This is a genomic window from Pseudoalteromonas sp. NZS71, from assembly GCF_015864715.1.
GTDB classification, from domain to species: domain Bacteria; phylum Pseudomonadota; class Gammaproteobacteria; order Enterobacterales; family Alteromonadaceae; genus Pseudoalteromonas; species Pseudoalteromonas arctica.
In genome coordinates this window covers 1-56,505 of the sequence record NZ_JADYWS010000032.1, presented here as the reverse complement: position 1 = coordinate 56,505, position 56,505 = coordinate 1, and the positions used below count along the sequence as shown (strand labels likewise).

The 56,505-nt window shown below is 38.8% G+C and carries 52 protein-coding genes and 1 pseudogene; 34 read left to right on the top strand and 19 right to left on the bottom strand.

Going from position 1 to position 56,505, the window contains the following annotated elements; all coding sequences use genetic code 11:
- Positions 1-284 precede the first annotated feature (284 nt).
- From I6E85_RS17955 to I6E85_RS17930, 6 genes are all read left to right on the top strand, one after another.
- The gene (locus I6E85_RS17955) at positions 285-1,349 is read left to right on the top strand and encodes a hypothetical protein (protein WP_024592007.1); all 1,065 of its coding nucleotides are present in this window, start codon (positions 285-287) and stop codon (positions 1,347-1,349) included.
- A gap of 2 nt (positions 1,350-1,351) precedes the next feature.
- Positions 1,352-1,948, top strand: a complete 597-nt coding sequence (locus I6E85_RS17950; protein WP_024592006.1) for a hypothetical protein — start codon at positions 1,352-1,354, stop codon at positions 1,946-1,948.
- Between the two features lie 191 nt (positions 1,949-2,139).
- Entirely contained in the window at positions 2,140-3,207 is a 1,068-nt protein-coding gene (locus tag I6E85_RS17945; RefSeq protein ID WP_024592005.1) for a hypothetical protein, read from the top strand.
- Positions 3,208-3,400: 193 nt separating this feature from the next.
- The gene (locus I6E85_RS17940) at positions 3,401-4,375 is read left to right on the top strand and encodes a transposase (RefSeq protein WP_197237208.1); all 975 of its coding nucleotides are present in this window, start codon (positions 3,401-3,403) and stop codon (positions 4,373-4,375) included.
- Between the two features lie 242 nt (positions 4,376-4,617).
- Positions 4,618-7,206: a hypothetical protein gene (locus tag I6E85_RS17935; RefSeq protein WP_197237207.1), complete on the top strand. Its 2,589-nt coding sequence runs from the start codon at positions 4,618-4,620 to the stop codon at positions 7,204-7,206.
- A 26-nt stretch (positions 7,207-7,232) separates the two neighbouring features.
- The gene (locus I6E85_RS17930) at positions 7,233-8,402 is read left to right on the top strand and encodes a hypothetical protein (protein WP_231621089.1); all 1,170 of its coding nucleotides are present in this window, start codon (positions 7,233-7,235) and stop codon (positions 8,400-8,402) included.
- 131 nt (positions 8,403-8,533) lie between these two features.
- On the opposite strand, the gene I6E85_RS17925 is transcribed toward I6E85_RS17930, so the two are convergent.
- Positions 8,534-8,701, bottom strand: a complete 168-nt coding sequence (locus tag I6E85_RS17925; RefSeq protein WP_197237206.1) for a hypothetical protein — start codon at positions 8,699-8,701, stop codon at positions 8,534-8,536.
- Here I6E85_RS17925 and I6E85_RS17920 point away from each other — a divergent pair.
- Positions 8,696-9,577 carry a hypothetical protein gene (locus I6E85_RS17920; RefSeq protein WP_231621088.1) on the top strand — a complete coding sequence of 294 codons (882 nt, stop codon included), beginning with the start codon at positions 8,696-8,698 and terminating at the stop codon, positions 9,575-9,577. The genes I6E85_RS17925 and I6E85_RS17920 overlap by 6 nt on opposite strands.
- Positions 9,578-10,093: 516 nt before the next feature.
- The gene (locus I6E85_RS17915; protein WP_024592003.1) at positions 10,094-10,600 is read left to right on the top strand and encodes a DUF6795 domain-containing protein; all 507 of its coding nucleotides are present in this window, start codon (positions 10,094-10,096) and stop codon (positions 10,598-10,600) included.
- A 60-nt stretch (positions 10,601-10,660) separates the two neighbouring features.
- Here I6E85_RS17915 and I6E85_RS17910 read toward each other — a convergent pair whose 3' ends face one another.
- The 3 genes from I6E85_RS17910 to soxR all read right to left on the bottom strand — a co-directional run bounded on the left by I6E85_RS17910 (position 10,661) and on the right by soxR (position 13,246).
- Complete coding sequence (locus I6E85_RS17910) at positions 10,661-11,746, bottom strand: rhomboid family intramembrane serine protease (RefSeq protein WP_007584430.1); 1,086 nt, start codon at positions 11,744-11,746, stop codon at positions 10,661-10,663.
- Entirely contained in the window at positions 11,736-12,377 is a 642-nt protein-coding gene (locus I6E85_RS17905) for a hypothetical protein (protein ID WP_007584429.1), read from the bottom strand. The genes I6E85_RS17910 and I6E85_RS17905 overlap by 11 nt, the downstream gene beginning before the upstream one ends.
- A 410-nt stretch (positions 12,378-12,787) precedes the next feature.
- Entirely contained in the window at positions 12,788-13,246 is a 459-nt protein-coding gene (gene soxR / locus I6E85_RS17900) for a redox-sensitive transcriptional activator SoxR (protein ID WP_024607319.1), read from the bottom strand.
- Positions 13,247-13,322: 76 nt separating this feature from the next.
- Here soxR and I6E85_RS17895 point away from each other — a divergent pair, with 76 nt between their 5' ends.
- The 5 genes from I6E85_RS17895 to I6E85_RS17875 all read left to right on the top strand — a co-directional run bounded on the left by I6E85_RS17895 (position 13,323) and on the right by I6E85_RS17875 (position 17,217).
- Positions 13,323-13,796, top strand: a complete 474-nt coding sequence (locus I6E85_RS17895; RefSeq protein WP_197237205.1) for a flavodoxin family protein — start codon at positions 13,323-13,325, stop codon at positions 13,794-13,796.
- A 72-nt stretch (positions 13,797-13,868) separates the two neighbouring features.
- Positions 13,869-14,378, top strand: coding sequence for a DsrE family protein (locus tag I6E85_RS17890; RefSeq protein ID WP_169044724.1), 510 nt, complete (start codon positions 13,869-13,871; stop codon positions 14,376-14,378).
- A gap of 8 nt (positions 14,379-14,386) precedes the next feature.
- Complete coding sequence (locus I6E85_RS17885; protein ID WP_197237204.1) at positions 14,387-15,022, top strand: SGNH/GDSL hydrolase family protein; 636 nt, start codon at positions 14,387-14,389, stop codon at positions 15,020-15,022.
- A gap of 78 nt (positions 15,023-15,100) precedes the next feature.
- On the top strand, positions 15,101-16,639 hold the full coding sequence (locus I6E85_RS17880) for an EAL domain-containing protein (protein ID WP_197237203.1): 1,539 nt from the start codon (positions 15,101-15,103) through the stop codon (positions 16,637-16,639).
- A 56-nt stretch (positions 16,640-16,695) separates the two neighbouring features.
- Positions 16,696-17,217, top strand: coding sequence for a hypothetical protein (locus I6E85_RS17875; RefSeq protein ID WP_197237202.1), 522 nt, complete (start codon positions 16,696-16,698; stop codon positions 17,215-17,217).
- Between the two features lie 70 nt (positions 17,218-17,287).
- Here I6E85_RS17875 and I6E85_RS17870 read toward each other — a convergent pair whose 3' ends face one another.
- Positions 17,288-19,540, bottom strand: a complete 2,253-nt coding sequence (locus I6E85_RS17870) for a TonB-dependent receptor (RefSeq protein ID WP_024591994.1) — start codon at positions 19,538-19,540, stop codon at positions 17,288-17,290.
- Between the two features lie 285 nt (positions 19,541-19,825).
- On the opposite strand from I6E85_RS17870, the gene I6E85_RS17865 reads away from it, so the two are divergent.
- The 4 genes from I6E85_RS17865 to I6E85_RS17850 all read left to right on the top strand — a co-directional run bounded on the left by I6E85_RS17865 (position 19,826) and on the right by I6E85_RS17850 (position 24,639).
- Positions 19,826-20,833, top strand: a complete 1,008-nt coding sequence (locus tag I6E85_RS17865) for a LacI family DNA-binding transcriptional regulator (protein ID WP_007378432.1) — start codon at positions 19,826-19,828, stop codon at positions 20,831-20,833.
- A gap of 175 nt (positions 20,834-21,008) precedes the next feature.
- Positions 21,009-22,247, top strand: a complete 1,239-nt coding sequence (locus I6E85_RS17860; RefSeq protein WP_197237201.1) for a sugar MFS transporter — start codon at positions 21,009-21,011, stop codon at positions 22,245-22,247.
- Positions 22,248-22,261: 14 nt separating this feature from the next.
- Entirely contained in the window at positions 22,262-23,764 is a 1,503-nt protein-coding gene (locus tag I6E85_RS17855) for a trehalase family glycosidase (RefSeq protein ID WP_024591992.1), read from the top strand.
- A 185-nt stretch (positions 23,765-23,949) separates the two neighbouring features.
- On the top strand, positions 23,950-24,639 hold the full coding sequence (locus tag I6E85_RS17850; protein WP_024591991.1) for a LuxR C-terminal-related transcriptional regulator: 690 nt from the start codon (positions 23,950-23,952) through the stop codon (positions 24,637-24,639).
- Positions 24,640-24,796: 157 nt separating this feature from the next.
- On the opposite strand, the gene I6E85_RS17845 is transcribed toward I6E85_RS17850, so the two are convergent.
- The 4 genes from I6E85_RS17845 to I6E85_RS17830 are packed head-to-tail and all read right to left on the bottom strand — an operon-like array spanning position 24,797 to position 27,927.
- Positions 24,797-25,570: a CsgG/HfaB family protein gene (locus tag I6E85_RS17845; protein ID WP_007584410.1), complete on the bottom strand. Its 774-nt coding sequence runs from the start codon at positions 25,568-25,570 to the stop codon at positions 24,797-24,799.
- The gene (locus tag I6E85_RS17840; protein WP_024591990.1) at positions 25,570-25,995 is read right to left on the bottom strand and encodes a curli assembly protein CsgF; all 426 of its coding nucleotides are present in this window, start codon (positions 25,993-25,995) and stop codon (positions 25,570-25,572) included. The genes I6E85_RS17845 and I6E85_RS17840 overlap by 1 nt, the downstream gene beginning before the upstream one ends.
- Positions 25,985-26,386, bottom strand: a complete 402-nt coding sequence (locus I6E85_RS17835) for a curli production assembly/transport protein CsgE (protein WP_197237200.1) — start codon at positions 26,384-26,386, stop codon at positions 25,985-25,987. Before I6E85_RS17835 ends, I6E85_RS17840 begins: the two co-directional genes overlap by 11 nt.
- A gap of 38 nt (positions 26,387-26,424) precedes the next feature.
- Positions 26,425-27,927 (bottom strand): curlin, encoded by a 1,503-nt coding sequence (locus tag I6E85_RS17830; protein WP_024591988.1) that lies wholly within the window; start codon positions 27,925-27,927, stop codon positions 26,425-26,427.
- Between the two features lie 583 nt (positions 27,928-28,510).
- On the opposite strand from I6E85_RS17830, the gene I6E85_RS17825 reads away from it, so the two are divergent.
- Positions 28,511-31,015, top strand: coding sequence for a S8 family serine peptidase (locus I6E85_RS17825; protein WP_197237199.1), 2,505 nt, complete (start codon positions 28,511-28,513; stop codon positions 31,013-31,015).
- A 102-nt stretch (positions 31,016-31,117) separates the two neighbouring features.
- Here the strand turns inward: I6E85_RS17825 and puuE are convergent, their stop codons facing one another.
- The 8 genes from puuE to xdhA are packed head-to-tail and all read right to left on the bottom strand — an operon-like array spanning position 31,118 to position 40,183.
- Complete coding sequence (gene puuE / locus I6E85_RS17820; RefSeq protein ID WP_197237198.1) at positions 31,118-32,050, bottom strand: allantoinase PuuE; 933 nt, start codon at positions 32,048-32,050, stop codon at positions 31,118-31,120.
- Between the two features lies 1 nt (position 32,051).
- Entirely contained in the window at positions 32,052-33,260 is a 1,209-nt protein-coding gene (locus I6E85_RS17815) for a urate hydroxylase PuuD (RefSeq protein ID WP_197237197.1), read from the bottom strand.
- A gap of 3 nt (positions 33,261-33,263) precedes the next feature.
- Positions 33,264-34,628, bottom strand: coding sequence for a guanine deaminase (guaD, locus tag I6E85_RS17810; RefSeq protein ID WP_024591984.1), 1,365 nt, complete (start codon positions 34,626-34,628; stop codon positions 33,264-33,266).
- A gap of 2 nt (positions 34,629-34,630) precedes the next feature.
- Positions 34,631-34,981, bottom strand: a complete 351-nt coding sequence (uraH, locus tag I6E85_RS17805; protein ID WP_029769966.1) for a hydroxyisourate hydrolase — start codon at positions 34,979-34,981, stop codon at positions 34,631-34,633.
- On the bottom strand, positions 34,978-35,478 hold the full coding sequence (uraD, locus tag I6E85_RS17800; protein WP_024591982.1) for a 2-oxo-4-hydroxy-4-carboxy-5-ureidoimidazoline decarboxylase: 501 nt from the start codon (positions 35,476-35,478) through the stop codon (positions 34,978-34,980). Before uraD ends, uraH begins: the two co-directional genes overlap by 4 nt.
- The gene (gene xdhC / locus I6E85_RS17795) at positions 35,475-36,365 is read right to left on the bottom strand and encodes a xanthine dehydrogenase accessory protein XdhC (RefSeq protein WP_024591981.1); all 891 of its coding nucleotides are present in this window, start codon (positions 36,363-36,365) and stop codon (positions 35,475-35,477) included. The genes uraD and xdhC overlap by 4 nt, the downstream gene beginning before the upstream one ends.
- Positions 36,358-38,697 carry a xanthine dehydrogenase molybdopterin binding subunit gene (gene xdhB, locus I6E85_RS17790; RefSeq protein ID WP_024591980.1) on the bottom strand — a complete coding sequence of 780 codons (2,340 nt, stop codon included), beginning with the start codon at positions 38,695-38,697 and terminating at the stop codon, positions 36,358-36,360. The genes xdhC and xdhB overlap by 8 nt, the downstream gene beginning before the upstream one ends.
- Positions 38,684-40,183 (bottom strand): xanthine dehydrogenase small subunit, encoded by a 1,500-nt coding sequence (gene xdhA, locus I6E85_RS17785; RefSeq protein WP_197237196.1) that lies wholly within the window; start codon positions 40,181-40,183, stop codon positions 38,684-38,686. The genes xdhB and xdhA overlap by 14 nt, the downstream gene beginning before the upstream one ends.
- 198 nt (positions 40,184-40,381) lie before the next feature.
- Here xdhA and I6E85_RS17780 point away from each other — a divergent pair, with 198 nt between their 5' ends.
- The 8 genes from I6E85_RS17780 (at position 40,382) to I6E85_RS17745 (ending at position 49,463) form a co-directional block, all read left to right on the top strand.
- Positions 40,382-41,941 carry an ABC transporter ATP-binding protein gene (locus tag I6E85_RS17780; protein WP_197237195.1) on the top strand — a complete coding sequence of 520 codons (1,560 nt, stop codon included), beginning with the start codon at positions 40,382-40,384 and terminating at the stop codon, positions 41,939-41,941.
- Complete coding sequence (locus I6E85_RS17775; protein WP_024591977.1) at positions 41,938-43,041, top strand: ABC transporter permease; 1,104 nt, start codon at positions 41,938-41,940, stop codon at positions 43,039-43,041. The genes I6E85_RS17780 and I6E85_RS17775 overlap by 4 nt, the downstream gene beginning before the upstream one ends.
- Before the next feature lie 3 nt (positions 43,042-43,044).
- Entirely contained in the window at positions 43,045-43,971 is a 927-nt protein-coding gene (locus I6E85_RS17770) for an ABC transporter permease (RefSeq protein ID WP_197237194.1), read from the top strand.
- 72 nt (positions 43,972-44,043) lie between these two features.
- Complete coding sequence (locus tag I6E85_RS17765; protein WP_197237193.1) at positions 44,044-45,111, top strand: BMP family ABC transporter substrate-binding protein; 1,068 nt, start codon at positions 44,044-44,046, stop codon at positions 45,109-45,111.
- 77 nt (positions 45,112-45,188) lie between these two features.
- Positions 45,189-46,565, top strand: coding sequence for a uracil-xanthine permease family protein (locus I6E85_RS17760; protein WP_024591975.1), 1,377 nt, complete (start codon positions 45,189-45,191; stop codon positions 46,563-46,565).
- Between the two features lie 30 nt (positions 46,566-46,595).
- Positions 46,596-47,330 carry a DUF5020 family protein gene (locus I6E85_RS17755; RefSeq protein WP_197237192.1) on the top strand — a complete coding sequence of 245 codons (735 nt, stop codon included), beginning with the start codon at positions 46,596-46,598 and terminating at the stop codon, positions 47,328-47,330.
- Between the two features lie 136 nt (positions 47,331-47,466).
- The gene (locus I6E85_RS17750; RefSeq protein WP_024607225.1) at positions 47,467-48,063 is read left to right on the top strand and encodes an RDD family protein; all 597 of its coding nucleotides are present in this window, start codon (positions 47,467-47,469) and stop codon (positions 48,061-48,063) included.
- 764 nt (positions 48,064-48,827) lie between these two features.
- Positions 48,828-49,463, top strand: a complete 636-nt coding sequence (locus I6E85_RS17745) for a trimeric intracellular cation channel family protein (RefSeq protein WP_004334621.1) — start codon at positions 48,828-48,830, stop codon at positions 49,461-49,463.
- A gap of 2 nt (positions 49,464-49,465) precedes the next feature.
- Here the strand turns inward: I6E85_RS17745 and I6E85_RS17740 are convergent, their stop codons facing one another.
- Positions 49,466-49,810, bottom strand: a complete 345-nt coding sequence (locus I6E85_RS17740) for an N-acetyltransferase (protein WP_101163252.1) — start codon at positions 49,808-49,810, stop codon at positions 49,466-49,468.
- A gap of 350 nt (positions 49,811-50,160) precedes the next feature.
- Complete coding sequence (locus tag I6E85_RS17735) at positions 50,161-51,627, bottom strand: DASS family sodium-coupled anion symporter (RefSeq protein WP_010553576.1); 1,467 nt, start codon at positions 51,625-51,627, stop codon at positions 50,161-50,163.
- A 286-nt stretch (positions 51,628-51,913) separates the two neighbouring features.
- On the opposite strand from I6E85_RS17735, the gene I6E85_RS17730 reads away from it, so the two are divergent.
- From I6E85_RS17730 to I6E85_RS17695, 8 genes and pseudogenes are all read left to right on the top strand, one after another.
- Positions 51,914-52,753 carry a DUF417 family protein gene (locus I6E85_RS17730; protein WP_197237191.1) on the top strand — a complete coding sequence of 280 codons (840 nt, stop codon included), beginning with the start codon at positions 51,914-51,916 and terminating at the stop codon, positions 52,751-52,753.
- Between the two features lie 10 nt (positions 52,754-52,763).
- A pseudogene (locus tag I6E85_RS17725) lies at positions 52,764-53,014 on the top strand (Rho-binding antiterminator).
- 506 nt (positions 53,015-53,520) lie between these two features.
- The gene (locus I6E85_RS17720) at positions 53,521-53,772 is read left to right on the top strand and encodes a hypothetical protein (RefSeq protein WP_024591966.1); all 252 of its coding nucleotides are present in this window, start codon (positions 53,521-53,523) and stop codon (positions 53,770-53,772) included.
- A gap of 120 nt (positions 53,773-53,892) precedes the next feature.
- Positions 53,893-54,075: a hypothetical protein gene (locus tag I6E85_RS17715; RefSeq protein ID WP_024591965.1), complete on the top strand. Its 183-nt coding sequence runs from the start codon at positions 53,893-53,895 to the stop codon at positions 54,073-54,075.
- A gap of 63 nt (positions 54,076-54,138) precedes the next feature.
- Positions 54,139-54,540, top strand: coding sequence for a hypothetical protein (locus I6E85_RS17710; protein ID WP_231388465.1), 402 nt, complete (start codon positions 54,139-54,141; stop codon positions 54,538-54,540).
- Positions 54,541-54,618: 78 nt separating this feature from the next.
- The gene (locus I6E85_RS17705) at positions 54,619-55,041 is read left to right on the top strand and encodes a hypothetical protein (RefSeq protein ID WP_024591963.1); all 423 of its coding nucleotides are present in this window, start codon (positions 54,619-54,621) and stop codon (positions 55,039-55,041) included.
- Between the two features lie 241 nt (positions 55,042-55,282).
- Positions 55,283-55,771 (top strand): GNAT family N-acetyltransferase, encoded by a 489-nt coding sequence (locus I6E85_RS17700; RefSeq protein ID WP_197237190.1) that lies wholly within the window; start codon positions 55,283-55,285, stop codon positions 55,769-55,771.
- Between the two features lie 553 nt (positions 55,772-56,324).
- Entirely contained in the window at positions 56,325-56,462 is a 138-nt protein-coding gene (locus tag I6E85_RS17695) for a hypothetical protein (RefSeq protein WP_197237189.1), read from the top strand.
- Positions 56,463-56,505: the final 43 nt, after the last annotated feature.

Here is a 56,505-nt window from a genome sequence, read left to right as displayed (position 1 = left end):
ACTTGGATTTGAAACGCCTGCAAAATTGATGCAGGATCACTTGGCGGCTAAAGCCGCCTAAACGTTATGCACTTCAGATTTGAATCCGCGATTCAAATATAACGTGGTTTATTTTAATTACATTACTTTCCCTTTTGTCATTGCTATACCGTAAAACATATGGAATTGATTTAGCTAAAACTAACAATGAGATCTAATTTAGAGGCAAAAACTAAAAAACTGTCTTAATTTTTTATAATAATTAAGTAAATAACAAGAATAGGGATAAGCTAAAAAGGGAATTCATGGACTATACATTTTATACTGCATTTGCCGAAAAAATCTCGCCCAGATTGTATCAAAACCGCATTTTACCTTATTTTAAATCAGAGCAGTTTGATAAGGATAAAAGTTTCTGGTTTGATTGTTTTGGTATAAATGTAGTTAGACGATACTTTGTTAATGAAAGGGCTAGAGCTGAAAGCTTTGAAAAATCAAGCCTAGCAGATAAATCTAAATATCTAGTTGTTGGACGGCGTTTGAATGCGAGGAAAAGGCTAGATATATTTTTTTATACTCTCCCGTTTATTATTTCTTTTTTAATGTTATTTATAGTTGTATTTGGCAGTGATGAGTTTTTTGGAATGCCGACTTGGCTAGGCTTAATAATATTTATGTTTTGGAATGCTATCGTATGCAACTTTAGTTCATTTTATTATTATAGACTTAGTTCAAAAAATGAGGATTTGGTTTATTTAGATAGGTTGAATAATACAATCAACTTTACAGAACAGACAAACAATGAGCCTCCTTTTAAAGATGAGTTTGCTAATGCTGCATTCCCCGTAGGTGAATTTTCACTCAACGTACGTTTTTTAACAAAAACTCAAGGAGTCGGTAAAATAGCAAGCCTAGTACTTATTCATGAAAATATTGATCAATACAATGACGTACCTTGGGTACATATTCATGCGTTAAGTGAATATCATGGCACCGTTGATGATGTAATTAAGCAATGGGCAAGGTATCAGCGTTATTTAGATTTAACTTTACCATTACCCGACTCGCCAGATTTGGAACTCTATAGAAAAAACGATCAATCTACTAGAGAGTTTGATATAAAAAATAAACGACCAGAGCGGTTTTGGTGTGACTTTTCATACGATCAACAAAGAGATATTGAAAGAGAGCTGATTAATAACCGGTTTTATGATGAGCAGTATAAATTATCCCAAAAAATGCTTGATATATACGATCTAGTTTGTCCTTGGCTTCAATTTACCGCTAAACAGCGGAATAAAAGAATGGATGTATCTGCTTTAATAGGGAATATATTGGTTTCAATACGGCAGTTATTGATAGGGGTATAGCTATGTGGATATTAATTATAACTGTTTTTTTGTTTGTTATTATTATTTTAGTCAATATTGGAAATGAAAATACTTTTAGAGAAAATTTAAAAAAACCATGCTTAATAAAAGTAAATAATACAGAGCTTGATATCTGTATTAATCAAAATCTTGTTAGAGAAGGGTTGAATTTTTTAATTATTAATTTAATGGATATCACTGAAGATAAAGAAGTTAGCTTTATTCTTACAAAAAATGAGTCGTTGCGACATGGTGATTCATATAGAGTTTGCAAATATGTGAATATTGAACCAATTGCTGAACTTGAGTCTGAGGTTACCCATATATCAGTCCTTAAAATACCAATAGGTGATCTGTTACCATCTCAAGGTGGAACAAGAAAAATTAACTTTAACATCAACTTTTATCGAGGCTACCCTGGCGAAAGTAAATCGCTATTTCTAACCGATATTAATTCAAGTTATATATATAACTATCACCTTGAATATAACTTTCAACGGCCGGGTTATGCCGATACTGATCCGGAGTTACTGAAGAGTATTAATGAAGAAGTAGCAGAGTATTTAGTTCTCTGCAGAAAAAAAACACACCCATTTTAGTTTTGCATTTACCAGATCAAATGAAAGTAGCGCATTCGTAAAACATAAATTATCAGTCTTAAATGCAAATTTAGTAACACAGTTTTCTTGTTTAGTAAGAGGACCTAGGTTTATTGTTAATTCGGAAACTCTTTCAAAGTGGTGCGCGGATTAAATGTCAGATAGGGCATAGATAATAAAGGAAATAGAATATGCTTGAGCAATATGCTGACACAGCTTACAGAGGTAAGCAAAACCCAAAATTCAGGAATGGAATAGCGACTGATGAGCGTGACTCTATGTATTGCCGTTACCAAAGTAAGCAAGCGTTATTTCCTAGAGGTGATGTGTTTGGGCACTGCTTTGATAACTCTCAAAGATTAGAATATAAATTGAATATAAGTGGTGCAGCAAACCAGCATCGAAGTATTCTTAGTCAAAATGAGAGCCGATTGGAATTACCTTTGGCTTCTAACCCTGTAAGTCTCATAGACACTTTAACTTTCGCTTGGGGGATATTCCACATATCAATACTGTTTCTTTTGCTAGCTTTTCCTATTACTAGTTTTTTGCTTGGAGATATTGCTGAAGCATTTGATAGTTACACTGTGTTGTTATCTGTTTGGTGTTTTTCAAAAATTTCAAACTGGGTAATATGGCCATATTTTAGATCTAATTTTAAATTAGCAGTTATTTTCGAACGTAAAACAGGTGTAGTTAAAGTACCCAAAAGCGATGCAAAGAGCTTTGCTTATTTAAGCTTTGAAGAATTTAATGCTCATTACAAAGCTACACATAATCCCAAAAGTGGATTTCCACATAGAGGGCTTACGCTTCTTCATTATAAAGAAGATCAGCGTTATGATGTTGCTTACAACAATGAGATAGCTTGCAGTTTTCAACATTGGGAATTATTACAAAACTTTATGGATGTTACTCAGCCATTAGCAGACATCCCACAATTTGAATATTACCGAGAGTTTGATAAAACCACTGCTGAATTTGATAAAGCCAATGGTCGCCCTAAGTACTTTTGGTATCGCGTTGATAAGTCATTTTTAAAGAAAATGAATCAAGCTGATGATGAGCTTAGAAAAGAATTTAATGATGAAGAGCAGCTTGATAACTTATTGGCGGGAAAACCTATTAAAAAGCTAACACCGCCAGATATTTTTAAATTTCCATGGAAATACACAGATAACATTAAGCCCGAGAGTGAAATTAAGTTTGGGAAAACCTTGTGGCAAAAATTCACTTCATTTTTGATGGTTGATTTGTAAACTGTGGAAAACATATTAAAAACAGCTTTCTATTTTCCATGAAGAACCAGGATTTCAAATCGGTTAACTAACAGTAGTTCTTTAACAATCATAAATAAACTAGACATAAATAAACTAGACATCCATCCTAAATTTGCGCTTTTTTAATTTAGTGACTAAATTTTAGCAAGTACAATAAATAGGCAGGTGGCTTGTGGCTATTGCAAGAAAGCGTCAAGTAAGTTTGGTTGATACGAAATATTATCATTGTATTTCACGGTGTGTTCGACGTGCCTTTCTGTGTGGTGAAGACCACTTTACAGGTAAGTCTTACGAACATCGACGAGGCTGGGTTGAAGATAAGCTACTTGAATTAGCGAAGGTATTTTGTATTGATGTGTGTGCTTATGCCGTAATGAGTAATCATACACATTTAGTACTGTATGTTGATGATAAAAAAGCCAATAGACTGAATGACAAAGCCATTGTTATTCGTTGGCATAAGCTTTATAAAGGTACATTGATTACACAAAAATACATCCAGGGCGAAAAGCTAAGCAAAATAGAACTCATATTTTTTAATCAAACAGTACAGCAATACCGAGAAAGGTTATCCAGCATAAGTTGGTTTATGCGGTTATTAAATGAAAGCATTGCTCGCAGAGCAAATAAAGAAGATAACTGTACAGGTAGATTTTGGGAAGGACGTTTTACGTCACAAGCATTACTAGATGAAGCATCCCTTGCCGCCTGTATGGCGTATGTCGATTTAAACCCAATTAGAGCTAAAATGGCTAACACTCCAGAAGAGTCAGACCATACCAGCGCTCAAGTACGCTTAACATACGCAAAAGAGGGTAAACAACCAAAAAAACTGCTCCGCTTTGCAGGCATGTCACGTCAAATCATGCCAAAAGGACTCCCGTTTGAGCTTAAATCGTACCTTGAACTTGTTGAATTAACAGGACGTTGTATACGAGAAGATAAGCGAGGGTATATTGAAAGTACACATTTGCCTTTACTAGAAAGAGTGAATATATCGCCAGAAAACTGGTTAAAACTCACAACCCAATTTACACGTGTATTTCATGGTGCAGTTGGGAGACCATCCTCACAAGCCGGTTACTGTGAAAATTTAAACAGAAAACGGCGAGCGAACATCAGTAACTGCCAAAAACTACTCGCATAAACTTAAACTGCTCAGTCAAACTATTTAATAATAAATCACAACTGCATCATGCAGTTATTTTCGTGCATGTAATTTAGGTTTAACAGCGGTAATGTTTTATTTAATGAATTAAATAAAAGAAATAGATAAGGAAAGGTAAGTTTTTAACCTAAAAAGTAGATTTTATGGCACAGTTTAGCTTGAACAATTAGAGTGGCTGTCTAGTTTAATTATTAGCCCCTCTAAAAGATTTAACGGCAGACTTGCTTCGCTCAAGCGTAGTGTATGACCAAGACGCGCAAAAGCTTAAGCAAATCGACAGCAATGACCTAGGACAGCACATAATCTTAAAAGTGTTAGGTACACACCCTGAGGATACCAGTGACCGTTCAAATTTATTGAAACTACATAAGTTACTATTCCCTGATGAAACCAGTAGTAAGCCAAATTTGACTGAATATAAGTGTTTTCGAGATAAAAAAGATCCTAAAAATGTTGATTTTTCTATTGATGAATTTAAGTCTTTGGAGAATCAAGATGATCAACTTGATGGTTATATAGAAGGCGATTTAACGCAAGTATTTAGGCGTAGCAGCCAAGCTATATGGGGCTTTTTTAATATTATTATGGAAGTACCATCTGCCACTTATTCTATGTCTCAAGGTGGCGGAACAATTAAAGATGTGTTTACTGCTCGTAGAAAAAAACAATCTACCCTTCAGCAAGAAAGTAATGAGGTAAAGCAACAAATATCAAACTTAAAAGAACAGATAAAAAATAAACAAAACGAAATTAAAAGTTCTGAAAAAACACGCAATGAGCTAATTCAAGAAGCGCGTAACCAAGGTATTGATAGCGATGATATCACCGAGCAATTAAACAGGCAGCTTAAACAAAGAAACAAAGAATTAGATCATTACAAAACATTACTTAAACAAGCAAAAACAAAAAGTAGTGTCACCCGTGCGCATTTATCAACGCTAAAAAGTGTGGGTTTAGACATGCTTAATAGTGAGGCACGTATTAAGTCAGTTGCGATGTCGTATAACCCCTATCAAAAAATAATGCATCTCGCGCATATGGTTTCTGATGGTTTACTCGTTGAGATTGATATTGATGTTAATGACTACTATGAAGGTAACTTACCTGATTCAGTCGTCCCGCTTAATTTTGACAGCCGTTCTAAGCGTGCCGAACAACGAATTTTAGAATTTAATAAAATAACCGAAGGTATTGACGAAGCACTGAGCCAGGGTAGTTACCCAGGCAATGGCGGAACGCGGCCCATTGTTAAACTTAAAGTTAACGATAAAGTAACCATACCCGCTCGTTTAGATCTTATTACTAGCTTAGATGGCTCTTTAAATGAACTTGAAGCCATGGTCACTAAGCAATACTACCAATCAGACAACGCCAAGAACAAAGTGATACAAAAAATGGTAGTGCTAGATAAGGATAAGTTGGCAGCACTAGAAGAAAGCTTTGATGAACTTAGTGATGATTTAAGAGAAGATGAAGCTAGGCTGGGGAAAACAAATTGGGATTTAACTGGGTATAAAGATCATAATAAATCCCTCAAAAAATACGCGCAAACAGCATTGGGTAAGCAGCAAACGGGTAAAGTTGGCTCAGCCAGTATTGGTGTTTTGCCTTTTGTTTCAGGGCTAGAAGTCATTAACTTTTATACCGTTATAACTGGTGATGGCGTTAGTGCGATAGATAAAGCATCAGCGTTTGCTGATTTAGTTGATATAATGGTGAATATAGGTAAAGACCTTATTGAGCGTCGTTATGGTATGCCAAGCTCTGGTCAGTTGATTTTATATGCTGACAATAAAGTGCCAGCTAGCGAGCTTAGTAAAAAAATACTAAGAGGAAGGCTCAGTGTTTTATCAGCAAAAGTAGCCCTATTTTACACTGCAAACTTTTTTACATTAGTAGCTGGTGCTATTAGTACGTATGTGGCTGTAAGAGATGCCGTTAATGAATATAACAAGGGTAATGTGGATCTTGCCACGGCTAATTCTGTTATGGCTTTAGGCTTTTTAAGCATGACCGCAGCGTCGGGCATTGCCATTGTCACTAAAGGGGCATCTGCATTGATCGCCGTATTTGGGATAGCAGGCTTAGTGATAATTCTAATTGCGGCAGGGCTTATTTATTACTTTAGCGAATCAGAGGTTGAGGCATGGCTACATGCAAGCCCATGGGGTAAGGCTGCTTTTATTAACGATGGTTCAATAAGTGTGCGAGCCGAACAATGGAGAAATCGCCCTGATTTAGCACTACTCGATATATATAACGCACTTTATAAGCCTTATACAAAAGTAATCGCGAATGAACATTCCAAAACAGTCTCAATGGGGTTAACAGCTCCCGTAGCAGCAGTGAAAGAAGGTGTCGATACAAAAGTTAGCTGGCGAATGCTTCCACCTGATAAGGGAATGCTAAATTATTATGCGGCATCATTATTAACAGATTATGACTCTAGACTGGCAAGATACACTAAGCATAAGCACTTTAGTCAAATCCCTTTAGACTCGGTTATTTTTCTTAAAAGTATATGGACTTTGCAGCCAGCTCGAACAGGTTGGCAAGCTGAAATAAATAACCACGTTTTATTGGCCGCGCTCGGGTTAGAATCAGGCGACCAAATAGAGCTTAAATTAGAGGCAACAGTTTATCCAAATGGCAAAGGCCAGCCGACTATTCAAGGTTTTAATAGTACCTATGGCTTACCAATCGAGTATTACAAAGCGGGTGAAAAACCTGGAGCATTATCTTGGGGTGATGACCGCAGGTACAGTCACCGCATTGGTCAAGTAATCAGCCAAGCAGTAATTAATTTATAAGAAGTAGATCGTGTAAAGGAGTAACTATGAACATAGATGATAAAAGATTAGAGGAAGAAAGAATATTCAATGAGCGAGCTGATCGCCTCATTGCTGAAGAGGAAGACGGTTTAACTCACGAAGAAAGAAAAAAAATAATAAGAGAAAACCGTATTAACGCAATTAAACAGTGGTGCGCTGAAAATCCTGGTCGAGACCCCGCTAGAGCAAAAGATAAAACCATAAAGCAACTGGCTTTGGATGAAAAAGCGGTGGTGCGAAGAGAAGAGTTTAGAAAAAATAACCCCGAGAAAGTGGCTGAAATACGAAAGCGAACTAGAAACGAAAGAAGATACCGTGATAATAGAGCAACCTACGAAGAGCAACTGCCAAGAGACTACTTACATAAAGACAGCTATGAAACGCGATTAAAAAAAGCCGAAGCACTCAATGGTTGCAGGTTCAAAACTCGCACGTTTAAAAGTAAGCGTTTTACTGATGAATATGCGGCAGAGCTTGAATCCCCAGATAGTGGGTCAACACTTGAGGGACATTGGGTTCGCACCGATGGGCAACAACTTGCTATTTCATGGTTTGGGGGGTGGTCGAATTTATTTACTATTCTTGGCTTTGGTTGTACGAGCCTCGCATTACTCGTATTTGGTTTCCATATTCTTGCTCTTATCATGGACGGGTTTGAATATTTCTGGGTGATGGCTTCAATCTATGTGATGCTCTTTGGTTTAGGAGTGTTTACGTTAAAACACCGAGCTATTTTATCGCACCGAGATAAGTTTTACTTTAATCGCCATACTGGGCTTGTAAAAACTCCGCATACATTATTTAGAAAACCGTTTTACTTACCTTACGAAGATATTGTTTGCTATGGTGCAAATGAGCTTAATGTCGGCTCAGCCCGTGGTGGTTCACGTGTATTTGTGTCACTCATGGTGCCGTTAAAATACCCTAAACATTATCGCTTCACCAAGCCTACTTTTTATGTGGGTGGTTTTAATCGTGAATGGGATTCGCTGCAATATGCCACAGCCATGACCTTTATGGATACATCAATCCCACTTGGCACGCATTTATATCAATCGATAGAGCATTACTTCAAAATCGATAAAGATATAACGGAAAAACACGCTTTTCCTGAGGAGCTAAAACCTTATTTAGACCCGGATGACTGCCAAGTAAATAGACATGAAGTATGGTGATGTAAAAAACAGCGGTTAGTGTGAATCGCTGTTTTGCCTTATGCAAAAATCAACTTTAAAAACACAATTAGAGTGGCTGTCTAGTTTAATTATGAATTTGATGATAATAGCCTTAGCCTAAATGCTGCAGTTTATGAGTTTGAAATTGAATCACCTAGTATCAGTGTGTTTGATGTTGAAATAAAATCAACACTTATATACAACGAAAATTTAACCTTACCTATAGATTTTGATGCGTTTGAAAAGCCAATTAAGAATGCTTCACCTGATTTAGCAATCGCATAAGGAATCTGATGCAAAATAATGACTACCTAGCCGTTGATATTATGTCTAAAAAAACGCGGTTTAATTGTTTTTTTTACCCTGAGAGATTAAATAGTCTTAAGGCTAAGTTTAAAGGCTTGTGTTACTTGTATGACTTACCTTCTAAAAAACAGAAGGCAATACAAAAGCACCCAGAACGATATAAAATAGAAATGTGTGGAAATAGTCCAGCTAGAGCTGTACTTTTTGGTCCTATAATTATAGGGGCTGTTTTGAGTCTTGTGACTTTAATAAGTGTTTTATCTCTACCTATTTACGAAGAGGGTGAAAAATTTCAATGGTGGATACCTATACTTACTTTTTCTTGGAATTTGTTTTTTCTTAATTTACTGCCACTAACAGACAGTTACATCCCCAAAAAACAAATATACTTTGATAGACAAAAGCAGCTAGTAGGCTTTACTTATCCAATCTCAGGTTGCGAAGCGCGTGATGAGCAGGGTAATTGTTGTTTTAAGTGGGCTGATATTGTATGCCATTTAGATATGGTTGCAACACGCCCAGGTGTAATGGGGTTTGTACCCTATATAAGTCATGTTGATGAGGATAAATACCCTGACACTAAAATTGTTGTGCAAGTGCCAGATAACTCAAATAACCCAATGAACTGTTATTTATATTGGGAGCGTGTAGTGCGTTTTATGGACAACAGCCAACCACTTCCTGATGTACCTGAGTATGAAAACTACCGCCACCTTGATGAACCCACCGCTGAATTTGACAAAAAAATGACAGACCTAATAAATTTTGGAGCGACTTTTCACTTGCTCAACAAGCCGAAATTTGGCAAACGTTTAATAAAGAGGCTGCTCATTTTAATTGGCTCAGAGCGACACCTAACGAAGAAATAATTAAGCCTTGGCTGCATTTTAAAGGTGCGCCTGAGCGTATCGAAAAACTAACCTGGAAATACAAAGCAAAGCGTTTAGCGCTACAGCTGTTTATGGGAATACCTTAAGTGTTTATAAAAGCCGCTTTATAACTTAAAGGAAGTTTGAGCTTGAGCTATACATAGTTTGAGTTTGTTAAAGGAGTATATGCTTAATTATAAGTACTTAGGCGGCTCGCAGTCTAAAAAATAATCTTCAATTAATTCTACGAAGAATGTTAAACGGTTTGTGTATTTTAGTTAATTGACAATATGACATCTTATATTTATTACTTCTATTACTTCTAATACTTTAAGGTCAGCTTACCTCGCTTATAGCAATGTATAAATATTTAGACTTTATTATTGTAGTTATTTTTAATATCGCCAGTAAATCAGCTAAATCTATATAGGCATAATCCTAAGAATAGCGATTTAAAATATGTTACAAGTTGGCTTTTGTTGTTAGGCTAAAAATACAAATACAAGAGGGATTTTTATGATCAAGACAAGAACAGCAGGCGTGACGTTAACACTTATTCTATTTTTATTAATACCAATGCAAGGATATGCAGATATGTTTGGCTTTTTTAACAAGCAAGACGTTACGTTGTCGTTGTCTATTAAAGGCAGATTATTAAGCAATGGTGAGCCTCAACAAGGCGTTACAGTGACAAGAGAGCTAATTTATGGCGATACTTATGTTGATGAAGCTATAAGTGACAGTAATGGTTACTTCTATTTTAATAATAAAAAAATACGCAGTTCAAAGCCTTCAAACATGTTTTTTAATAGCTCTTTAATGCAAAGTATTCATATAAAAAATAAAAATACTGATGATTCAGTTTTATGGGTTCTAAATACTCTTTTTACAGAGCATCAAGGCTTATTTGCTGATAACTTAAGTAATTTAGAGTGCGAGCTTACTGAAGAGCCAATAACATACGATATACCGATTAAAAACACAGGACATTTTTTTACCGTATATACTCGCTGTAAGTTATAAGTTTATGTAGTGAGATTTAATAAAGTCACCAATTTATTATTGATGACTTTATTAAATTAATTAACGTTTAAGTTGCGCTTCTTTTTGATTTAGCAGACGAATAATAGGGTTTTGCTCTAATATTTTACTTTTTAAAATATAACCAATAATTAATCCAGCTATAAAGCCACCAATATGCGCACCATAATCAATGCCATCGGGGCCTGTTACTGCACCAAAAATGTTAAATCCTAACCAAATAGCGAAGAACCATACCGCAGAAAGTTTCTTCTGATAAATTATAAACATAAAAGTAAGGCTTGCGTGTCTGAACCACATTAAATACATGCCAAATAAACCGGCTATAGCGCCACTTGCACCCACGCCTGGAATTGTAGACATTGGGCTTACAATGTAGCTTGCAAACGATGCGAGTAGTCCACAGGCTAAATACCATAACAAAAAGCGTTTATGGCCTAAAACATCTTCTAGGTTATCGCCAACGATGTATAAAAAGTACATATTGCCGACTAAATGCATTATAGAGCCATGTAAAAATACGCAAGTTAATACAGTCCATAGCTCATTACCTTTGCTTAAATCTGCAGGTGTCATGGCAAAGTTATCAATGACATAGCTGAATGAGCTCGGGTTTAAAAAATAAAGTGCAAAAATCAATGTATTTAAAACAATAAGACCGCGAGTTACCCAAGGAGTCTTTTGTGGCTTAATATTATATTCAACAGGCATTTGCGTTAAAAATTGAAACAAGTAGGTTTTCCAACTCACTTTTTGATTTAGCTCGCCTAAACTCACCTTTATTTCAGGGCTTTTTTCAACACTTTCAAGTTCGTCTTTATCAATCCAGGTGCCATCGCAGTGTCTACAAACATCAATTTCGGTATGAAAAGCTTCCAGTAAGTGAAAACGTTCTAAACTTTTTTTACAATCAGGGCAGTCAAGCTCAGAAACGCCTAATGGCTCACCAAAGTGAGTTTCAAATTTATCACCTTCTGGGCCGTCATTTATCTCGGAAATCATGCGATTCACTTCATTTTTTTCGAACCATAAGCCACCACATTCACGGCAAATATCTATTTCTTCACCCTGATAATTGGTTACTTCTAGTGGATGATCTTTACAATGTGGACAGCTTTTAGTTGGCATTTGTAAGTTCCTTTAACGAACCAACAGAAATATCATTCTGCTGTAATTCCATTTTTAATTGTTTAGCGCTATTTTTTAATGCAGGGAGTGTTTGAGTTTTAATTAAATTAGTAATCTCTTTTAATTCTTCAGCTGCTTGTCTAGCGGAAATCCTTTTATTAGCTACAGCGTCTATTAAAAATTTAGCTCTTGAGTAAAATCGACGTATTTGCGTTAGTAATTCACTTGGGGTTTCGAGTGTAGTTGGAGAGTACTGCATCGTTTGCCAAATGTACTTTTCGAGTGTTGGTTTAAAATACTCAATTTCTTTTATTGATGGGCTTTTTGCAAGTAAATTAGCATACTCTTCCATACTGTTTGCATTATCAGCAACTTCGTCAAATAAGGAGGTGCGCAAATAGTAGTTATCTTCCATTTTACTAAATGAGTCAAATTTAAGCGCTTGTTCTAAGCCGCTTTGAGCAGCTAAATACACGCCGAATATAGTAGAAATAACCATAAAAAATTGATTTAGCCAAAAACCAGTACTTTTTAGTTCTTTGTGATCGACCGTTTTAAGGGCTTGCGAAAATTTTTGAGTAACTACAGGTGGTTTTGTATTGTTTTCAGGGGTGTGATTAGTTGGTTCCAACAGTTTGTTCCTTGAATATTTACTTCCTTTTTAGGCGCACAAGAATACTTAAAAATTAACCAGTTAGCAATGCTCCTACCCACATTGAATATACTTTTTACATATATTAAAGAAACCATTCGAGTATAGCCCTTCCCCTAAATTTTAAATTGTTTTTTAAATCATCTAGCGATCCAACTAAACAAGAAACTTCATGACTCTATATTAATGAATAGAGAGTTTTTGTAGTACCTGAGGCTATTTTGTTAGCAAAGTAACGTATTACCAATAAACGGACTAAAAAAACCTTCTTTAATAACTCAATAATGAGGCGTAGTTAGCCTTTATATTTAAGGCGTTGTTGACCCAACGCCTAAGAGGGGTATTTATTTTGTTATACAAAAGTGGAGAACTTTTTATACAGGCAAAGACTATGTATTTAAAAGCACAGCGCCGCTTTTATTTTCGCCTAAATGATCATCTTTATTGTAAATTGGGCAACTTTTAAGTGATAAGCAACCACATCCTATACAACCGTCTACTTTGTCGCGCAGGCGTTGCATATGCGCAATTCGCTCATCAAGTTGCGCTTGCCAATGTTTTGAAAGTGCTGACCAGTCTTGTTTTGTTGGTGTGCGGTTGTCGGGTAGGGTCGCTAAGGTGTTTTTAATCTCATCGAGCGTAATTCCCATCGCTTGAGCTGCTTTTATTACAGCTACACGGCGTAATACATCAGGTTTATAACGTCGCTGATTACCATTATTTCGCCAGCTCTTAATTAAAAACTTAGTTTCGTAAAAGTGAAGAGTAGATACTTTTACACCACTTCTTTTTGCTACATAGCCAACGGTTAGGTTAGCTTCGGTTAATTTTTTTTGTCCTAGTGGCATAATTTTAATCCTTCAGTTGACCTCAATATAACTTGAGGTTTTAAGCTTCTACCACATTAAAAAAGGAGCTAACTAAATGCAACAAAAACTTGAGCGTAATACTGTTATTATTTATTCAAGCGCACGAAAAAACGGCAATACCACAGCCCATGTTAATAGCTTTGCCGAGCAAAATGATGTGCGCGTAATTTGTCTGGATGATTATAAAATTGCGCCGTATTGTTATGACAAAAACTATAAAAATAATGACTTTTACGCGCTATTTGAAGCAGTTTTAAAGTACGACCATTGGGTGTTCGCGTCTCCTGTTTATTGGTATAACACTACGGTACAAATGAAGTCATTTATAGATAGGATCACAGATTACATGGATGATGAAACCTTGAAGCCGAAGTTACGGGCTTTACGTAATAAAGATTTTTCGTTGTTATCAAACGCATCATCGCTTGAAGCGCCTGATATTTTTGTAGAAATGTTTAAACGAACATTTAGCTATTTAGGTATGCAGTTTATTAACCACCATCATAAAAACACTCAATCGGCAGCATGATAAGCTGCCCTTTTTTCTTTGCTTCTGTTAGTTTTATAAATAGGTTTACTTATTTAAAACACAGGATTGTTTATGAAATACCTATTATTGCTTTTACTTATAAGCCCATTTTCGCAAGCGGGTGAAAACCTTATTAAAGACTTTGGTTACTTTTATAGTGTACCGGAGCATGTTCAGATTAATGACTCTACGGTATTCAAAATAGCCTTTGATGTTGGTGATGGCGCTAAAAAAGGTGAGCAGAACAATTCAATTAACTCACTTGCACGTTTTATTAATATGCATGTAGCACACGGTGTAAAGCCAGATAACATTCAATTAGCGTTAGTGGTACATGGTAGTGCTAGCGTTGATGTATTGGCTAATAGTGAATATAAAGAACGTTTTAAAGCAGATAACAAAAATCAAAGTTTAATAAAGCAATTGTTGGCCAATAACACCGTGGTTTATGTATGTGGGCAATCGGCTACGCATTATAAAGTAGCACCAGAACAACTAATTGAAGGTGTGCAAATGTCACTTTCGGCGATGACAGCACATGCCCAGCTGCAACAGCAGGGTTATACACTCAATCCATTTTAATAATTAACATGACAAAAAATATTCTCTGCTTTGGTGATTCTAATACGTGGGCTTTAAACCCTGTAACGGGAAAACGCTTTGATGAAAATACCCGTTGGACATCGTTATTAAATAAAAACTTAGGGTGTGGCTTTAACGTAATAGAGGCAGGGCAGCCTAACCGCACGTTAGTGCATAATCCACCGTTTGATGGCGTGCTTAATGGTGTTAGTTATCTAAAGCCTTACTTGGATAAGCATGAGCTCGCCTTTATTATTATTGCCCTTGGTACAAACGATCTTAAAAAACGTTTTAATTTAACACCTAGTTTAATAGCTGGTGGCTTAAATGATTTAATTAACTCAATACATATTTATTATCAGCAAGGTAGTACTTTAAAATCTCCTAAAATTATTATTGCTAGCCCACCTAAAATAAGAATCACCGAGCAGTATTCGCGTATTTACGAAAGTGCAGATATAAAAGCAACAGAGCTCTCTAGTGCATTCAAAAGCGTTGCGGCTACTCATAAATGTACTTTTATTGATTTTACTACATTTATTAATGTAACAGCCGGTGATGGGATTCACTTTGAAAGTAATCAGCATTTAACGGTAAGCGCTAAAATCACTCAGTTTATTCAAAATTCGTTCAATAATTTTTGAATCGATCTGTTTGAATTTAATGCGACTTATGCAATCATCTAATAAAGTAGTGATATAAATTAACAACTTCGAGATGCTATGAAAAAGTACCAACAAAAATCTATTATAGCCGTTTTAACCGGAGGGTTAGTTTTTGTAATTGGCTGTTTTATTTTGCTCAATTTTGCAGCGCAGCAGTTAACAGCACAAACAAAGTCAGACGCTGAATATATTCTCGGTCATGTAGAAGGTGCAATTGCAGAGAGGCGTCGAATTCTTACCCCATTAAATAAGCTTGCGTTTAAGCAGTGTGACAACACAACCCTTCTTGAGATGCGCCGCGCTTTATTTGATGCAAAATATGTAATTGATATAGGCTTTTTTAAAGGTAACCAGCTAGTTTGCACTACTGGTGCAGGCTTATTAAGTAAACCAATTAACGACAAACAGCCTGACTTTATTCGAGATGGTGAGAAGGTCAGGGTTCGTTTTGAGCCAGAGCTTTATCTATTATTATTTAGTGAGCGCCCTATGGAGGTAATTATAGTCAGACAAGGGGACTATAATTTAATTATGCAGAGCACGCCCTTTACCAACATCGGAATTACTGCGCCAGATTGGGAAGTTATTTATAAAACACCAAATGCTTTGCATCATTTAGCAGGTAAAGAGGGGTTGTACCAGCAGGTAAAAAACAGCGTTTTCTTTCCTTACGAAACTAACTCAGTTTGCAGTTCTACAAGTAGTCAATATTGTGTAGTAGTGCACTTGCCTTGGAGTCTGTTTTTTTCTAATAATCACTTATTATTAATAATTTCGTTAATTTTAACCTGTTTAGCGGGCATATCGAGTGCGTTAATAGTTGATGCGAGGATTGCTGCACGCCGCTCTACCAATCAACGTATTCGTAAAGGGCTTAAAAAGGGATCATTTTATTGGACTTACCAGCCCATTATTTGTTTGCAAAGTGGCAAGCTGATTGGTTGCGAGGTACTTGCACGTTTTGAAGATAAGTACGGTGCTTTATTTCCAGATGAGTTTATTCCGGTTATTAGAAAAAATAATTTAACTTGGACTTTTACTGAGGCAATGATTGCTACCACAATAAAAGAGTTAACCTCTATAGAGTTATTGCCAGAAGGCTTTAAAGTGTCGCTTAATATATTTCCGTGTGATGTAGAGCTGGGTAATGTGTCGTTACTGCCGCAAATTACAGAGCTTACCAACTCACGCTTTATTATTTGTTTAGAGATAACTGAAGACGAGTACCTTGATACAAGCATTGCGCATGCTCATTTTAGAACCTTAGTTGAATCGGGATTTAACTTATCATTAGATGACTTTGGTACGGGTTATTCGAATTTAAGAAACTTACAAAATTTGAGCTTTCATCAACTTAAAATTGATCGTACGTTTGTTCAAGATATAGCAACTGAGGGCTTAAAAGCCTCTATGATCCCAAATATTATGGAACTTGTGCATAAGTTTAATTATACCTGTGTAGCAGAAGGGATTGAAACCACTGAGCAAGAAGCAATTTTAAAAACAGCGGGTGTGCATTACGGACAAAGCTGGAAGTATGGTAAACCCATGACTGCGTCTAAATTTAAAAATTATATAACTAATCAGCATTTTTAGATCTCAGCTGCCATACTAAACGTATCGGTATGAAATTTATAAATATTAGGTTTATTATGATCAAATTAACATTAAGTGCTTTTGCACTTTTACTACTTAGCGCATGTACAACACAGTACCCAAACCAGCAATTAACAGGTAAGCAGTTTCCAAGCATTAGTGGCGAAAGCTTAGAGCAAAGTATGGTGACTATACCTAGTGATTTTAAGGAAGATAAAACACTACTGCTCATTGGGTACAAGCAAGACAGCCAGTTTGATATAGACCGTTGGTTAATTGGTTTAGATATGGCGGGCGTAACGCTCCCTACATACGAACTACCAACCATTGCCGGCATGGCACCACGTATGTTTAGCACATTTATAGACAGCGGTATGCGCAAAGGCATCCCTAAAGAATTATGGGGTGGGGTAATCACTATTTATAAAGATGGCGAGACAGTTCAAAAGTTTACAGGTAATCAAAGCCCAAATAACTCTCGTGTGGTACTTATAAATAGCAGCGGCGAAATTTTATATTTTTATGATCGAGGTTTTTCGGTTGATGCGTTAAATAAATTAAAAGCGAATATTGAGTAGCCTTTAAATTCATTTGTTTAGGTTAATTAAAGTGAAAGGGAGCGAATGCTCCCTTTATATTGTATTTTATTTAAAACGCGTAACTTACACTAAAGCGCGTTGTACGAGGCATAATGTAACGACCATTTGGTGCATCAGCATTACGTGGATCACCTTCTGTAATGCCTTGCTCATCCGTTAAGTTATCTATTGCTACTTGAAGCTTGATGCCCTCCATTGGTTCTAATATTAAACCTAAATCAACTTTTTCGTAGCCGTCGAGTGTTACAGTGTTTTCGTTATTGCCAAAGCGATCATCAACCGCTGAAAGCGTACCGTATAAAGTTGCATACATACCTTGTAGCTCAAAATCGTAACTTGGCGTTATACGTACTTGCCATTTTGGTTGGCGCTGCGACTGGTTACCATCGTTTGTTGGGCTCTCTGTAATTTCAGCATCTTGTAATGTCGTATTTAAATTAACAGAAAAACCAGAATCATGATTAAAGTTGTAATCAAGCTCTATACCGTATGCTTCGTTTGTTAAAATTTCTGCTGGTACGCCAGGTCGTCTTACAAATGTGTCGCCTTTAACTTCATTTACAAATACGGTTGCATAAAAGTCGGTTGATTCAGTAATTAACTTATAGCCAAGCTCGCCTTGAGTTATTTCTTTAATAAGCTTTTCGCCGCCTTCGTAAGCATCAAAGTTATCTCTAAAGTCATCAAAGTAAGGCATTTTATAACCACGGTTAACACGGGCAAACACACCCATATCATCATTAATTGAATAGTTTAACCCTGTAGTCCACGATGTTTTACTTTCATCATAGCTAACGGTTTTAGTAATAATACCGTCAAGGCCCTCATCTACACTGTATTCTACTTCGTGGTTTTCTTGACGTACGCCAACATCAAGTGTAAACGCATCAGCAAATTTGTATTCACCGGTGACATAAAACGCGTTAGTGCGCGCATCACCTGTTGAGCTTATGTCGTAGTTAAAATCACAACCATCGGTGTTTTGATTACATTCAATCCCAGCCAATGCTTCGCCACCTGATTCAAGTACATGGTATGCAGTGTTACCTAAGCTCCACCAATCTTTTGCTGAAGTACTTGCAGTGTAATATCCAAAGGTTGTTGATAGGTCGCCAAATTTTTTCGAAAAAGCTAAATCATTAGTAAATGAGCTGATTTCTTTAAGTACTACCCATCGACCAAGTTGTTGGACTGGGGTATCGCTTGCGTATTCAGTGTTTGTAACTGCTCCAAATGCAGTTTGGCCGTTATCAGCAACTGCTCCAACCGTTGTTGCTGAGCCACTAGGTACTAAACCGTAGGTATTTGCATCGCCTTTGGTAATGTTAAAGCGATCTGAAAAATGCCAACCACCTTTTAGCTCTAGCTTAATACTACCGCCCGAAACATGGCCGTCCCACCCTCTGCCATCACCTAGGTCAATATCAAGTGCTTGTGCATCGGGGCCTGTAAATATTGTTGCTTGACGATTTAGCGTACCAAGTTGCGTATATTCTGCGTCAATACCATCAACATTAAGGGGTGTTGGTAAGTACCATGCACCGTGATCGTCTGTTTGGCGGGTATAAAAGTTAAGCTCACCGTTATCTAAATCTTTAGTAATGTTGATTGTAAATTGGCTCCCCTTTTCAGAAGTAAAGCCCGCATCACGAATACCCGGTGAGCTTTTTACGTAACCGCCAACCATAAAGTATAAATCGTCAGTAATTTCACCACTCATCACAGCATCAACTCGCTGTAAGTCGTAATCAGAAGTTGTGTATTTAAATAAGCCTTCTGTTTCTTCGCCACCACGTTTTAATCTAAAATTGGTTGTTAATCCTGGTTGTCCGTTAGATAAAACAGGATTAGGTCCACCACGCAGGGCTTCTACTGTCTCAATGGTTTCATCAACACGAAACATTGATGAGTTCTCTAAAAACGATAAGGTTGATGCTGGGTAAATTGGTGAACCTTCAATACTTAGCGTTAAAAATGGGGCATCCCCACCGCCAGGAAAACCACGAACAAATACATTCGCACCTGACTCACCACCTGAGCTTTCTACCCAAACTCCAGGTATTGCTTTAAATAAGTCAGCGGTGCTTTTTGGAGACAATTTAATAATTTGTTCACTATCGATATTAGTTACCGCATAGCTAGCATCTATTTTTCTTATTCCAACACCTGTGGGTGTTCCTGATACTACAATACGCTCAACTTTTTGTTTTTCTTGTGCTTGCTCTGCAGCAAATGCGCATTGAGTGCTAAGCGCTAAAGTAATGGCACACGCTAGTGTACTTTTTGCTTTACTGATTTTCATGTGTGTGATCCCGTTTTTAGTGTATTAAACAGTGTATTACTGCAGTCTTTTTACTAAAAATCATTGTAAATAGGCTGTGTATATTGAAACCTTAGAGATAAATGCAAACGTTTGCAATATTTATTTGTAAATTATTTATGAATTTATATAGTTTATTTATTGAGCTTATTTATATGTTAAACACTTTTTGGGTCGTTGTTCGCGCCAGCAAAAAATAATAATGCTATATTGTCAGCGAGTTAGATAATTGTATTGATCAGTGGTAAGCGACTATTTAGGAAGATCATGAATAACAAAAAAATTAAATTAACTGATTTAGCGAAACTAGCAGGCGTGTCTACCTCTACAGTTTCGCGTGCGCTTAATGATAATCCGCTAATTAAGCAAGAAACCCGCGATAAACTTCAGCGCTTAGCTAAAGAGCATAATTTTAGTCTTAATACGGCTGCAAGTCGGTTGCGGACACAAAAAACCAATGTAGTTGCGGTTATAATTAACCTTGACGAACAAACAGAGCAGTCGATTAGCGATCCGTTTTTACTTAAAGTAGTGAGCGAAATTAATCTTGCACTTAATCAGCAAGGGTTAGAGCTTTTACTATCTAATTCAATCATGGCGCAAGACGATTGGGCTAATTATTTTATTAATAGCCGCCGTGCAGACGGTATTATTGTTGTAGGTCAAGGTAAAAACCAAACCAATATAGAAAATGCAGCTAACGCAGGTATTCCGCTGGTGGTATGGGGAGACCCTAAAACACCTAGCAACTACCCCATTGTAGGAAGTGACAATTACTTGGGAGGCTTGCAAGCAACAACGCATTTAATAGAGCACGGAGCTAAAAACATTGTATTTTTAGGCGACCCAGAACATGGTGAAATTAGTGAGCGTCATAGAGGGTACTCTGCCGCATTAGCATCCCATAAATTAGAGCAACATGTTGTATCTATTGATATTACAAGTAGCTCAGCGTATCAATCAATTAACCAATTACTGCGTGAAAAAGGCCTTTATTTTGATGCTATAGTTGCATGTAGTGATATGGTTGCCTTAGGTGCCATGAAAGCCTTAAAAGAGCGTTATGTAAGCATTCCTAATGATGTCGCTCTAGTAGGTTTTGATGATATTGCTATGGCCGACATTAGCCACCCTTCATTATCAACTATCCGACAAAACACACAGTACGCAGCCACGCTATTAGTTCAAAAGTTGATGCAGCAACTAGCTGGTGAAAAAGTTGAATCACAAGTAATTGATATTGAACTGATTACCCGCCAATCAAGTAAAAGATAGTTTATAAATCATGTTGAGTTAATGTTAAATTTAAAATGCAAACGATTGCATTGAGGGCTATTCTAAACTAAACTCAAACCTCACTGATATAAACACACACTGTGTATGCACTCGTTATGGGCATACAATAAAGGTCGTTATAGCGTTTAAATAACGCTGTAAAGCGAGGGCAATTATGAGTAAAACAAAAGTCACACTGGCAATTGCAGCAAGTTACTTTATTTTCGCTATTTTGTTAAATAGCGTGGGCACCGTTATTTTGCAGGCAATAAATACCCTTGGGGTAAGTAAAACAGAAGCTTCAGTGCTTGAGGGGTTTAAAGATTTATCCATTGCGATAATGTCATTTGTAGTGGCTTCGTTTATTCCTCGCCTAGGCTATAAACTGGCTATGCTTGGGGCACTTACTGTTGTTGCCCTTGCTTGTGTAAGTACGGCTTTAATTAGTGACTTTTATACGTTTAAAATTTTATTTGCCGCCATTGGTTGTGGCTTTGCTGTGGTTAAAGTGTCGGTTTACTCTATTATCGGCCAAGTGACAGATGATGCAAATAGCCACTCTTCATTGTTAAACACCATTGAGGGCATTTTCATGGTTGGTGTGTTAAGTGGCTATTGGATTTTTACTGCTTTTATAGATCCAAACGATTCAACCGCGTGGCTCAACGTTTATTACTTGCTAGCAGCTCTGGCCCTAATCGTTATAGCGAGCGTAATTGCTGCGCCTATAAAGCCCGCCATTATAAGTAAAACTAAACGCTCCTGTTGGTTCGATTTTATCGCCATGCTTAAGCTAACATATCAACCGTTGGTACTCATATTTATAATTAGTGCTTTTTTATACGTATTAATTGAGCAGGGCGTAGGTACTTGGCTACCCACATTCAATAATGAAGTTTTAAAACTTCCTATAGCTATTAGTATTCAGCTGGCCAGTATTTTTGCTGCGGCACTTGCATTTGGGCGCTTAGTAGCAGGGCAAGTACTTAAACACATTCACTGGTTTGTTGTATTGAGCAGTTGTTTAATTGCGATGGCCGGCCTCATACTTATTACCCTACCGCTTACTGAGAATGTTACTGAAAATACAGTAATTAGCTTATTTGATGCACCACTTGCTGCATTTATTTTACCGTTAATTGGTTTTTTCATGGCGCCTATTTATCCGGTACTTAACTCAGTTATGCTCAGCGCTCTTGAAAAACATCGTCATGCCGCTATGACTGGCTTAATTGTAGTTTTTTCAGCACTTGGTGGAACAACAGGCTCAATAATAACTGGTTATGTATTTGAGCACTTTAGTGGCCAGCATGCGTTTTACCTTTCTTTGGTTCCCATTAGTTTGATTTTTATTAGCGTGATTTTTTTCAAAAAACGAACCGACGCTATCTCACAACACGCAACGACAGCTTAACAGTAAGGAAAGTTATGAGTTTTTTTGACAGCCAATTATTTAAAGATGTTCAAATGCAGCATGTATTTAGCGACTGTAAAACATTCGCAGATGCAATTGCGCGTGTTAATTGGCAAAGTGCATGTAAAAGCTATGAACAATTAGCGCCTTTAACTAATACGCAGCTTAGTGAGTTTGTAAACGCACACTTTATTACTTCCCCAGTGCTAGCAATGGGCACTGAGGCTGATACGTCATCGGTTAAACATTATATAGACTCGTTATGGAGTGGCCTTAGAAGAGAGGCGGATACCCCGAAGCAAGATTCATTACTAGCACTAAAGCACAGCTATATTGTGCCTGGCGGGCGCTTTCAAGAGATTTACTATTGGGATAGTTATTTTACAGCATTGGGCTTAATCGATGCAGATAAAGGTGATGTAGTTGAAGATATGCTACTTAACTTTGTCGATTTAATTAACGATTATGGTTGTATTCCAAATGGTAACCGTCGCTATTATTTATCACGCTCGCAGCCACCGGTTTTAGCACTCATGGTCGAGTTATTATGGGAACATACGCATAGCAAATCACTCAATACGCAATGGCTTGCTATGTGTGTTGCAGCACTTGAAAAAGAATATATATTTTGGATGCAAGACGCGCAGTTGCTTTCGAGTGATTTATTGGGCTCAAAGCGGGTAGTAAGAATGCCTTGTGGTGGTGTTTTAAATCGTTATTGGGACGATGTAAGTGAGCCAAGAGCAGAGTCATTGCGTGAAGATTTAGCGCTAGCGGAAGGGTTGGCGAAGGAGAAAAAATCTGATTTTTATCGTAATATTCGCGCTGCATGTGAGTCGGGTTGGGACTTTAGTTCTCGTTGGCTTGGTGAGTCTAATTTACTAAGCTCTATTCAAACAACTGATATTGTTCCTATAGATTTAAACTGCCTTATGTATAACTTAGAGAATCAATTAAGCAAATTCTTTCAATTGCTCGGCAATAGTGAACAAGCAGAGCATTACCAATTACTTGCCAGCAATCGCAAGGCGCTTATTAATGCTTACCTTTGGAATGAACCAACCGGTTTTTTTGTTGATTATAACTGCCGTACAACGGCTCAATCTCCAATACTTAGTGCAGCGGCAACTACTGCTTTATTTGTTAATTTAGCCAGTAATGAGCAAGCAATCAAGGTAGCTACAATATTAGCCAATGAATTTTTAAAAAAGGGTGGTATTGTTACAACTATTACTCAAACGCCTCAGCAGTGGGATAGTCCAAATGGTTGGGCTCCACTCCAATGGCTTGCGGTAAAAGGGCTTAATAACTACGGTATTACTCAATTGAGTACACATATAATGCAAAATTGGGTAAATATGGTTGAGCAAAATTTTGCAGTAAATAAGTGCTTACTCGAAAAATACAATGTGTGCACACCAGCGGTTTTAGCCAGTGGTGGTGAATATCAAGTACAGCAGGGTTTTGGTTGGACTAATGGCGTAACGACTCGATTTTATAAATTACTAAACTACTAATCCGATCTGTTATTTATCTTACAAAAGTAATTGTAAAAACAAAGGTAATGTAGGTTATGTATTGATTTAAAAGGTTTTTATCTGTTTTAGGGTGAGAAGCGGTAGCTTTATTTTAATACCAAAATCTCATTGTAAGTTGTATTTGATTTAGGTAATGTAGTGTAAATGTTTCAAGGACGAAATTTATGCCCCATAAAAATTCAGTATTTGTAAAAACAACGTTTCAATCATCTTTTCATTCACACAACTACACCGCTATTTTAAGAACATTACAAGCTTTGTTTGGTGATATTAAAATGGACGAAGTTATTCCTAAAGCTGAGCAGCGCACAAATTATGATTTGTTTTTAATCGATGGTGCTAAAAGCAAATGGCAAGATCTCATTCCCGCAGACCTTATTTGTTTAGCTAAACACTATAGTGTTGTTATCTTTAATGTTGATAAAGAAGATGTGTGCGAGCAAAACTTATTGCTTAACCATTTTAATGGTGTTTTTTATAAATCTGATGCGCCAGAAGATATTTTTAAAGGGTTAGTTCGTGTTGATACTGGCGAGCTTTGGTTTACGCGTAAAGTAATTTCAAAAGCTTTTAACGACATTTTAGCCGTGGCATCGTCATTTAATAACCTACATGACGACATTGAATTAAAGCAAGACGACTACGATCATTTAACAAAGCGAGAAAAGTCCGTTATTCATTTAATTGCACAAGGTGCGAGTAACAATACAATTGCTGATAAGCTCAATATTAGCGACCACACTGTAAAAACACATTTGTACAGTGCGTTTAAAAAAACTAACTCACGTAACAGGGTAGAGCTTGCGAATTGGGCTCAGCGTTACGTTTCTGTTTTATTACCAATGGCTAAATAAGAGTAAAGCCACCAAGACGTTATTTAAGTTATTTAAGTAAAAACCTTATCCTCTAGATTTTTTATAAGAGTTGGGTTAGCGAAGTACTTTCAACTCACTAACCACACAACCTATAAAGGCTACAATATGTAGCCTTTAGTTAATTAAGGAAATTAGTTTACGCCGATTTTTTAGCCCATAAGCCTTTATCAATACCTTTTGTTATGAGATCTGTGAGTGCTTTTTCTATTGCTTGGGTAACACAAATACTCATAGGTTCATTATCGCTAAAGCCTGCTTCTGCTTCTGCTAGTCGTTTGTAGCTTACGTATCTAAAAAAGCCTGCACGCATTTCTTGGCTAAGTACTTTTTTGCTGGTGGCTACACTCAGTAGTACTTGTCCAGTACGAACATCAACAGCGCGTAAGTATATTGAAATAGCATCTTCACGGTAAAGCTCTGATGCGCCTATACCAAAGTATTCCATACCCAAACCACCTGTTTTTACATTAGTGTCGTAGCTTATGATACCGCCCTCTAAAATGATTTTAGCGGTTGTTAGTGGAGGTAAATCAGCTTGGTTAGGATTATCGGCTTGGCCTGCACGAATAATTTTTCGCTCAGTTAAAATGTTTTGTAAACCTTCACGCTCTACCGGCGTAAACCAATCAGATTCATGTAATGCTTGTATGAGTATTGAGTTAGCACCTTGAGTAACGGCAGTCGAAAATGAGCTAACGTTAGTTTGTGGCTTATATTGACCTGTTTGATCTCTAAATGAGTACACTGATACAGGAATACTCCCGACCGGTTTAGGTAAGTTTTTCAGATCTGCGAATAATTCGGTTGGTTCTAAACTAACTGCTTTTTGTTGCGATGGTGGGATTAAATTCCCTAGGCTCGCACAACCGCTCAATCCTATTAGTATTATTGTTATTAGTAGTTTATACATTATCCAAACCTCGGTACTTCAATGATCACCACGGTGTCATCAATTATATTTGTTATTCTTACTGTAATAGAATCAGTTGTGCTGGTTATTACTTCAATTTGATAATCGCCACTCATAAATATGGAGTCTTGATTGAAAAGGCTATCTTCTATGTCCTCACCAAATGCCATATCGGTAATTTCTCTTACCATACGATTTAAATAGGTGCGCTCTAGAGTTTCTTGAAATTGTTCAGCGTAACCTTTTTCTATTACCGGTGCTTTATGCTTGTTTTGAGCTTGGGCTTTACTCAACAGCATATTTGCATTGAGTGGGTTACCACCAAAGCTTGGGTTAATTGGGGTGTAAATTATTTCAGTTGCTGCTGCTGAAAAGCTTAATGTTGTTATTATTATAAGGGCTATATTTTTCATTTTACCATCCATCTTTAGCCATATCGGGTGTTGACACTGCCATGTTTTCGCGAGCCATTGCATCTATCACTGTATAAACAGCCTGCTCCACACGCTCATTTAAAGGCTCTAGTCGTCTACCTAAGTAAGTTGCGTAAACAAGTTGGTTATTCATTATTAACGACAGCTTTGTGCCTGCTTTTGGAATGACCGTTTCTTTAATTTCAATGTTAAAACCTGCAGTTGAAGGGAGATCTCGCCAGTAATTAGAAAACTCAAAATAGAACTGATGACCAAAGCGGCTAATACTCCTATCAAGTAGTAGGCCGTCAATCTCCAACTCTTCAGCGGCATAAGATACGGGCATTAATAACAGAGAAAGCGAAAGTAATAATACTTGGTAATGGTTTTTATTATTATGCATAACTAAATGGGGAGAGTTGCTCTCCCCAACCTCAATAATTACATTTGAGTAATAGAAGTCACGTTACCGTCACCAATTTGGGTCACTGAAACAGTGCTGTTGAAACCAATTACGGCGCCTTCAACAATGTTATCGTTACCCATTTGAGTTACACTAAACGAAACGTTTTCACCACCTACTAAAAATGCAGGTTGATCCATTCCAACTACCCAGTTACCTTCGCCAGTTTGTGAAATATCAATGCTGTGGCCATTACCTTCAACCATCATATCAACTACGTTCATTTCACCTGTTTGAGCTAGGTCAATTTGGTTCATGTTGCTATCTAGAATACCAGCAAGTGTAACCATGGCTTCATTTTGAGAACCATTTTGCATAATATCGATATCGTTGTCGTTTGATGTTAAAGATATATCAGGGTATGAAGACTCAACAACAGCAGTGTTTTCTTGGCCAGACTGGATAACGTTAACGTCATTTTCAGACCCATTAAAGTTAACAACGTGCGCTGAATTTGATTCACCTACTTGGTTAATCATAAATTCGTTATCTGTACCTAAAACGCCCATGTAAGCATCATTTAATAAGCCAACTTGTGTAGCCGTTAATTCATTATCGTCACCAATAATATCAACAGTTGTTGAGTTGCTTAAATCAACCTGAGTTACTGTAACTTCGTTGTTTTGACCTTCGAATAAGTTTGATTCGATAGTATTTAAAGAACCTTCTTGGTCTAAATCAATTTCGTTTTCATCGCCTAATACAGCTACAAATGTTACTGCGTTAGTATTGCCTTCTTGTTCAATTGAAAGCTCATTTGCATCGCCTAAAATATCAGTGAAGGTAACAGTATTACGATCGCCGTCTTGTTCAATATCAAGCTCGTTATCGTTGCCTTGTAAAGAACTCACCTTAAAAGTATTCCAGTAACCGTTTTGCTCAAGACTCAGGCTATTCTGATCGCCCATTACAGAGGTTAATTCAGCTTCATGCCACTCACCTGTTTGTAATGAACTGATTTCGTTACCATTACCTTTCATATCTAAGTTGTAAAACCAATGACCACCAGTGCCTTGCTCTACATCAACGATATTGTCGTCACCAACAATCATGTTGACAGCTTCATTGTTTACAAAGAAGCCTTGGCCACTTTGCAAAACATTTAGGTAATTATTATTACCAGTAACTTCGGTAATTACACCGTTAGCAACGCCATCTTGGGCATATACTTGCTCGTTGTTGTCACCAATTGTTGTTACGCCAACATAATTACCTGATTGTAATTGAGTAACTTCTGTTGTGTTCTCGTTTCCAGTAGTCGAAACCTCAATAGTATTACTATCTCCCTCTTGCATTAAAATCGCGGTGTTATTATTTTGCGATTGCGCCAATGTCATTGAATTAGCGGTGCTAAGTATAGATATTTTTGTACTAAGTTCTGAGTTTGATGCTGATTTGTTGTCGGTATCTGCATATGAGGCAAAGCTGGTACCCATTGCTATTGCAACAGCACAACTTAAAAGTGATTTATTCAACTTCATTATTTTCTCCTTGAAATATTAAAATCAAATACCCTAAATGTTATAGGTTTTAATAAGGTATTTGTTGTTTCAGCATGCCGTGCCGATATATTTTTTGTGATCCGCTTGCGTAACTTTAGAAATAGGTGAAGCGTAATATGTGACTATAAATAATTAAGTTTTAATTTGTCATAAATATTGAACTAACAAAGTTTAAGCTCAAATTCATAATCACCCATTAACTGTATTCCCCTATTTCATTTTCTTAAATCATCATTTTTTACCAAATAATTAACCTTTTATTATCATTGGATTATGTGTGTAACTGGTGGGTTTTAATATAATAGTAAGAAAAAGCAGTAAAAAAGTTTGACCCTATAATGGGTAAGGTTGTAATGAGGCAGTTCATTAAAATGACTGTGTTTAGTGTTTTTTTTATAGCCAAACTGGTCAAAATTTATGATTTTTAATTCTTTTTAACTTTTTAACTTGTCAAATATCGTATTTACTAGTTTGCTTATAACTTGCCACGTGATCCCTTGTACTTGAAATAGTGAACAAACCCGCTTAGTGCTTCTAAGCTAACCCAACTATGGATAGAACAATGAAAACAAAATTATCTATTATTACGCTTGCTTTACTACCTTGTTTGGCTTCGGCTAAATTACCTGATGCAGGAGCTCTTCCACAAGCAGCTGCAAGTAGTGACTCTGTTATTGTTAAATATAAAAAAAATGCAACACCTCAAATGCGTAAACAAGCACGAAGCTTGGTTAAAGCAAAAATTACAGATTTAAATAATGATGAAGTTGATGATAACTTCACATCATTATTCTCAGGTCGCCTTGCTAAATTTAAAGTATCTGGCATGAGTACTAAAGAAGCTATTGAGCGTTTAAAGTCTCATCAAGCAATTGAATATGTTGAGCCAGATTACCGCGTTAGTATTGCTGCCAATACACCTAACGATCCACGTTTTGATGAACTTTGGGGCCTAAATAATGAAGGGCAAACAGGCGGCATTGCCGATGCAGATATTGATGCCCCAGAAGCATGGGAAATCTCAATTGGTAGTCGCGATGTTGTAGTTGGTGTTATTGATACTGGTGTTGACTACAGTCACCCTGATTTAGCTGACAATGCGTGGGTTAACACTGGTGAAATTGCAGGCGATGGTATTGATAATGACGGCAATGGTTACATAGACGACATTCACGGTATTAATGCAATTACGGATGCTGGCGACCCAATGGATGACCAAGGTCACGGTACCCACGTATCAGGCACTATTGGTGCAAGCGGTAATAATTCTACAGGTGTTGTGGGTGTAAACCATGAAGTTTCTATTGTTGGTTGTAAGTTTTTAGATGCCGCTGGTAATGGTTCAACATCAGATGCAATAAAATGTATCGACTATATGGTTAATCTTAAAAACTCAGGTGTAAACTTACGTGTTTTAAACAATAGCTGGGGCGGTGGCGGTTATAGCCAAGCGTTAGCGGATGCTATGACTGTTAGTGAGCAAGCTGACATATTATTTGTTGCTGCTGCTGGTAATGACGAAGTTGATAATGATGCAAACCCTCACTATCCATCAAGTTATGAACACGAGAGTGTATTAGCAATTGCCAGTACTGATAGCAATGATAACTTATCAGACTTTTCACAATGGGGCGCGACAAGTGTTGACATGGGAGCACCAGGCTCTGGTATTTTGTCAACAGTTCCGGGTAATGGCTATGCAAATTACTCAGGTACTTCAATGGCAACACCTCATGTTGCCGGTGTTGCTGCTCTTGTGTTGTCAGTAAACCCTGATTTAACAACATCAGAGCTTAAAGCGTTACTAATGAGTAGCGGTGACGCTAATGCTGCACTTCAAGGTAAAACGCTTGCGGGCACGCGCCTAAACGCAAATCAGGCGTTATTAGATGCCGATCCAACGCCAAGCTTTAAAATGTCTGTGACGCCAGCGTCACAACAAATAACAGTTGGTGAGTCTGCAACTTATACGTTTGAAATTGGTTCTATTGCTCAGTGGGATGGTGAAGTAACGCTTGAACTAGAATCTAGCCTTACTGGTGCATATTTATCAGAGCTAACTGCAAGCCCTGGCGAAACAGTACAGCTTAGTGTTGAGACCAATGGAAATACGCCATGGGGTAATTATGAGTTTACTGTTACAGCAACATCAGATGATATCGTTAAAGAAAAAACAGTAAGCTTAATGCTTCAACCTGCTGGTTTAAATGACTACACCTATACTAGCGAAGAAAATGTGGCGATTCCTGATAATGATCCACAAGGTGCTAATTCGGTAATTACAATTTCAGATGATTTAACTGTTTTTGGTACTTCTGTTGATGTAAATATTACGCATACTTGGTCTGGCGATATAGTCCTTACGCTAATTTCACCACAAGGCTCTGAGGTAACTTTACAGAGTAATGAAGGTGGCAGCGAAGATGATATTGTTAAAACATTTACATCAAGCGTATTTAACAGTGAAGTAGCAACAGGCGACTGGACGTTAAATGCTGTGGATACAGCGGGTGCAGACACAGGTAATATTAATGGCTGGTCACTTACGCTTAGCGCTATAGGCGAAGTAAGTGCACAACCGCCACGTGCAGGCTTTACTGTTGATACGCAAGGTTTAACAGCCTCGTTTGTAGATACAAGCAATGATGCCAATAACGACATTACACAGTGGAGCTGGAGCTTTGGCGATGGCGCTACATCAACAGATTCAAGCCCTATGCATGCATATGCGCAATCGGGTAGTTACGATGTAGAACTAACTGTTACTGACAGTGAAGGTAATACAGATACATTTACCCAAACCGTTGTTGTAAGTGACGTGACCCTTGAACTGAACTTAAAACGCGCTAACAAAACACGCCTAGGTACGATGCGTGTAGAACTTAGCTGGGAAGAAGTGGGTGCAGAGTCATTAAGCGTTTACCGTAATGGTGAGTTAGTTGATACCACTGCAGATAACGGACGCTACCGTGATTACGTGCGTGGAGCTACATTACCATCGTACGATTACCAATTATGTGTAACAGAAAATGTGTGTTCGAATATCATCACCGTTTCTTTTGAATAAATTTCACTACTCCTAAAGTAATTTAAGCCCAGCATTGCTGGGCTTTTTTATGTTTTACGATGGTATAATAAGCAATTAGAATTTATTTTGAATGGAGTATAACTATGCTTTTTTATACGGGTGGGTTTTAAGCCAGTGCTCGGCTATTTGCTCTCTCGTGGCAAACCATACCTGCTCATGAGAGCGGGCATATTTTAAAAACCGTGCCAATGCCTTTACTCTTCCTGGTCTGCCAATTAAGCGGCAATGCAAACCTATCGACATCATTTTTGGGGCGTTTTCACCTTCTGGGTCGCCTTCCTCGTATAGCGTATCGAATGCATCTTTTAAGTAATTAAAAAACTGATCGCCGGCATTAAAACCCTGTACGGCAGCAAAGCGCATGTCGTTTACATCAAGCGTGTAGGGCACAATGAGTTGTGGCTTACCTTCTTTAATACTGTAAAAGGGCAAATCGTCGCTGTAATCGTCGGCGTCATATAAAAACGTGCCATTTTCCGCCACAAGGGCTGCGGTATTTGGGCTAGTTCGGCCGGTATACCAGCCTTTGGGCTTTTTACCCGTAAGCGTTTGAATAATCTCAATGGCTTTTTGCATGTGCTCGCGTTCAGTTTGCTTATCTATATTTTGATAGTTAATCCAGCGCAGGCCATGGCTTGCAATTTCGTGACCGGCTTCAACAAAGGCTTTAGCTACATCGGGGTGGCGCTCAAGGGCCATGGCAACCGCAAAAATGGTGACCGGTATATCGTATTTTTTAAATAAACGCAGTAACCTCCACACGCCCGCGCGCGAGCCATATTCGTAAATAGACTCCATGCTGATATGGCGGTCTTCTACATGGGGAGCACTGACTATTTCTGATAAAAACGTTTCAGCGGCTGCATCACCATGTAATACACAGTTTTCGCCGCCTTCTTCGTAATTTAATACCACTTGCACGGCAATACGTGCTTTATTGGGCCAATTTGCATGAGGCGCATGTGGGCCATAACCAATTAAATCGCGCGGGTAGTTTTTAAATTGCTCGCTCATTTTATTGCTCCTTTTTAAGCGCTGCGAGCCAAGACCCGAGCGCTTCGCGCTCTGTGTCTGTCATCTTGGTCATATTAGCCAGAGGCATATCTTTGGTTATTACGGCGCGGGTATGCACAAGTACTTGCGACTTTTTTACCTGTTCAATTGAATCAAGTTTAAAGCCAAGTGGCGCTGTTTGAAAAAGCTCAGAGGTAGGTGTTTCACTGTGGCACTGCGTACAGTGTTTGCTGATTATATCCCACGCTTGTGCGTCGGTAATACTTGCTTGTAAAGGCGCGCTTTCGCCTGCATTTGGTGTACTGGGCCAAGGTGCTATTGCTAGCATAAGGGCAAAAAATGCTGCAATACCACTTATAAGTACTGAAGGTTTATTAACGCCTTGATGTTTTAAGTTAAAGTAATGGCGTATCCACATACCAATACCAAACAGCGTAATTAAAATAAGCCAGCCAAAGTTGTGGCTATACGTGTAAGGAAAGTGATTGCTAAGCATAATAAATACCACAGGTAACGTGGCGTAGTTATTATGAATAGAACACAGCTTTGCCTTTAAACCTGGCGTTGAGTCAGGGATTCTACCAGCTTCTACTTCACTTACCATATAGCGTTGCCCTGGCATAATAATGTGATACACATTACCAACCATACACGTGCCAATAAGCGCACCTACATGAATATACACAGCGCGGTCGCTAAATAGTTGATCAACCCCATAAGTCCACAGAGCTAATAAACCAATAACCACAGCAATAAACGCTTTACCGTTTTCAACGAGCGGGGTTTTACATAATAAACGATAAACACCATAGCCTAAGCCAATAAAACCAAGGGATGCGCCAATAGCTGCAAATTTACTTAGCTCACTTTTGCTGTTATCAATTAAATACACATCGGCGCCAACATAATAAAGTAGGCTAAATAGTAATATACCGGTGATCCACGTTGTGTAGGCTTCCCACTTAAACCAATGCAGGGTGTGGGGCATTTGTTCAGGGCCATTTTGATACTTAGCCACTTCGTAAAAGCCACCGCCATGCACAGCCCATAAATCGCCTTTTATGCCTTTATCTATTTTCCACTGCGGTGGTGTTTGTAGGTTGTTATCAAGCCAAGCAAAGTAAAAAGAGGCACCAATCCAAGCTATACCAGCAATAACATGAAAATAACGCAGTACTAGATGAGCAAGCTCAAAAAAATAGTTTTCCATAGTTTAAGCCTCTTCTAATACCGGTGAGCGGGTGTCTGAAAATTGATTGTTATCATCGCGCTTATACACACTTTTACCCATAATGTAGGTTTGCTCAACGCAGCGGTCGTCGCCTAACATCATCATTGCAAACAGTTTTTCATGCAGGGTTTTGGCATGCTGTATTCTAAATTTTAAAAATGGGGTTGCTGAACAATCCATTACAATAAAATCGGCTTCACAACCGGCTTCAAAATTACCAATTGTCCCTTCTAAATCAAGTGCGCGTGCACCGCCTAAAGTCGCTAAATACAGCCCTTTAAATGCTGAAAACTTTTGACCTTGTAATTGCTGAATTTTGTACGCTTCGTTACCTGTTTGTAGCATAGAAAAGCTTGTTCCTGCGCCTACATCGGTACCCATGCCTACGTTTATGCCGTGCTCTTCACAGGCTTTTAAATTTAAAAGTCCTGATCCTAAAAATAGGTTTGAGGTAGGGCAGTGCGATATTGCCGCATTGTTATCGGCAAGGCAGCAAAGCTCGCGCTCAGATAAATGAATACTATGGGCAAATACTGAGCGTTTACGTACCATTTTTGCTTGCTCGTACACGCCTAAGTAATCTTCGGCTTCTGGAAATAGCCCTTTTACCCATTCGCACTCGTCTTTGTTTTCTGATAGATGGGTGTGCAGGTAGGTGTCTGGGTATTCTTCAAGTAACTGAGTGCATTTTTGTAATTGTTCTGGGGTTGATGTGGGGGCAAAACGCGGCGTAACTGCGTAGCTTAGCCTGTCAACATTGTGCCATTTTTTTATTAGGGCTTTAGATTCGTCATAGCTTGTTTGCGCGCAATCAGATAAGTCGCCAGGGCAGTTACGATCCATCATTACTTTACCGGCAATCATGCGTAAATTGCGTTTTTGTGATTCTTTAAAAAATGCATCAACCGATTGCGGGTGCACAGTGCCAAATACAAGAGCAGTGGTTGTGCCGTTGCGCAGCAGCTCGTCTAAAAATCGATTAGAGATCTCTTTTGAATAATGCTTACACGTAAACTTTTTCTCTGTCGGAAACGCATACTCGGTTAGCCAACTTAGCAGTTGCTCGCCGTACGCACCCACCATTTCGGTTTGTGGTAAGTGTATGTGGGTGTCTATCATACCTGGCATAACGAGTTTGCCATCGTGGCGGATAACACGCGCTGATTTATCAATTGTTGGCAGTATGTCGTACTCGTAACCAAGTTTAACTACTTTGCCGTGCTTGATAACTAATGCGCCTTTTTCAAAAAAACGATGGGCGCTTTCGCCAGCAATGGCAGGGTCGTCAACAAAGTCGAGTATATCAGCACAAACTACTGTTAAGTTATTATTGTTCTGTGTGCTCATAGTTAGCTACCTCTGTATGTAGAGTAGCCATACGGGCTAAGCAACAATGGGATATGATGATGTTTAGTATCTTGTAATCTAAACGTTATTTGCGCCTCTGGGTAAAACGCAGGGGTAGGTTGATTTTGGTAATAACTATCTAAATCAAATACTAGCTTATAGGTTGCAAATTCTACTTCTGTATTTAGCCAGCCGGTAATTCGCCCATCGGTATCGGTTGTGCCTTGGGTTAGTTGTACCCATTCGTTATTTGTAAGTTTAAATAGCTTAACAGCAACGTTTGCCGCAGGTTTTCCGGTGCTGGTATCAAGTATATGGGTGGTTATAGGGCTTTTGTTCATACCTTTATTCATAGCAGTGACTCCAATCTTATTTTTGTTATTTTGGCTTGTTCGCTTGCGGCTATATTTAGCTCTGTACTGCGGGTGTTGTGTATGCGCTGCTCTATGAGTTCAAGCATTTGGTCGGCTGTTTTACCGGTGGCGCACACTATAAAAATAAAGCCAAACTTGTTCAGGTACTCTTTATTAAGGGCAATCATTTTGGTAAGTACGGTTTCGTTTGCTTTGCTCATACCTGATTGTTCATGCCCCGCTTTTTGTGCGGTGGCAGCGTATTTTTTGCTAAGGGTTGATAAGTCGCCTATTTGCGGGTGGCCTTCAAAGGCAGCTAAATAGTCGCTCTCGCCAAGGCTATCCCATATGCTTTTTGCGCATTCAAACAGCTGCTGAGCACTTTTAAATGGTATTGCTTTTACCATGCCCGCCACCCAGTTAGGGGCCGCGCAGCAATGCTCAAGTGCTTGTTTTGCTTGTGCATCATTTAGCGTATTTATTTGTAAACTGCTCATGCGTCTATTTCCTCCTGCGTGGTGCTAATTAAGGCATTTTTTAGTGTGCGCCATTGCAAGCCTTGGCGTTTTGGCGCTTGGCTTTGCATAGCCTGATAAAGGCCAATTAGCTGTCCACTAATCGAAATAGCCACTTCCATTGGTAATTTGCCCGTAATGTTTTTAAGCCCAACAGGGCAGGTCACTTGTTGTATTTGATCGGCTGTAAAATCGCGATGGGCTAGGCGTTGCTTAAAACGTTTTGCTTTAGTGTCAGAGCCAATAACGCCCAGCCAATTGGCATCAGCGCGTTTAATAATGGCTTGGGTGAGTGCAAAGTCGAGCTGGTGGTTATGGGTAAGTATTAAGTAGTTATTAGCTTTAGGCGCACGTTTTACTTGCTCTGTTGGCTCTTCATCAACCACTTTTACTACGTTATTTGGAATAGCTTGTGGGAATACATCGACGCGGCTATCTATCCAGCGTATGCGCATAGGCAGCTGTGCCAATATACCAACAAGCGCCTGTGCTACGTGGCCTGCGCCATAAATGTCGAGGGTAAAGCGCTTGCATTGCATGCATTCAAGCATAACGGTGGCAGCGCCGCCGCAGCACTGGCCTAAATTTGCACCTAGGTTAAATTGCTCTATTACTTGGGCGGCTTCGCCTTTGGCAAGTAGTTCGCGGGCTTTTTCTATTACTACGTACTCAAGATGGCCGCCGCCAAGGGTGTCGTAAATATGCTCGCCGCTTATTACCATTTTAGAGCCTGTGCCGCGTGGGGTTGAGCCATTGGTGCCAAGTACCGTGGCAATTACATAGTTAGTGCCGCTTTGTTCGTGCTCGTTTATAGCCTGCGCCCAATTTTGCGTATGAAAACCCTGAAACGACTCATTTAAATTAGTCATGTTGATGCTCCTTAAACCAGCTCGCGGTTTGCTCAATTGCACTCAATACTCGCTCTGGGGTTGCAGGTGTATCCAGTGGGGCGGTGTATTTGCAATCAGCCACACTGCTTATTGCATTACGAATAGCGCTCCATACACTAAAGGCCAACATAAATGGCGGCTCGCCTACGGCTTTTGATCTAAACACGGTGGTTTCTGGATTTGCTGAGTTATAAAGATTGACGTTAAATTCGGCAGGGGTATCGCCAATGGCTGGTATTTTGTAGTTGGCTGGGCCAAAGCTTGCAAGCTGGCCTTTATCATTCCATTGTAAGTCTTCGGTTGTTAGCCAGCCCATGCCTTGCACAAAGGCACCTTCAATTTGCCCTATATCAAGTGCTGGATTAATTGAACTGCCTACATCGTGCAGTATATCAACGCGGGTTACCGTGTTTTCGCCGGTTAGGGTATCTACTTCTACTTCGCTGAGTGCTACGCCGTGAGCGTAGTAAAAAAATGGCCGGCCTTCGCCTTTGGCTCTGTCGTAATGAATTTTTGGTGTGGCGTAATAACCGGTAGATGAAAGCGATATACGATTCATGTAAGCAAGGTTTGCAAGTTCGCTAAAGCTAATTCCCCCTTTACTAAAAGTAATGAGGTTATCTTTAAATACAACAGTGTTGCTGTCTACTTCAAAGTGCTCGGTAATAAAATTAATTAAGCGCTCTTTTATTGTGTTTACTGCATTTAGCGCCGCCATGCCGTTTAAGTCGGTACCACTTGAGGCAGCTGTTGGCGAGGTGTTTGGCACTTTGTCGGTACGCGTAGCACTAATACTTACCGCGTTAAAATCGACCCCAAAGCCATGGGCCACAATTTGCGCAATTTTGGTGTTTAGCCCTTGGCCCATTTCGGTGCCGCCGTGGTTTAAATGTATAGAGCCATCGCTATATACATGTACGAGTGCACCAGCTTGGTTTAAATGTTGTACCGTAAACGAAATACCGTATTTAACCGGCGTCATCGCAAGGCCTTTTTTTATAATAGGTGACGATACGTTAAATGCTTTAATAGCCTCTTTACGTGCCCAGTAATCACCCGACACCTCAAGCTGAGCAATCATATCTTTTAAAATATGTTGCTCTACGGTTTGATGGTACGGCGTGGTATCGCGGCCTTTTTTATATAAATTGAGTTTTCTAATTTCAAGCGGATCTTTACCTAATTTGGCGGCTATATCGTCCATTATTAGCTCGCCCATAATCATTCCTTGCGGGCCACCAAATCCTCTAAATGCGGTATGGCTTACGGTATTTACTTTACAGCGATTACCCTTAATTGTGGCGGCTGGGTAGTAGTAGGCGTTATCGGCATGAAACATGGCTCGGTCTACAATTGCATCAGATAAATCTGGCGAGTAGCCACAAAACCCATTTACGGTAATGTCGGCACCTTTTATTAAGCCATTTTCATCAAAACCAACATGGTATTGATTATAAAAAGGGTGGCGCTTACCGGTTAATTTAAAATCGTCGCTGCGGGCTAGGCGCATTTTTACTGCGCAGCCAAGGTGGTAAACCGCAAGAGCTGCAAGGCATGCCCATGGTGCGCCTTGGGTTTCTTTGCCGCCAAAAGCACCGCCCATACGCCGGGTTTCTACGTTTACAAAGCTAAATGGCTTTTTTAAAATTTTAGCAACTAAGTGCTGCACCTCAGTAGGGTGTTGCGTAGAGCACTGAACATGAATGCCCCCGTCGTTATCAGGTTGCGCCAGCGCTATTTGGCCTTCTAAATAAAAGTGTTCTTGCCCGCCTATGCTTATTTCGCCTTTAAGCTGGTGGGCTGCGTTATTAATGGCGTTTTCGCTGTTACCACGGTTAAGTGAATGGGGCGGCCTTACCCAGTGCTCTTTGCTAATGGCTTCTTTAATATCAAGTATGGGTGTAGTTTGCTCGCACTCAATAACCACTAAGCGTGCAGCGCGACGCGCTATGGCGTAGCTGTCGGCAACGACAATTAATACAGGTTGCCCGTGGTATTGAATCTCATGGCTAGTGAGTAATACATCACCAGGAAATACCGGGCCAATATCTAATTTACCCGGTACATCTTCCGCCGATAAAATACGTTTAACGCCTTCAACTGCCAGTGCGAGACTTGTATCAATTGATTTAATAAAGCCACTTGTAACAGGGGCGAGCACTGGGTAGGCATGCAGGCAGCCGTAAGGCTCAGGATTATCGTCAGCAAAATTTGCACTGCCACAAACTTGTTTAATAGCGCTTTCGTGATATTTCGATTGCCCAACGCTACCACCTTGCGCTTTTAGTTTATCCATTTCAAAGTGACGCATGTGAGATCCTCGTAATGGCAATGTTGTTATTGTTGCGTGCTTGCGGCTCACAAAACTCAATACCAATGCGTTGTAATAAGTTTTTGCTTACCGTAGTGCGATAATGTGCACTGCTTCTTACATCGCTCATGGGTGTAAAGTCATCGTTAATAGCCGTTGCTGCATCTATAAAGCTACTTACTTGTAATGATTGAGATATCAGCTTTTGCTCAATATGCTGCGCGCGCTTAGGAATAGCAGCCATACCGCCCATAGCGCAGCGGGCTTGAGTAATCATGTTTTGTGAATGCTCTATAGCAAGTACCAAACACACGGTAGATATATCGTCTTCAAAGCGTTTTGATATTTTATGACACGCCAGTTTTAGCGACTCTGGGCGCTTTGGGATGGTGAACTTACTTATTACTTCATCGCTTTTAAGCACTGTTTTTTTGTAATCAATAAAGTAGTCGGCAACTTTAATAGTGCGCGTACCAGCGCTGCTTAATAAATCCATTGATGCATTAAGAGCGATTAAAAGGGGAGCTGGATCGCCAATCGGAGAGGCATTCCCTATGCTGCCACCGAGTGTGCCGCTGTTACGTACTTGGCTTGATCCTAAGCGTTCAAATAGCTCTTTTGACTCTGGGTAATGGTTATAAAATACCTCAACAAATTGGCTATAAGGTAGTGCTGCACCAATGTGTAGCTCACCGTTATTATCTGCCAAGGTGCAAAGCTCCTTTACTTGGCTAAGGGAGATAATTACATCTGGTAAGAGCATGTTTTGGCTAAGCTCAATGGCAAAGTCGGTGCCACCAGCAACTAAATGTGCATAAGGATAAAGCGCTTTTAGCTCAACAAGTTGTTGGGCAGTTTGTGGTAAGTAAAATTTGCGAGGACCATTTTTTAAAAATGGAATATCGTCATCATATTGCGTATTAAGTGATGCTTTAAATTGAGCGGCCATTGCTGAGTAAGGTTCAGCTTTACGCTCATAGCTATAGGCTTTTTCGGCTGCAAGTAATATAGGGCTATAACCTGTACAACGGCATAAGTTACCGCCAAGTGCATGAATAACCGCTTTTTTACCAGGGTACGTTGGCTCATTAATATAAAGAGCCAACAAACTCATTATTATACCGGGCGTGCAAAAACCACATTGCGAACCATGGCACTCCACCAGTGCACGTTGTACGGGGTGTAAATCGGTTAAGTTTGGGTATAAGCCAGTAGTCACAGCCTCTACCGTTACTATATGTTTTGCATGCGCATTACCTAATAACAATAAACAGCTGTTCATTGTTTTGTATTGCCAACTAGTTTGCCCGTTTGCATTTATACGCTCTTCACCCACTAAAATTGTGCACGCACCACAGTCGCCAGTTGCACATCCTTCTTTGGTGCCCACTTTCCCTTTTTTGGTGCGAAGCCAGTCCAAAATGGTGAGACTTGGCGAACATTCTTGTACTTCAATTGGCGTGTTATTTAATAAAAATTGAATCACACAGACCTCCTTAATTTTTATAAAGCCCTGATACATAAAGGCTTGGCGTATGTTTTTTCTTGTTGTTTGCGCACGGGTAAGAAAAATACTTTTTCATCTTGGTAAGTATATTGCAGTTACCATGCCATTGTTGACCGGTTGGTCAGTTGATGTTTTGAGTAGGCTAAATTGCTCATTAAGTACAAATAGGCCCTAATAATGAATAATAAATACCGCCTTACTATGCAGGGAATGACAAAGCAGTATCCCGGATGTATAGCCAATAATGACGTAACCTTAAAAATTAAGCATGGTGAAGTGCATGCCTTATTAGGTGAAAACGGTGCAGGTAAAAGCACATTAATGAAAATGCTTTATGGTGTGGTTAAACCTGACCAAGGGGACATGTTTTTCAACGGCCGTATAATGAATATAAAAGAGCCTGCTGATGCGCGTGATTTAGGCATTGGAATGGTGTTTCAGCATTTTTCGTTATTTGAAACACTTACGGTCGCCCAAAATATTGAACTAGCGTTAGGTGATTTAGCAGGGCATAGCAGCACGCTTGCGGGTCGAATTACAAAAACATCAACACGTTATGGTATGCCATTAGACCCCCATAGACTGGTATCAACACTTTCAACTGGCGAGCGCCAACGAGTAGAAATTGTTAGATGCTTATTATTAGATATTCAGTTACTTATTTTAGACGAACCCACTTCAGTACTGACTCCACAAGAAGTCGATGCATTATTTAAAACCCTAAAGTCACTTAAAAAAGAAGGCTGCTCTGTGCTGTTTATTAGCCATAAACTGCACGAAGTGATTGAGTTATGTGACAGTGCGACCATTTTGAGAGGCGGGAAAGTAAGCGGGCATTGTATTCCTAAAAACGAAACTAGTGAGTCAATTGCCAGGCTGATGGTAGGCGACAACACGCCAATCAGTAACCAAACTCGCAGAGCTTTGGGGGCTGCGGATTTTTTAACCGTTAATAATCTAACCACCGCCGCACAAGCGTTATTTGAAACACCCCTTAAAAATATTAACTTTGCAGTACAGCAAGGCGAAATAGTGGGGATTGCGGGTGTTGCTGGCAACGGACAAGAAGAGTTATTAAAAGTGCTTTCGGGGGAGCAAATTCAAGCTAGTAGCAGCGCCATCAAATTTAAAAATACCGTTGTTGATGCACTGTGCCCGCTAAAAAGGCGCCGCCTTGGGCTTGCATGTGTGCCAGAGGACAGGCTTGGGCGGGGAGCCGTGCCCACTATGGATTTAGCACAAAATGCACTGCTTACTAGTTTTGATAATGGGCTGGTTAAAAATGGCTTTTTAGTAAAACAAAAAATTACTGAGTTTGCTAATAAAATCATTACAAAATACAAGGTTAAAACGCCAAGTTTTCGCACTCATGCAGCAAGTCTTTCGGGCGGTAATTTACAAAAATTTATTATTGGTCGGGAGGTAGAGCAAAGCCCAAAACTACTCGTTATGTCGCACCCTACTTGGGGAGTAGATATAGGCGCACAAGTGGCGATACATGAAGCTATTTTAAAGCTTCGCGACGAAGGGTGTGCGGTACTCGTTATTTCAGAAGATTTAGATGAACTTTATAAAATTTGCGACCGCATTGGCGCAATTTGTGATGGCAAACTGTCTCCTATTTTAAATACCGATACCGTACCGCTTGTGCAGTTAGGGCAGTGGATGGCTGGCGACTTTAGCGATGTTTTTAATAACCAGCCTAAAGTACACACACCACAAGGGGCACTCGCATGATTAAGTTAGAACCACGTGTTGAACGCTCACCGGCTTGGAGTTATCTCTCTCCTGTTTTAGCTATTTTACTCACATTAATAACCGGTTACGTGGTGTTTGCCTTATTAGGGCATGATCCTCTAAATGCCCTGTATACATTGCTTATAGCACCTGTTGCCGATTGGTATGGTGTAACTGAGCTACTTGTAATGACCATTCCTATTTTGCTATGCGCCTATGGCTTAGCGCTTTGTTATAGAGCATCGGTTTGGAATATAGGCGCAGAAGGGCAACTGCTTATTGGTGGTGTATGTGCAAGTGCTGTAGCCGTTAACTTTGTTGATTCAACAAGTGCTTTTGCAATGCCACTTACATTACTCGCTGGTATTGCAGGTGGGATGTTGTGGGCGGGGCTTGCTGCTTTTATGAAGCTGCGTTTAAACACCAATGAAATTTTAGTCACCATAATGCTCAACTACATAGCAGTAAATGTATTGCTGTGGGCTGTTCATGGGCCACTCAAAGATCCTCACGGTTATAACTTTCCTGAAAGTGCATTGTTTGGCGATAGTACGTTATTACCTGTTTTATTCGACGGTACTCGATTGCACTTAGGCCTGGCGTTTGCGTTATTAGCGCTATGCGCCACATGGGTTTTTATTAGTAAAACCTTTATAGGTTTTCAAATACAAGTACTTGGGCTTGATGCATCCGCGGCCAAAATGGCGGGTTACAAGCGAGCATTATTAATTGCCGGAGTGCTAGTTATTAGCGGGGGCTTGGCGGGGCTTGCTGGAGCGGGAGAAGTAGCTGGGCCTATTGGGCAGTTGGTTCCGCAAATATCACCCGGTTATGGCTATGCCGCCATTATTGTTGCTTTTTTAGGGCGACTCCACCCAGTAGGAATTACGTTTGCGGGCTTATTAATGGGGCTTATTTATATGGGAGGTGAACTTGCGCAAATTAACATGGGATTACCTAACGCTATAACCGGTATTTTTCAGGGGTTAATGCTGTTTTATTTACTCTCGTGCGATGTGCTTATTACTTATCGCCTTAGATTTTCGCTGCCATTTAAACAACAAAAAGCGCAGCCAATACATATTGCACAGGAGTCTTAAATCATGGAATTAGATGTAATTACTAATATTTTATACGCCACTATTCGTACAGGCACCCCCTTATTGCTGGTGGCGCTGGGTGAAATGGTATGCGAAAAAAGCGGCACCTTAAATTTAGGGCAAGAAGGCATGATGCTACTTGGCGCAGTGGCAGGGTTTATAACTATGTACCAATGCGACAACCTATTTATTGGTTTTACGGTAGCAGCTTTGGTCGGGGTTATGGCCTCACTTATTTTTGCTTTTGTAGCACTTAATTTAAATGCTAGCCAAGTAGCGGCAGGTTTAGCGCTGACTATTTTTGGTACAGGCCTTTCGGCATTTTTAGGGGCCGACTATGAAGGAAAAACCATTAACGCGTTACCTACTTTATCAATTGCAGGGTTTGAGCATATTCCGGTTTTAGGCAAAGCGCTATTTTCGCAAGACGCCATTGTGTATTTAAGTTGGGGTTTAGTGTTTGGTGCGTATTTGTTTTTTAAATACCACAGAGCAGGCCTTGCAGTACGAGCTATTGGCGAAAACCCAAGTGTGGGTAATAACTTAGGATTACCTGTAATGCGTACACGTTATTTAGCCGTTATGTTTGGCGGCGCACTGGCTGGCATTGCGGGCGCATATTTATCGTTGGCTTATACACCACTTTGGACTCAAAACATGACGGCAGGGCGAGGTTGGATAGCCCTTGCTTTAGTGGTGTTTGCAAGCTGGCGTATTGAGCGCGTAATGCTTGGCGCTTATTTATTTGGCTTTGCCAGCATTATGCACTTAGTGGCACAGGCTTTTGGGTGGGCTGTGGAGTCTAACTTACTGGCCATGTTGCCTTATGGTGCAACGCTTATCGTACTGATTATGCTCAGTAAAAATAAACAAAAATTAAAAATGTACGAACCCATGTGGCTAGGTAAGCCTTGGCACAAGGGTCATTAAATTAATTACAAAATCAATAAGGTAAATCACCTGCTTCAACAGGATATTAAAAATATAACACGGAGAATAACAATGAAAAAACTTATAACGGCACTCGGGGTTGCATTGAGCTTAGGCATAAGCGCATCAGCTATTGCAAAAGATAGCGTAAAAGTTGGCTTTGTATATGTAAGCCCCATAGGTGAAGCTGGTTGGACTTATACACATGACTCTAGCCGCCACTACCTAGAAGAAAAGTTTGGCGACAAAATAGAAACCACTTTTGTCGAAAGCGTACCAGAAGGGGCCGATGCAGAGCGTGTTATTACGCAACTGGCTAAAAGCGGGCACGATTTAATATTTACCACGTCGTTTGGCTACATGAACCCAACACTTAAAGTGGCTAAACGATTTCCTAATGTAAAGTTTGAGCATGCTACAGGTTATAAACGCGCAAAAAACGTAAGCACTTACTTTGATCGCATTTACGAAGGACGCTACCTAACAGGTGTTATTGCAGGGCACATGAGTAAAACCGACAGCATTGGTTATATTGCTGCGTTTCCTATTCCGGAGGTAATACGCGGTATAAATGCATTTACGCTTGGCTTGCGCTCAGTAAAGCCTAATGCAAAAGTAAAAGTAGTGTGGGTTAATAGCTGGTTTGATCCGGGTAAAGAGCGCGAAGCTGCCGATAGCCTAATAGATCAAGGCGTTGATATTATTACCCAACATACTGATTCGCCTGCACCACTGCAAGCTGCGCAAGCCGCTGGTATTTACGCTATTGGCTACCACTCAGATATGAGCGGATACGGTAAAAAAGCGCATTTAACGGCAGCGGTTCATCACTGGGATGAATTTTATGCAGAGCGCGTACAGCAAGTACTTGACGATAAATGGCAATCGCAAGATATATGGAAAGGGATAGACACTGGCATGACGCGCTTAGCACCACTGAGTAAAGATATTCCTGCCAATGTTGTAGCTGAAATAGACGCACTTAGTGCAAAAATTGCTAATGGCGAGTTTCATCCATTTACTGGGCCAATAAAAAATCAGCAAGGTGAGCTGGTTACAAAAGCTGGGCAGACTATTGATGATAAGACCTTACTCGGCATGGACTTTTACGTTGAAGGCGTAGAAGGGCAGCTTAAATAAACGCAGACGTATTTGAATTAAAATAGGGCTGGGCGTTAATACCTTGCCCAAGTTTAAGCGCTAAAAGGATATTGACCATGTCAAACCAAGAAGCTATTTCAGAAGACATAATTTACGCGGTAGATGATAAACCAGGGCTAACTGAATCATTTTTTGCTGCACTACAGCACGTACTCGCAAGCTTTGTAGGCATTATTACACCCACACTTATTATTGGTGGGGTGCTTGGCCTAGCTGCTGAAATACCATATTTAATTAGTATGGCGTTGTTTGTATCGGGTGTTGGTACGTTTATACAAGCGCGCAGAGTAGGGCCTGTTGGTTCTGGACTTATATGTGTGCAAGGCACCAGTTTTGCTTTTTTAGGCACTATTTTGGCCACAGGCTTTACTGTTAAAGCTACGGGTGGCAATAACGATGAAGTACTCGCTACTATTTTTGCTGTGTGTTTTTTAGCGGCCTTTGTAGAGATATTTATTAGTTTTTTTATAGAAAAACTCGGCAAAGTAATTAAGCCTGTTGTTACCGGCGTGGTTATTACCACTATAGGCGTCTACCTTATAAAAGTGGGTATGACCGACATAGGCGGCGGCCAGTGGCTATTAACTAATAAGCCTGACGAGTTTGCCTCACCAAGTAACCTAATTGTTGGTTTTTCGGTTGTTGCTTTAGTGGTGCTGCTTAATGCAAGTAAAAATCAATGGGTAAGGCTAACTGCCGTGGTTGTAGCCATGATAGTAGGTTGGATACTGGCCGTTATATTAGGAATAGCCAAATTTGAAGTCGGCGAGTTTGATTTAATCGCCATGCCAATACCGTTTAAGTACGGTTTTAGTGTAGATTTTGGTGCGCTTATAGCCTTTGGCTTTTTATACCTTATTACTGCAATTGAATCGACAGGCGATATTACTGCCAATTGTGCTGTTTCTAAGTTACCTGTTAGAGGGCCTACTTACTTAGCACGCATACGCGGTGGTATTCTAGGTGATGGCGTTAACTCGATGATTGCGGCCTTATTTAACACTTTTCCAAATACTACTTTTAGTCAAAACAACGGGGTTATTCAGCTAACAGGTGTTGCCAGCAGGTACATAGGCCTGTGGATCGGCGGTATTTTAATCATCCTTGGTTTGTTTCCTGTGATTGGCGCTGTATTACAAAATATACCTAAACCCGTTTTGGGCGGTGCAACGCTTGTAATGTTTGGCACCGTAGCAGCCGCAGGGGTCAAAATACTAGCCAGCGAAAAAATAAATCGCAGAAGCTTACTTATTATTGCGGTGAGTTTGGGACTAGGGCTAGGTGTTAGTTTTGTACCAGAGTTGTTTACAAACGCACCTAAGTTGGTTACTGCCATATTCGGTAGCGCAGTGACGGTGTCGGGTATCACCGCAATAATAATGACGTTGGTACTACCAGAAAATTACTCAGCAAGTACGGATCATCTTAACTAAACTAAGATTCATAAAAATAAAGGAATTAAAATGAACACTAAAACAATAAAAAAACTAGCACTTATAACTGCAATTACAATGTGCTCAACAGGTGTTTCGGCTAAAGAGCTTTGGTCTGATTTTAGTATTACCGCAATGAAAGGGGCCGACTACCTAGAGCCATTTTCAGGGGAGGAAGACGATAGAAGTGTTGTTACTATAGAACATGCGTCGGGACATACTTGGGGTAGTACGTTCTTTTTTATGGATAGACTAAGTAATCCTGATGAAGTGTACGGTGAGTTAAACATAAACCCAACCCTTTACAAGCCACAAAACAGCTTTGTTAAAGAGGTGTTTTTAGGCCTACAAACAGAGTATGGCTCGGGAGATACGAATCAAAATAACTATTTATTAGGGGGCGGTGTATCACTTGATGTACCTGGCTTTCAATATTTTAATGTGGCTTATTATCGTCGTTTTCAAGATGATATAGGCATTCAACGTGAAGATAATAACCAAATAACAGTCACGTGGGGCTATAACAAAGGTAACTTTAGATACGATGGCTTTTTAGATATTGTAGATAGCACCGACACAATGTTTGGTAAAAGTGAAGGCGGCTTTAACTTTACCTCACAGATTAAATACAATATTGCACCTATGCTCGGCTTCGATACCACTCGTCTTGATGTTGGTATTGAGTATGTTTATTGGAAAAATAAATTTGGTGTAGATGGTCAAACCGAACATAATCCAAACTTGCTAGTTAAATGGCATTTTTAACAGCAAATTGAATGGTATTTAATTAATAATTAAAGGCTACTTTTTAGTAGCTTTTTTATTTGATAATCTTAAATAATTGAATAGCTTAAATTAGTTGTGTTAGATTACTTTTTAATAACGCTATATGGATTTTTTCATGGACTCTGAAATAGATTTTTCTACCTACACTTTAGATGAGCTTTACTCATCAGCGAGAGCTATAGATCGCGAAGCCTACCCAGATCGAGCAAAAGAAATAGACGACTTAATTAAAACGCGAGAAACACAGAGCCCATCTGAAAATATTGTATCAAAAGTAGCAGGAGAAAAAGCAACGCGCTCAGATAGGCTAGTGGCTGCTATTGTTGATGGCGTTTTAGGTGTTGTTTGTTTTATACCTGTATTCATGCTCGTAGGGTTTGATAATTTAAGCCAACCAACACTTACTTTATCTGCAGGTTTGCTAGGTTATGGCATATTAAGCACGTTAGTGCTTCATGGTTACCTTATGTACCAACGCGGACAAACAATTGGTAAATCTTTAATGTCTATCCGTATTGAAAATTTAGACGGTACACAAGCAAGCTTTACTACAATTTACTTTAAACGCATGCTTTCTATGCAACTATTATCACTTGTCCCTTCGGTAGGTCAGTTTATAGCTGGTTTTGTTAATCCATTATTTATATTTGGAAAAGATAAACGATGTTTACATGATCATTTAGCGGGAACAAAAGTGAGTTATGTAGATTAATCAGGATATTAATTATGGCAGCTTTGCCTAGGCAAAAAAAATGACCTGGATTTAAGTTTGATTAGCAAAAGTTACAAAATGGCGTATTTCACTAAATTGTTAATATAATTAAAAAAACCTTACCGATTTTTTTTGACTAGTAACTAAGGATGATTATGAAATACAACACACAGCTAATTTTAGCACTAGCGGCTTCTTTAATTTGTTATTCAACATATATATTATTCATTGGTTTTCTTACCGCAGCGAAAATCAATGAGGTGATACATGAGAATGTTTATAAAAACAAACGAGTTTGATAAACTGTCAAGGCGTTACGCATGTATTAAATGTGGTACCTGGGTGAGCATAAAAGCCCAAAGCTGTAAGCAGTGCCAGCATAGTTTTACCGATAATGATAAAAGCTCAATGCAAACACTCTATAATCAAAATAAAGAGCAAAACTGGCAACATACAATATTGCCTATTATTTTTGTGATATTGGTAATAGCTTTATTGCTCATTTAATTTTTGCTTAAGATTTGAAAGTGCTCGACTGCAACTCTGTAACAAAACCTCTCTGTGCTTTAACGTGTAAAAACTACCCATAATTAAAATAATTACTCTTGTTAAGCCTTCTCTAAATATCACATAGCTAATGCATTTTAAAACACGAAATAAGTTTATAAATTTCAATCACTTAAATTATAAATTCATTTGTGTTTACTCACTTTTTTGGCACGTAAGTTGATACAACTCCTAATAAACTTTAAAAAGGAATTACCATGACTGCTGAATACTTTATGGTACTAGGGTTACTCGGTGTCGCATTTTTTGCTGTTGCAGGGGCATTGCTTGGGTATGAAAAAAACATTAGTGGCTTTGGCGTAGTAGTGGTGGCAACCGTTACAGCATTAGGGGGCGGTACCCTCAGAGATATACTTTTAAACAAACCGGTATTTTGGATTGCTACCCCGGAGTATTTATATTCAACCTATGGGGCTGTTATAGCAACAATTGCATTTATTCGATACTTACCGCGTGTTAATAATTACTACTTTTTATTAGTAGACGCTGTTGGTATGGCGCTATTTAATATTATGGGGATAGAAAAAGCACTCATTAATGGCTCTGGCATGGTGGTCGCAATTACCATGGGCATTACTACAGGTATATTTGGTGGTTTAATACGTGACGTAATTTGCCGTGAGGTACCAACTGTTATGCGCAGCGAACCTTACGCCTCTGCGTGTTTAGCGGGTGGTGCAGTTTATGCTGCTTTATTTAGCCTTAATGTAGATTACATTTGGTGTATTTTAGGCTCATTTTTCACGACTATTTTTTTAAGATTAGGCTCTTTGCATTGGGGTTGGCATTTAACTATTTTCAGAAAAAAAGACTTCAGAGATCAAAGCGACTAATCTTAGCTACGAGTAGCCCGCGTTTGCATGTGGTATTCGTAAATATCCTCATCCGTTATAGTAAAACCCAGCCGCTTATAAAGTTCTAATGCTGGGTTGTTTTTAAGTACTGTGAGTTTAATCGGTTTTGACTGCGCACTTGTAATAACTTGTTCAATAACCGCTTTCCCATACCCTTTATTTTGATGCAGTGGATGTATTTGTAATTGCATTATTTCAACGTGTTGAGCGTGCGTTTGGTATTTTAAAGCACCAATTGGTACCTCATTTATAACTATAAGATGGGAGCAGTCATATTGGTCATCAAGCCTTAAAACATGCTGTTGCTCAGTTATACCAATCCGCAATAATACTTAATCATTTTGCGGGGCTAAACGTGTCGCTACCTGCGTTAAAAAATGCTCATTTAGAACAACTAAATAGCGAATTTTTTGCCTAGCTATCAACACGTTTTTCCAGCCTCAAAATAGATCACTTAATTAAGCGAATTGGTATTAAAAATAACCCGGCATTTTCTAAGTGTTCAACCATAGTCAGTTTTCTGAGGCTTAATAAGTAGTCTCGGTCTGAATATGCTGCCTTTATAAATTTAAAAACCATAGTGCTCCCTTGCAACAGCCTTAATGTTTATATTTGTAGAACGAACCAAAATAAGTGCGCAGTATTAAATGTGTAAGCCAAGCTAACAAAGGCAATACTACCAATACCCAAGTGCTTTCCACCAAAGCCCGCCAATAATTCCCCATACACTTAAATTAATAACGCTCATTATAAGGCCCATTACCCACCAGTCTTTTAACGATACATAGCCTGAGCCAAACACTATGGGAGAGGTGCCTGTTGCGTAATGCGTTAACGACATCATGAGTGATGAAGCGCCAGCTAACAGTAAACCTAAAAATAAAGGCGGAGCGCCAAGCGCCAAACCTGCGGCGTAAAATGCGGCAAACATAGCAGTAATATGTGCTGTGGTACTGGCAAAAAAGTAATGAGCGTAAAAATACACAGCTACCAATATAATGGCCGATACAATCCAGTCAAAGCCCAGTTGCGCAATATTGCTCTCAACAAGTGTTGAAAACCACGTTACCAAACCTAGTTTATTTAAAAAAGTGGCCATCATTACTAATGCTGAAAACCAAACAACGGTATCCCACGCAGACTTTTCTTTAAGTACATCGTCCCAGCTTAATACACCAGTCACTAATAAAACCGACAAACCTAAAAAAGCCACTGCGGTTGTGTTAACCGCGTAGTCAGCCCCTAAAATCATTGCGGGTACGCCGGCCCATAAAACAAGCAGCATAGCAAAAACACCCACCATTATTTTTTCGCCGTAACTCATTGGGCCCATTTCAGTTAATTTAGATTCTGCATATTTTTTAGCGTCGGGCGTACTTTTAACTTCAGGTGGGTAAATGGCATAAACAACCAAAGGCACAAGGGCAATACATAGCAAACCAGGAACAAGCGCTGCCAGCGCCCATGTACTCCAAGTAATACTGATATTTGCACCGGTAGCATCAGCAATCAGCTTTACAATTAGAGGGTTTGGCGCAGTCGCCGTAATAAACATAGCTGATGTAATAGGGTTTATATGGTAGCTCACTAAAGCAAGGTAGTGCCCAATTTTACGAGATGTACCCTCCTCAGGGGACGAGCCAAAGCTTGTTGCTATCGACTTCATTATTGGGTGAATAATAGCGCCGCCTCGCGCGGTATTACTTGGCGTTACAGGCGCTATAACAAGTTCAGAAAGTGCGAGTGCGTAACCAATACCAACTGTTTTTTTACCAAAAAGAGAAATAAAATTATAGCCAATACGATTTCCCAAACCAGTTTTAGCTAAACCCCGAGAAATAATAATAGCAATACCAATCAACCAAATTAATGAATTAGAAAAGCCACTTAATGCATCTTTAATAGCGCCAGATGGGCTGTCATTAGTTACGCCAGTTAACGCAACAGAGGTAATAGCTAAAATAGCAATGGCGCCGATTGGCATTGCTTTACCAATAATGGCAACAACAGTACCAATAAATAAAGCTAACAAATGCCATGCGTTTTCGGTAACACCTTGCGGGGGCGGTACAGCAAACCAAAGTAGTAAAACAATGGCTATAGAAATCAGTCCAGAGGTAACTCGAATATCAGTACCCTTCATTAAAAATGTCCCTAAGTTTTAGAAATGCATGCATTCTGTGTATTGAAAAGGCGACGTTATTCTACTTCATTTTATAATAAAAAAAATGACGCACATCATATGAATATTAGACTTATTTAATTTTATTAATAAAGAGGTAATAAACCATAAACTAAAGTGATTGATTACATTACCCTATGAGAGCTTACGTTGTGCTTAATCAACTCTTATATTTTTAAGAGTTAGCTTGAATTGTTTTATCGACTAGCAAGGTCTTTGTAAGTCTTAACGAATACTTGGAAATACAATGAACTTAAAATTAACCAACAACGTGATTACTTTTTTATTAGCGAGTAGCTTTTTGTTACTTGGCTTGTCGTTTGCGTTAGGAGCAAACCCTAATACGTTAACGGCTACATTTAGCTTTTACGGCCTTGATTCGATAATGTCTGTATCTGCGTTAGGTTTAATTAGTGGCTCATTTATGATTGCCTTAGCGTTTGCCACCGTGCTCGCTCGTTTTAAACTAATGAAACCTACGCCAGCACTTTTACTTGCAGCAGTTATAAGTTTGGTTGCTTTATTTACCTTGTTTGCCAGTAACCGTTGGATGGCTCAACTTGGTGGCTTTCCAATCATTGGTAGCGGGCAGGGCATAATTAAATACTTTGCTGTAGTGCCTTTGTATTTGTTTTTATTTTATAAAGACAAACTTACCGACAAACAACACGTACTTTTAAACTTTATACCGGTTGCCATGGTTTTATTGTGGATTGGCGGCATGAAGTTTTATGAGTTTGAAGCAAAAGGCATTGTAAGTTTAGTAGAAACCTCACCGTTTATGTCATGGTTATACACGGTATTTAGCGTACAAGGTGCATCTAACGTGATTGGCGGGTTTGATGTATTATTTGTTGTGTTATTGGGATTAGGGCTATTTTTAAATAATAAAAAGCTAATTATTGTAAGTGGCTTAGCATGTTTAAGCGTATTTATGATGACCCAAACATTCTTAATTACCGCAACCGATGCATTTAGTTCTTCCACTTTATTGGAGCGCTTAGGGCAGTTTGTAATTAAAGATCTTTGGTATATAGCCAACCTTGTTGTTATTGCTTTTTTAATGATTTTTAAACCGGCTAAATAAAGAGGACGTCATGATCAGTTGCAACCAATACGACTACATCGAAATTGCCTGTATGCACCATTTAAGCATTGAGCTTATATTAAAAAATGGTGATGGTGTATGTGGCGTAGCAACTGACACAAAACGCAGTGCTAATAGAGACGAATGCATAGTTGTCAACGTAAATAGCGAGCTGCAACTCATTTGCTCACTACAATTAGTGTACTTAAAGCGCGTGAGAGAAATCCATACTTTGACCACGTGAACTTTGATGTAAAGTAAATACCTCACTCATTCGTTTTAATCATAAGCACCTCAGCGAGCCTGTATCATTAATATGTTAAGGCTCGCTTTATTTGGCCAATGCTTTAGCTCATATGTGCTAAATGCACAAAGCCAAAATTTTCCTATTACTTTTACCTCTGTTTTATAATCGAGTTTTTCCACCAGATAAGGCTAAACGCCAACTATTAAAGCGTATAACAATGCTAAACCTGTATAAGTAAGCCTCAATAAGCTTTTGTGTAGCGTTTGGTATTCGTACGTATGTTATTTATGGTTGTAAAGGTAGCTACATAAATAAAGCTCTATTTTTGTTTTGTCCAATAGCATTATTAAACACCGTTTTGGTGAAAAATAACAAAGGTATTTTTATAATATTATTAATAACTTGTTTACATTAAGGTCGTTTAGTGGAATTATTGAACACTGTAATATACGCCGTTTTGGAGTGTTATAACCTCCCAAAGTGGTGTTCGATAAGTTGTTATATGCCAAGGAGTTTTTAAATGGAATTTGAAATTTGGTACTTAGTCGTAGGTATTGCGATGCTACTCAATATAGTTGTTTCTATATTTTTGGTGCGCCGTGATGATTTGGAAACCTTTCAAAAAGGTGCGCAAATATTTATTGTATGGCTCATACCATTTGTAGGGGCGCTAGCTTTATGGATCTTTCATCGGAGTCAAGATGATCCGTTTACTAAGAGTAAAGGTCCAAATATTAGGTCATCACATGATTATACAGCTGGCGGTGATTAATATGGCATATAGCAAGCCAAGCCAGCGGGAATTTTACTCGCTGAAAAGCGCTCACAAAATCCCCTGCTTGGGGCGTTATATTTTTCAAGTTTAGAGTTTAATTTAATAAGGAAGTTGTTCATGTCGAATTCAGAACGTTCAAAAATGGCTATCAATTTAGATAAGGTTTACTGTCCAAAGTGCGATGAGAAAATGCCAGCTTTACGTATACCCGAAAATATTCAGCAATTAATGTGGGGTGGCTGGACTTGCCCAAAATGTGATTGCAAAATGGATAAGTTCGGTAAAGAAATAGTTGAGTAAATAAACATATAACAAGTCTAAACTCGCTTCTTAATGAAGCGTTATGTCACTACGTGAGAAGAGATGATGAACAAGGAAACTATAGGGAAATACGTCGCAGTTTTGGGATTATTGCTTTTCTGGGCACCACTTTGGGGAATTGTTGATTCGTATTTAATTATGTCCTCTTCATTTCAAGAGATAACGCTGTTTGGAAATAATGAACCTAAAATACCACAAGAAGAAATGTCATCAACAGCTTTGTCTACAGTAACAGGGTTCATCTTATTTTTAGTTGCGCTTTGCTTTTTAACATTTTCCGTTGTGGGCTTAAACTATCGAACTGAGTGGCTTTTTTGGGCACTAATAATATATTCAACATTGTTACTCTTCATGTTCCCTGTTGGTACAGTGCTAGGAGTAACTGTGCTGGCAGCGCTAGTTTTAAACAGGAAAAAATTTGGACTTGACGGTGACGCTATATAACAAAACCATTAACCGGATTAGTACAAGAGCGCCACAAATCGGTTATTGCAGGCGTTAGCTTTCTAAGAAGGTTTCGAGTTGAGAACAATATTTAGCTTTATTTTAGCCTCTTTAGTTGTTGCATTTTTAGCGCCAATGGCAATTGAAATGAAATTTACTATTATTCCTTTTGGTATATTTATTTGTACGTTAATAGTTGTTCTAATTTTGGTTCCAGTAACAGCATTTCCCATTTATAAATTTATCACTAAAAGTTGTGATTATTCGCTAAATACAGTGCTCAAATCTTCAGTTATATCTACTTGCTTAGTTTCTTTCTTTTTTGTTTTCCCTTCAGGTTTAGATAGCTCAATTATTAATGGTAAGGTATTGGTCGAAAATGGTTCAATTACGTTAATAGGTTATGGATATAGCTTTTTACAATTGTTTTTATTTTCTATAGTAGGTCTTGTTGCTGGTATTGTATTTTTCGTTTCAAAAATAGAGTTAAATAAAAGCTAAAGAGTTAGGATGAAATTCATTCTAACTTTACATAAATAATATTTTATATCAGTTGGTTAGGTTTTATTTGTGACGGTGCGTCACGCAAAAAGCTGAACTACAATGAAAGAAAGAGTAAAAAGCCAAACCACACTAAACTTTTCCGTAATAGCTTCCAAAACGCCAATTAAAACAACAGCTAACTCTTTTTATATTCCACGTGAAATACAGTAAAAGATTGAACCAAAATAGGAACTCAGCTATGGTTTGTTTATCAATAAAAACAAATAAAAAACGAGTTAATCTACAGGCTCGTTATAAGCCTATGCAGGCTCTGCAAAATCATATGGAAATTCGCAATATTTCCTGGGAGCAAACAATCCCGCTTCGACAAAGTGTTCTTTGGCCAAACAAGCCTCCTGAATATTGCCATGTTGTTGACGATCATGACGCAATGCATTTTGGTGCCTTTGTTAATGACGAGCTTGTTTGTGTTGCCTCCGTATACATAAAATCAGATAAAGCTCGCCTACGTAAGTTTGCTACTAAAACTGATTATCAAGGGCAAGGCATTGGCTCTCAAATGCTAAAGTTTATTCTTCACTCTCTTAATAATACGGTTGTAAATTTTTTTTGGTGTGATGCTAGAGAATCAGCTTTAAGTTTCTATCAGCGTTTCGGCATGCAGCCATACGGGGAACGTTTTTATAAGGCTGATGTTTCTTACTTTAAAATGGAAGTTGCTTTATAGTTAGTTTAAAGCGGCATATAACAACACGCGCTGAGGTGGGCAGCAAACGCTAAAAGTTAGGATGACACCCATTCTGACTTTTACGTCAATTATCAATGATAGCAGTGAGTTAGGTTACATCCATGAAAGTGCATCACGCAAAAGTCTGAGCTGTATTGACAAGATGAAAGTAGTAATTGGTAGCCCGATAGACGACAACAATTTTTATTAAAAAATGGTAAATAACTCGGCTTCATTGAGCCTAACTTCCTTTAAAATAAAAGCTGAATATTACCAACGTTATGATGATCCTCAACTGCTAGGTTTTTTCTGCTGCATCGCTTATTTTAACAAATATATTTTGCCCATCAGAGTAAAAAAACACCCACACCGAATTTTCCAGTAATTCCTTCCAAAACGTGAATTAAAACAACACCAAACTCTTTTAATATTCCACGTAAAATACAGTAAAAGATTGAACCAAAATAGGAACTCAGCTATGGTTTGTTTATCAATAAAAACAAATAAAAAACGAGCCAATCTATAGGCCCGTTATAAACCATAAGGAAGTGTCATGAAAAAAATATTTGTCGGAGCAATAATTCTGGTTAGTTCTAGTGTATTCGCTAACCCATATAAAAGTGGGTTCGTTGATGTTTCAATTCAAACACAAGAAGGTTGTAGTGGTACAGTAATTTTGGCCACCCATTAAGAAAGAAATGTTATGCTGATAAGCATACAAATTTGGGTGAAAA

Excerpts from the sequence above, each read along its gene's own strand:
- I6E85_RS17955 (WP_024592007.1), top strand. The coding sequence starts at position 285 with ATGGACTATACATTTTATACTGCATTTGCCGAAAAAATCTCGCCCAGA.
- I6E85_RS17950 (WP_024592006.1), top strand. The coding sequence starts at position 1,352 with ATGTGGATATTAATTATAACTGTTTTTTTGTTTGTTATTATTATTTTA.
- I6E85_RS17945 (WP_024592005.1), top strand. The coding sequence starts at position 2,140 with ATGCTTGAGCAATATGCTGACACAGCTTACAGAGGTAAGCAAAACCCA.
- I6E85_RS17930 (WP_231621089.1), top strand. The coding sequence starts at position 7,233 with ATGAACATAGATGATAAAAGATTAGAGGAAGAAAGAATATTCAATGAG.
- I6E85_RS17920 (WP_231621088.1), top strand. The coding sequence starts at position 8,696 with ATGCAAAATAATGACTACCTAGCCGTTGATATTATGTCTAAAAAAACG.
- I6E85_RS17915 (WP_024592003.1), top strand. The coding sequence starts at position 10,094 with ATGATCAAGACAAGAACAGCAGGCGTGACGTTAACACTTATTCTATTT.
- I6E85_RS17910 (WP_007584430.1), bottom strand. The coding sequence starts at position 11,746 with ATGCCAACTAAAAGCTGTCCACATTGTAAAGATCATCCACTAGAAGTA.
- soxR (WP_024607319.1), bottom strand. The coding sequence starts at position 13,246 with ATGCCACTAGGACAAAAAAAATTAACCGAAGCTAACCTAACCGTTGGC.
- I6E85_RS17895 (WP_197237205.1), top strand. The coding sequence starts at position 13,323 with ATGCAACAAAAACTTGAGCGTAATACTGTTATTATTTATTCAAGCGCA.
- I6E85_RS17890 (WP_169044724.1), top strand. The coding sequence starts at position 13,869 with ATGAAATACCTATTATTGCTTTTACTTATAAGCCCATTTTCGCAAGCG.
- I6E85_RS17885 (WP_197237204.1), top strand. The coding sequence starts at position 14,387 with ATGACAAAAAATATTCTCTGCTTTGGTGATTCTAATACGTGGGCTTTA.
- I6E85_RS17880 (WP_197237203.1), top strand. The coding sequence starts at position 15,101 with ATGAAAAAGTACCAACAAAAATCTATTATAGCCGTTTTAACCGGAGGG.
- I6E85_RS17875 (WP_197237202.1), top strand. The coding sequence starts at position 16,696 with ATGATCAAATTAACATTAAGTGCTTTTGCACTTTTACTACTTAGCGCA.
- I6E85_RS17870 (WP_024591994.1), bottom strand. The coding sequence starts at position 19,540 with ATGAAAATCAGTAAAGCAAAAAGTACACTAGCGTGTGCCATTACTTTA.
- I6E85_RS17865 (WP_007378432.1), top strand. The coding sequence starts at position 19,826 with ATGAATAACAAAAAAATTAAATTAACTGATTTAGCGAAACTAGCAGGC.
- I6E85_RS17860 (WP_197237201.1), top strand. The coding sequence starts at position 21,009 with ATGAGTAAAACAAAAGTCACACTGGCAATTGCAGCAAGTTACTTTATT.
- I6E85_RS17855 (WP_024591992.1), top strand. The coding sequence starts at position 22,262 with ATGAGTTTTTTTGACAGCCAATTATTTAAAGATGTTCAAATGCAGCAT.
- I6E85_RS17850 (WP_024591991.1), top strand. The coding sequence starts at position 23,950 with ATGCCCCATAAAAATTCAGTATTTGTAAAAACAACGTTTCAATCATCT.
- I6E85_RS17845 (WP_007584410.1), bottom strand. The coding sequence starts at position 25,570 with ATGTATAAACTACTAATAACAATAATACTAATAGGATTGAGCGGTTGT.
- I6E85_RS17840 (WP_024591990.1), bottom strand. The coding sequence starts at position 25,995 with ATGGATGGTAAAATGAAAAATATAGCCCTTATAATAATAACAACATTA.
- I6E85_RS17835 (WP_197237200.1), bottom strand. The coding sequence starts at position 26,386 with ATGCATAATAATAAAAACCATTACCAAGTATTATTACTTTCGCTTTCT.
- I6E85_RS17830 (WP_024591988.1), bottom strand. The coding sequence starts at position 27,927 with ATGAAGTTGAATAAATCACTTTTAAGTTGTGCTGTTGCAATAGCAATG.
- I6E85_RS17825 (WP_197237199.1), top strand. The coding sequence starts at position 28,511 with ATGAAAACAAAATTATCTATTATTACGCTTGCTTTACTACCTTGTTTG.
- puuE (WP_197237198.1), bottom strand. The coding sequence starts at position 32,050 with ATGAGCGAGCAATTTAAAAACTACCCGCGCGATTTAATTGGTTATGGC.
- I6E85_RS17815 (WP_197237197.1), bottom strand. The coding sequence starts at position 33,260 with ATGGAAAACTATTTTTTTGAGCTTGCTCATCTAGTACTGCGTTATTTT.
- guaD (WP_024591984.1), bottom strand. The coding sequence starts at position 34,628 with ATGAGCACACAGAACAATAATAACTTAACAGTAGTTTGTGCTGATATA.
- uraH (WP_029769966.1), bottom strand. The coding sequence starts at position 34,981 with ATGAATAAAGGTATGAACAAAAGCCCTATAACCACCCATATACTTGAT.
- uraD (WP_024591982.1), bottom strand. The coding sequence starts at position 35,478 with ATGAGCAGTTTACAAATAAATACGCTAAATGATGCACAAGCAAAACAA.
- xdhC (WP_024591981.1), bottom strand. The coding sequence starts at position 36,365 with ATGACTAATTTAAATGAGTCGTTTCAGGGTTTTCATACGCAAAATTGG.
- xdhB (WP_024591980.1), bottom strand. The coding sequence starts at position 38,697 with ATGCGTCACTTTGAAATGGATAAACTAAAAGCGCAAGGTGGTAGCGTT.
- I6E85_RS17780 (WP_197237195.1), top strand. The coding sequence starts at position 40,382 with ATGAATAATAAATACCGCCTTACTATGCAGGGAATGACAAAGCAGTAT.
- I6E85_RS17775 (WP_024591977.1), top strand. The coding sequence starts at position 41,938 with ATGATTAAGTTAGAACCACGTGTTGAACGCTCACCGGCTTGGAGTTAT.
- I6E85_RS17770 (WP_197237194.1), top strand. The coding sequence starts at position 43,045 with ATGGAATTAGATGTAATTACTAATATTTTATACGCCACTATTCGTACA.
- I6E85_RS17765 (WP_197237193.1), top strand. The coding sequence starts at position 44,044 with ATGAAAAAACTTATAACGGCACTCGGGGTTGCATTGAGCTTAGGCATA.
- I6E85_RS17760 (WP_024591975.1), top strand. The coding sequence starts at position 45,189 with ATGTCAAACCAAGAAGCTATTTCAGAAGACATAATTTACGCGGTAGAT.
- I6E85_RS17755 (WP_197237192.1), top strand. The coding sequence starts at position 46,596 with ATGAACACTAAAACAATAAAAAAACTAGCACTTATAACTGCAATTACA.
- I6E85_RS17750 (WP_024607225.1), top strand. The coding sequence starts at position 47,467 with ATGGACTCTGAAATAGATTTTTCTACCTACACTTTAGATGAGCTTTAC.
- I6E85_RS17745 (WP_004334621.1), top strand. The coding sequence starts at position 48,828 with ATGACTGCTGAATACTTTATGGTACTAGGGTTACTCGGTGTCGCATTT.
- I6E85_RS17735 (WP_010553576.1), bottom strand. The coding sequence starts at position 51,627 with ATGAAGGGTACTGATATTCGAGTTACCTCTGGACTGATTTCTATAGCC.
- I6E85_RS17730 (WP_197237191.1), top strand. The coding sequence starts at position 51,914 with ATGAACTTAAAATTAACCAACAACGTGATTACTTTTTTATTAGCGAGT.
- I6E85_RS17720 (WP_024591966.1), top strand. The coding sequence starts at position 53,521 with ATGGAATTTGAAATTTGGTACTTAGTCGTAGGTATTGCGATGCTACTC.
- I6E85_RS17715 (WP_024591965.1), top strand. The coding sequence starts at position 53,893 with ATGTCGAATTCAGAACGTTCAAAAATGGCTATCAATTTAGATAAGGTT.
- I6E85_RS17710 (WP_231388465.1), top strand. The coding sequence starts at position 54,139 with ATGATGAACAAGGAAACTATAGGGAAATACGTCGCAGTTTTGGGATTA.
- I6E85_RS17700 (WP_197237190.1), top strand. The coding sequence starts at position 55,283 with ATGGTTTGTTTATCAATAAAAACAAATAAAAAACGAGTTAATCTACAG.
- I6E85_RS17695 (WP_197237189.1), top strand. The coding sequence starts at position 56,325 with ATGAAAAAAATATTTGTCGGAGCAATAATTCTGGTTAGTTCTAGTGTA.